The following is a 56,666-nucleotide window of genomic DNA, read 5'->3' as shown; positions in this document are numbered from 1 at the left end:
AGCCTGGCCGGTTTCGCGGGCGCCAGCGGAGGCGCCTCCGCGACGGAAGACACCGAGGAAGGCGGCGCCGGCGACGCGACCTTGCCCGACGGAGGGACGGCGCACGCGGTCAGCGCGGCCGCGAGCACCACCCCGATGAGCGTGCCGACGACCAGCGGAACCGGCCACCGGCGCCAGGAGGGCCGGATCATCGCTCCGCACGCCGCCGAAGGACCAGGGACGCGCCCGCGGCCGACACGGTCAGCAACGCGGCGCCGGTCAGCGCGACCGCGGTGACCTCCAGGAACCCACCGTTGCTCTCGACGGCATCTCCGCCGCCGGTCGCGACACCACCGACGGGTTTCACCTTCACCTGACCGGATTTCGCGGGTTCACCGAACCGGGATTCGCAGGCGTATCCGTCGTGATCACCGTCGAGCTTGTGCGGGTCTCGCGGGTTCTTCTTGAGCTCGGCCTGCGCGGCGGCCTGCGAGGGGAAATCGGCGCAATCCTTGTCCTTGAACTGCGGCGCCCGTGTTTCCGTGGTGATCGGAGGAGCGGTCGGCGCGCTCGTTGTGGTCGCCGGCGCTCCGCGCTTCGGCAGATCTTCACAGGCTATTCCGTCTTTGTCGCGATCGAGCCCGTGCGGATCGGAACGATCTTTCTCGAGTTCGGCCTGCGCTTCTTCCTGATATTTGAAGTCACCGCAGTCCAGGTCGGCGATCGCGGGCGCTTCGGCCAGCGCGAACGCGACGGAAGCAGGGCCGAACAAGGAGAAACCGGCAAGGATGACGGCCGTGCCGAGGGCGCGACGAACCGAGGACATAGGGAGTCCTTTCGCTGGGAATCCGCGCTCGGGGCGCGTTCGATGCACATAGAGTCGCGCCCCGGCCCCAGCCGTTACACGGTTCAGTCGAGCGGAACGTCGAAAGCGACCAAAGTCCCCAGACTCGGGGAAGAATTGATCGAGAAACGCCCGCCCGACGTCGTCGCGCGTTCGGCGAGATGACGGAGACCGCGTTTGGCGACCCCCTGCGGGACCCCGGATCCGTTGTCCCGCACACGGAGTTTGACGCCTTCCGCGTCGCGGCTGAGCGTCACGCGGGTCTCGCTCGCCCCGGAGTGTCTGACCACATTGGACAGTGCTTCGCGCAGGGCGGCACGGATATGGTCCGCCTGCTCGGCGGGGATGTCGGCGAGTTCGCCCGACAGTTCGAGGGTCGGCGGGTAGCCGAGGAGTTCGCCCGCGATACGCACCTCGCCCCGCGCGGACTCGGCGAGGTCGGTGGCGGTGACGGCCTGGTTCGCGGGTTCCGGGCTGCGCAGGGCGCGCACGGTGCCGCGGATCTCTTCGATGGTCTGGTCGAGCTGGTCGATCGCCTCGGACAGCCGCGCGCCGTCGGCCTGGGCGAAGCGCTTCCGCATGTTCTTGCGGACGCGGTCGAGCTGCATCCCGGCGCCGTAGAGGCGCTGCACGATGACGTCGTGCAGTTCGCGCGCGATGCGTTCACGCTCTTGGTAGAGGGTCACGCGGTGCCGCGCGTTGGCGCCCTCCGCCAGCGCGAGCACGACGCCCGCCTGCGCGGCGAACGCGGTGAGCACCTCGACCGTACTGGCGGAGAACGGTTCCCCGCCGTGGCGGCGGTACACGGTGAGCGCGCCGAGGACGCGCCCGCCGGCGCCGAACGCCGAAGCGGCGAACGGCCCGAAGCCCTGGAGCTCCGGCGGTACGAACGGCGCCGTGCGCGGATCGACGGTGAAGTCCTCACTGACCACCGGTCCACCGCCGCGGGCGACCTGGCCTGCCGCGGAATCGGCGGAGAAGGCCAGCCCGCGCAGGCCTTGGGTGGTGGCCCCGTGCGCGGCCTCGGCGACCACCTGGCCGTCGTCCGCGCGCACCATGACGAGACCGAGGTCGGCCTCGGCCAGTTCGACGGCGCGGGCGACCACGGTCTCCAGCACGTCACCCGGGTCGTCACCGGACAGGGCGGTGCCGGTGATCTCGGTGGCGGCGGACAGTGCGCGCGCGGCAAGCGTGGGATCCATGAGCGCTATCGACATTAGTCGGCTCCGGCCAAGGCGCGCGCTGTGACGCGGCCATCTTGGACCTCCAGGATCACGTCCGCTTCCTCGGCTTCGGCGGCGTGGTGCGTGACGTGGACGACGGTCTTCCCGGCGAGCGCCTCGCCGAGCCGTTCGCGGACGGTGCGCGCGGTCGGCTCGTCGAGGTGGGCGGTGGGCTCGTCGAGCAGGACGAGATCGGCCTGCTCGGCGCCCAGCACGGCCCGCGCCAGCGCGACCCGCTGCGCCTGCCCGCCCGAAAGACCGGCCCCGGCGCTGTCCAGCATCGTGGTGAGCTCGACGTCTTCGAGAACGGCTTGGTACAACGCTTTTCGCAGGTCGGCCTCGGACGCCGTCGGTTTGGCGAGGCGCAGGTTCTCGGCGACCGTGGTCGAGACGAGCATCGGTTCCTGCGGCGCCCAGGCGACGTTCGCGGGAGTCGCGACGTCGCCCTTGGTCGGCTGGAGGAAGCCGAGCAGGGCCGCGACGAGCGTCGACTTCCCGGCGCCGCTCGGGCCGACGACGGCGACGTGCGTGCCGGGCGCGATGTCGAGGTCGACGCCGGTGAGGACCGGGTGCTCGGTGCCGGGCCAGCCGAGGTCGGCGTTGCGGATCCGCACCCCGCCGGTGTCAGGAAAGGGTCGTTCCTGACGTTTTTCGTCCTGAACGACCCTTTCCTGACACTCGGCGAGACGCAGACGGGCCTGACGCAGGGTGTCCCAGTGCTGCGGGGCGGGCGGAAGAAGGGAGAGGACCTCCGCCAGCGCGAGCGGCACCAGGGCGACCACGGGCGCGAGCACCGGGTTCAGCGCGCCGGCGGCGACGGCGCTCACGGCGAACCCGGCGCTCACGACGGTGGCGGCCCCCGTCGCCAGGATGATCAGGGCGTCGGCCGCACCCGCGCCGAAGGCCTGTCGCCGGGCTTCGGCGGTCAGCGCGGCGTCGGTCGTGGCGATTCGTCGACGACGCTCTTTGTCGGCCCCGTACGCGATCAACTCGGCGGCGGCCTCGAACAGGCTCAGCACCTGCGCCGACACCGAACGCCGTCCGGCGGCCAGCGCGCTGGTCGCGCGACGCTCCGCCCGCAGCGCGAGCAGTGGCGCGAACGCGCTCACCAGCACGGCCGCCGCCAGCGCGAGCCCGGCTTCGGGCAGCACCGCGGTCTGGACCGCGACCGCGCCGACGGCCACCAACGCGACCACGATCAGCGGAGTGATCACGCGCGGAAGCAGGTCACGCACGGTGTCGGTGTCGCCGACCAGCCGACGCTGCTCTTCACCCGCTCGAAGTGCCCGGGCCGGGCCGAGCCGCACCAGCGACTCCCACAGCCGGACACGCAGGGCTCCGGCGATCCGGAACGCGGCGTCGTGTGTGACCAGCCGTTCGAGGTAACGCAGCCCCGCACGGCCGAGGCCGAACGTCCGCACGCCGACGATCATCACCGTCAGGGTCAGGATCGGCGGCTGCTGGGACGCCTTGGCGATCAGCCAGCCCGAGAGCGCGGTCAGCGCGACCCCGGCGAGCAACGCGGCGGCACCGAGCAACGCCCCGCCGAAGAACCTGGCATGCAGCAGTTCGCGCCAAGGCAGCGGCCGGACTTCCCGGCTTTCCTCGATGGCACTGGCTTCGACCCCAGTCGCAGTCGACATGTCGACACCGGAACCGCGTTCGTGGGCGGCGATGATCGCGGCGGCACCGTCGTCGACGGCCGCACGGACGGCGGCCATGACGCGCGCGGCGTTGACCTCGTCGAGGTGCGCGGTGGGTTCGTCGAGCAACAGCAGCCACGCGCCCGACCGGACCCGCACCAGCGCCCGCGCCACCGCGACACGCTGGCGTTGTCCCTGCGACAGCTTCGAAACCGGCCGGTCGGCGAGTCCGGTCAGCCCGAGTTCGCCGAGGATGTCTTCCGCACCGACCTCGTCGAGGACCGTGCCCCCGCCGAACACCGGCGACTGCGGCACCCAGGCGACGTTCTCGCGCCAGCGCTCCAGGTCGGCATCGGCGAGGTCGGTGCCGCCGACGGTGATCGTCCCGTCGTGCGCCTGCACGAAACCGAGCAGCGTGGCGAGCGTCGTCGACTTGCCGCCACCGCTGGGCGCGCGCAGCCAGGTGATCTCGCCGGGCCGGACGCTGAACGTCTCACCGTCGGGCGCGAATCCGCCGCGCCTGGCGACACGCAGTCCCCCGACGTGGATCTCGCCCTTGGCCGGAGTCGCGGAGCCGTTGGGCGGCAAGGGTTCCGCGAGCACGTCCGCGACCCGGCGCACGGCCTCGACACCGTCTTCGCTGGCGTGGAAGGCGGCGCCGACCGCACGCAGTGGCTGGTAGCACTCCGGTACGAGGATCAGCACGCCGAGCCCGATGGCGAGCGACAGGTCGCCGGAGACGAGCCGGACGCCGATGACGACCGCGACCAGCGCGACCGAAAGCGTCGCGATCAGTTCGAGCGCGAACGCCGACGCGAACGCGACCTTCAGCGTCTTGAGTGTGGTGCGGCGATGACGTTCGGAGATCTTCCGGACCGTCTCGGCCTGTGCCCCGGCGCGGCGGAACGCGCTGAGGATCGGCAGCGCGCGGACGAGTTCCAGCAGATGTCCGGACAGCCGTTGCTCGGCGTCGGCGGCTTCGGCGACCCGTTCGGCGGTGTGCTTGCCGATCAGGATGGCGAACAGCGGCACCAGCGGCACGGTGATCACGACGAGCAGGGCCGACGGCCAGTCGGCGAACAGGATCGCGACGCCGGCGGCGAGCGGCACGATCGCCGCGGTCACCAGAGCCGGAAGGTACTGGGTGAAATAGGCGTCGAGGGCGTCGAGTCCCTTGGTGGTCAACGAAGTCAGCTCGCCGTGGCCGCGGCGCGCGATCCATTCCGGGCCGAGTTTCAAGGCGTGGTCGAGGGCTTTGGCGCGCAGCTCCTCCTTCGCGCGGGCGGCCGCGCGAACGGAAACGATCCGCACCGCCCAGCCGGTCAGCGCGCGCCCTGCGACGAGCGCGAGCAGCACGGCCAGCTGGGCAGTGCGGTCCCCCGGTGTTCCGCGGACGACCGCGGAGAGGACGTCGGCCAGCAGGAACGCCTGTCCCACCAGCAAAAGCGCGTTGATGAAAGAGAGGATTCCACTGAGGATCAACGCTCGGCGCGCCGCACTCGAAAGTGGAGCCAGCGCGCCGAGCGGACCCTTCCCCGGTCGCGCTGGGTCCATTGTGGACTCCGTGGCGGAAAGGGTGTCGCGGCCGGGAAGTTCGGTCATGGTGCGTGCACCGGCGGGATGTGCCGGGTGCCGATGCGCTTGCGGAACACCCAGTACGTCCAGCCCTGGTAGATCAGGACGGCCGGGGCGCCGAACAGCGCGACCCAGGTCATCACGGTCAGCGTGTACGGGCTCGACGCCTCACCCGCGATCGTCAACGTGTTGGCAGCGTCCAAAGTGGACGGCAGGACGTTCGGGTACAGCGCGACGAAGATCGCGACGGCGGAAGCCGCGATCACCCCGCCGAGCGCGGCGAACGCCTGGCCTTCGCGGCCCATGCGGATCTTGAACCACGCGACGACCGCGGCGATGACCGCGACGCCGATGAGGAACAGCGTCCACAGGTCGCCCGAGCGCAGTTGCACGACGATGAGGAACGCGAGCAACGGCAGCAGGGCCACCGGGAGCAGGCGGCCTGCCAGATTCCGCGCGCGGTGCCGGAGGTCGCCTTCGGTCTTGAGGGCGAGGAACGCGGCGCCGTGGACCAGCGAGAACCCGACGACCGCGATCGCGCCGAGCAGCGTTTCGAGGCTGAGGGCGGCGAACGGTCCACCGACGCGATTGCCGTCGGCGTCGAGCGGGAGGCCGAGGACGGTGGTGGCGAGCAGGAGGCCGACGCCGAACGGCGGGATCCAGGAGCCGATGCCGATGACGCGGTCCCAGTTGCGGCGCCAGCGGTCGGAGTCGACCTTGCCGCGGTACTCGAACGCGACGCCGCGGCCGATGAGGGCGAGCAGGACCACCAGGAGCGGGAGGTACGCGGCCGAGAACAGCGACGCGTACCAGCCGGGGAACGCGGCGAACATCGCGCCGCCGGCGACGATCAGCCAGACCTCGTTGCCGTCCCAGACCGGGCCGATCGTGTTGACCATGACGCGGCGCTCGGTGTTGTCCTTCGCGAGGACCGGCATGAGCATGCCGACGCCGAAGTCGAAACCTTCGAGGAAGAGGTAGCCGAGCCAGAACAGGGCGATAACGCAGAACCAGATCGTTTCGAGGGTCATCGGATGCTCACTTTCCTGGGCCTGGGCTCCGGCTCCGGCTCCGATGCGGGCCTGGACATGGGCATGGGCATGGGCTGAAGGACGCTTTCACCGCATGCGATGCGGTGAAGGACGCTTTCAGCCCGCTGCCTGCTCGCGTGCCCTGTGGACGCCGCGCGGCATGTCGCGAAAGTGGCTTTCGCGACGCTCCCAATCCCCTGGTCGCCCTGAGTTATCCACAACCACGCAAGTTGTCCACAGATCGGCTGTGGGTAACCCGCCTGAGCGATACCCCCGATACGCTGGGTGCGGGGCCGTCCCCCGGGAAGGGCGGGGGGCTGGGTACGTGAGGTCAAGAGGCGATCAGTAGGCGAAGGCCAGCGCGTCGTCATCGCCGTCACCGCCTTCCGAGTCGCTGTTCTTGCTGGTCGAGGCCGGTTTCTTCGGTGGCATGACGGCGTCGACGCCGCCCCGGACGTACTTGCGCATCAGGTAGACCTCGACCACGCCGAGCACCGCGTAGACGGTCGTCAGAGCGATCAGCGAAGTCCATACCTCGCCTGTGGACAACTTCGAGACGGCCTGTGCCGTGAACATCCACACCCCGTCGACACCGGTCGGGTTCGGCACCACCACGAACGGCTGACGGCCCATCTCGGTGAAGATCCAGCCGGCGCTGTTGCCGATGAACGGCGTCGCGATCCCGCCGAGCACGAGCCACGGGAACCAGCGTTGCCCGGGGATCCGCCCGCGCCGGGTCAGCCAGAGCGCGAGCACCCCGATCCCGGCCGAGATCGCGCCGAAGCCGATCATCGCGCGGAAGCCCCAGTAGGTCACCGGCAAGCTCGGCACGTAGTCGATCGGCTTGCCCGCGAGCGAGCCGAGCTGCGGGTCGTCCGGGTAGTTCGTGCCGTACTTCGCCTGGTACTCGGTGATCAGGTTCTCCACGCCCTTGACCTCGGTCGAGAAGTCGTTGTGCGCCAGGAACGAGAGCAGCGCGGGCACGGTGAACGTCTTGACGTCCTCGCAATTCGCGTTCCGCACGTCGCCGATCGCGATGATCGAGAAACTCGCCGGTTTCTCCGTGTGGCACAACGCTTCCGCCGACGCCATCTTCATCGGCTGCTGCTCGAACATCAGCTTGCCCTGCAGGTCGCCGGTGATCGCCAGCACCGCGAACGCCACCACGCCGGTCCAGCCGCCGAGACGCAACGACGAACGCCACACCGCGCGGTGCTCGTCGTCCTCCGAACGCTTGCGCCACAGCTGCCAGCCGGCCACACCGACCAGGAACGCCGCCGCCACCGAGAACGCGCCCGCGAGCGTGTGCGGGATCGCGGCCAGCGCGGTGTTGTTCGTCAGCACCGCCCAGATCGAATTCATCGTCGGCTTCCCGTCGACGAACTCGACCCCGACGGGATGCTGCATCCACGAGTTCGCCGCCAGGATGAAGTACGCGGACGCCACGGTCGCCAGCGAATACGCCCACGCGCACGCCAGGTGGACCTTCTTCGGCAGCTTGTCCCAGCCGAAGATCCACAGCCCCAGGAAGGTCGACTCGACGAAGAACGCGACGAGCCCTTCCATCGCCAGCGGCGCGCCGAACACGTCGCCGACGAACCGTGAGTACGCGCTCCAGTTCATCCCGAACTGGAACTCCTGCACGATGCCGGTGACCACGCCCATCGCGAAGTTGACCAGCAGGAGTTTCCCCCAGAACTTGGTCATCTTCAGGTACCGCTGATCACCCGTGCGGACCCACGCCGTCTGCATCCCGGCGACCAGGACCGAAAGCCCGATGGTCAGCGGGACCATCAGGAAGTGATAGACGGTGGTTATGCCGAACTGCCACCGAGCGAGATCGAGAACCTCCACGCCTCAAGCCTGCTCAACGCCCGATGAGCCCGCCAGTTCAAGTGGTCCCGATCTCGCCGGGACGTAGGTCCCGCGCCCTGGTCAGCCGAGGCTCGCGAGCGTGAGACGCGCCTCATCGGCGACCTGCCGCCGCAAGCCCGTGTCCCCTAGTGTCAGCACGTGGGCCAGCGCCAACGCGTACGCCGTGTCGAAAGCGTCCTCGACATCGACGGCGATGTCGGGCTGGACGCCGACGCCTTCCCAGTTGGTTCCCGTGACCGGGTTCACGGCCCGTCCACCCGGGACGGTGACATCCAGATGGGTGTCCACTTTGTACTGCTTCCGCGGATTCGCCCCGCCGCCGGTGACCGCGCCCACCGTCTTCGCCCGCCCCAGTTGCTGCAGCGAGTAGCTCAGGTCCTCGGCACCGGAGAACGTCGTCGGCCCGGTCAGCACCCACACCGGCTTGTCCGGACCGAACTTGCGGCCCGGTACGTACGGCTGCGTCCAGAACTGGTTGGTCACGTCGCCGTCGCGCAGATAGATGCTGTTGAAGTGGACGGGCTCGCCGACCAGGTAGCTGATCAGCAGCGCGACCGCGGACGGATCGCCGCCCCGGTTCTCCCGGACGTCGATGAGCAGCGCGTCGGTGGTCGCGAGCAGCGTCATCGCCGCGGCGAGGGCCTCGCCCGCGATGTCCGGCCCGTAGAACAGCCTGGTCTCCAGGTAGCCGACGTTCCCGGCCAGCCGCCGCGCCGACGCGATGCCGTGGCAGTTCAGCTCCGCCTCCCGCCGGAATTCCTCGGGATCGTACGACTCACCGTCGACCTCGGGCAGCGGGTCGACGTGGTACCGCAGCCGCAGATGTTTGTCCCCGTTGACCGACTGCAGATCTTCGGTGACCGCGACGGCGAACGCCTGATCGTCGAGCCCCGCGTACACGCCGTCGCTCAGCCTGGCCCGTAGGAACACCGTCAGCTTCTCGGCGACGTCGGGGAACACGTAGTGGTCCCGCAGGCGCCTGCACACGTCTTCGATCCGCGCTCTCTCGTCCATGCCCGGCGACGCTACCAGCGAAGCCTGAAAAAAGAATTCGGTTTGCCGAAAACTCAATTCCGCCCGGCCGAGGAAAACAATTCGCCCGCACACGCCGGCCGATTCGGAAAAACCATCAGCTTGCCTTTCTCTGAATCGCCCCTTTATCGTTGCAGTGAAAGGGGTGAAGAACCATCATGTCTAGCTCGATGCTGGCGCTGATCAGCGCGTTCGGCCTGGTACTGGCCGTGGAGCTGCCGGACAAGACCCTCGTCGCCACTTTGGTTCTCACCACTCGTTTCCGCGCGTGGCCGGTATTCGTCGGGGTCACCGCCGCATTCGCCGTGCAATCCGCGATCGCCGCCATCTTCGGCAGTGTGCTCACTTTGCTGCCGGAGGCACTGGTGACCGCGATCGTCGCCGGAATGTTCGGCGTCGGCGCGTACATGCTTCTTCGCGAAGGGTTCAGTCCCGCCAAGGACGGCGGAGAGGACGCCTCGCGTTCCGGCCCCGGCCCCGCGACCTTCCTCCGCTCCGCGCTGACGTCGTTCGGCGTGCTGTTCGCCGCCGAGTGGGGCGACGCGTCCCAGCTCGCGACGGCCAGCCTCACGGCTCGCTTCGGCAACCCGTTCGCGGTCGGCCTCGGCTCCTTCGTCGCCCTGGTCGCCGTCGCCGGTCTGGCCGTCTTCATCGGCGCGAAGGTCCGCAGCCGGATCCGCCCGAAGCTCATCCAGCGCGTCGCGGGCTTCGTCTTCGCCGGGTTCTCCCTGTTCGCGCTGGCCCAGCTCGTCTTCTGAGGCGCACGGGGTTTTCACAGGTTCGCCGGGTAACCTTTCGGGAACGAAAAGGTGAACACCCGCCCCGACGTGCCTGGAGAAACCGGTCGTGACCTCGCCGAAGACACTCGCCGTCTCCCCTGTGCACGGCAGGCTCGCGGTCTTCGGCATGGCCGTCGCCGTCGCCATCTCGATCGATCTGCACCTGCGGCTGTCGAGCCAGGTGAGCCCGATCTGGCAGACGCTGTCCGAGTACGTCTACGGCTACCTTTCGCCCGGTTCGACGGCCGCGCCGTTGTTCGGCGCGATGTGCCTGGCACTGGGGTTCGGTTCGCTCGCTCTGCTCGGCGGGATCGCGAAGGCGCACCGCAAGGGCTACGAGTCCGTCCTCGTCCTGCTCGGTGTGTGGTGCGCCGGGCTGTTCGTCCTCGCGCTCGTCCCCGTCGACCCCGAGGGCCAGGCCCGGTCGCTGGCAGGCCAGATCCACAACTACGCCGCGCTGGCGGCCTTCCTCGCGCTGCCCGCCGCCGCCTGGGTGCTGACCCGCCCCGGCCGCGCGCGCTGCCCGTGGGAGCCGCGCCGCACGACGATCCGGCGGCTTTCGGTGGCCAGCTTCGCCGCGGTGGTGATCGTGCTCGGCGGCTTCGTGTGGACGATGCTCACCGGCCCGTCGCACCAGGAGGTCACGCTCGGCCTGTTCGAGCGGCTGCTGTTCGCGGTCGACCTCACGCTGCTGGCGACGATGGTGCGCCCGCTGCTCAGCCACCGCTGACGCGCTATTCGGGCTGCTTCAGCACCTCGGCCAGCCGGACGGCGGCCGCCACCACCGCGGGCCCGACCACGGAGGCGTCCAGCGGCTCGAGGGACACGACGCCGACGCTGGCCTTCAGTCCCGGCACTCCGCGCACGGGTGCGGCGACCCCGGAGGCCCCCGCCTCCAGCTCACCCGACGAGGTGACCCAGCCTTCGCCGCCACCAGGGCGCAGCGTCATCGCCTTGCCCGCCGCGCCGGCGGACAGCGGATGGCGGGTGCCGACGCGGTAGGCCACGTGGAAGCTCGTCCACGACGGTTCGACGACGGCGACGGCCTGCGCCTGGTCCCCCTGCGCGACCGACAGGTGCGCCGTGGCGCCGACCTTCTCCGCCAGCTCGCGCAGGACCGGCCGCGCGGCCTCGCGCAGTTGCGGGAGGACCTGCCCGGCGAGCCGGAGCAGGCCGACCCCCAGCCGCACCTTGTTGCCGTCGCGCCACACCAGGCCGCGTTCGGACAGCGGGACGAGCAGCCGGTAGACGGCGGCCCGGCTCGCGCCGATGGCGACGGCGAGTTCGGAGATCGTCGCCGCCTCGCCACCGGCGTCCGCGACCGCTTGCAGCAGCGCGAGCCCTCTGTCCAGGGTCAGCGACCCTTCACGAGTCACAAGAGCCCGAGTTCCCCGAGGTCGGCGACCGGCTCGTCGAACGAGGCCGCCGCGTAGGACGCGAAGAGCCCGCGAACGGCCTTCGCCGCCTCGTCCGACATCCCCTTGGCCTCGGCGGCCAGCGCGGCGCCGTCGGTCGATTCGAGGGCGGCGCGCACGTCGCCACCGGAGAGGCAGCGCGCGGAAGCCACGATCAGGTTCAGGAACCCGTGATGGGTGAAGCCGCTCGACTCCTCGGTGTGCCGGACGGCGCGGTGCAGGCTGTTCGTCGCCTTGAACGAGGCCCCGGTCGAGCCGCTGACCACGGCGAGGAAGTCGGCGACCTCGTCGACGCTGGGGAAGTTCTCGCCCGCCTTGCCACCGCAGCGGATCTTCGGCCAGCTGCCGTGCTCGATCACCTTCCGCACGCCGTCCAGCCAGCCGACGCCGCGCCGCGGCTCGACCACGCGGATGACGTCTTCGGGCACGAACTCGGAGACGCGCTCCAGCCAGACCTCGTCGACGTCCGACGGCGCCGGCATCTCCACCATGCGCAGGCTGAGGATCTCGCTGCGCGATTCGACGATCGAGATCGCCTTCGGGACCCCGCCGAGGCCGGTGTCGATGATCAGCGACAGCGGCAGCGGTTCCTTGGGTTTGATCTTGATGAGTTCGGTGATGAGCTCGGGCAGCCGCGACGCCTGGCACAGGAACACACCGAGGACGCCGGAGTGCTCACCGGCCCTCGACGCGAAGTGCGCACGCAGCGCTTCGGGCATGGACGCCTCACCGGGCGGGAACAACGCCGAGTCGTCGACGAGCCGCGCGAACAGGGGAGGGATTCCTCGGGGGCCGGGTGGCGTGAGTTCCACAGCGCTTGACACGACTGACACGCTAGTAGCGTACGACATCAGGACAAAATCGTTCGCACAACGGACACGTTCCGGGGAGATTCCGATGCCTTACTACCGGCAGGTAGGCGAGATCCCGCACAAGCGCCACACGGCGTTCCGCAAGCCCGACGGGGGCCTGTACGCCGAGGAACTGATGGGTGTCGAGGGCTTCTCGGCGGACTCGGCGCTGCTCTACCACCGCGGCCTGCCCACCGCGATCGTCGACGCCGTCGCGATCGAGGACGAGCGCGGGCCGATCACCCCGAACCACCCACTCAAGCCCCGCGCCTTCAAGACCCACGACCTCAAGTTCGGCGACGCCGACGCGGTCACCGACCGGCGGCGGCTGTTCGGCAACGCCGACGTCACCATCGGCTTCGTCCACGCGACCAAACCTTCACCGCTGTACCGCAACGCGGCCGGCGACGAGCTGTTCTACGTCCAAGGCGGCAGCGCGACCGTCGAGACGATCTACGGCTCGCTGGAGGTCGGCGACGGCGACTACCTCGTCATCCCGACGTCGTGCACCTATCGCGTGCTCCCGCACGGCGACGACGGGGTCAAGCTGCTGACCATCGAGGCACGCGGCCACATCGGCCCGCCGAAGCGGTACCTGTCGGCGAAGGGGCAGTTCCTGGAGCACTCGCCGTACTGCGAGCGCGACATCCGCGGGCCGTCCGAGCCGCTGGTCGTCGACGGCACCGACGTCGAGGTCCTCGTGCGGCACCGCGCGGGGCTGACGCGCTACACCTACGCGACCCACCCGTTCGACGTCGTCGGCTGGGACGGCTGCCTGTACCCGTGGGTGTTCAACATCGACGACTTCGAGCCCATCACCGGCCGCGTGCACCAGCCGCCGCCCGTGCACCAGACCTTCGAGGGCCCGAACTTCGTGGTCTGCTCGTTCTGCCCGCGCAAGGTCGACTACCACCCCGAGTCGATCCCGGTGCCGTACAACCACGCGAACGTCGACTCGGACGAGCTGATGTTCTACGTCCGCGGGAACTACGAGGCGCGCAAGGGTTCCGGGATCGAGGTCGGCTCGCTTTCGCTGCACCCGTCCGGTTTCACGCACGGGCCGCAGCCCGGGGCGGCCGAGGCGTCGATCGGGGCGCAGTTCTTCGACGAGACCGCGGTCATGGTGGACACCTTCGCGCCGTTGGACCTCGGCGAAGCGGCCGACGCGTCGGAGGATCACGGCTACGCGTGGACCTGGTCCGGCCGGGGCCCCGGCGCCTGATTTCCCCGTCGCGGCCGTGGCGGGATAAGTACCGCCACGGCCGCAACGGTTCGGCAACGCCAAGCCTGACAAGGCGAAACCTCCGGATAATCGGTGTCCCCACCGGCGGAGGTTCTCCATGGTCGTGAATCCTCAGCAGTCCCGCGGCGGCCGCAAGGTCCTGGCGTTCGTGGCCGCGGCGGTGGTCGCCATCGGCCTGATCATCGGGTTGCGCGCGCTCACGAGCGACTCCGGCGAGGAGGCCGTGGAAGCGAAGTGCACGACGGGCGACGCGGTCAAGCTCCAGGTGTCGTCTTCGCCGGAAAAGGCGGGCGTGGTCGCCGAAATCGCCAAGGGGTACAGCGGCCGCACAGTGGCCGGGCGCTGTGTCGACGTGCTCGTGCAGTCGAAATCGTCCGGCACCGCGATGCAGGCGCTGTCCCGCGGCTGGAACGAGGCGGTGGACGGCCCGCGGCCGGACGTCTGGACGCCCGCCGCGTCCGGCTGGGTGAACCTGTTGCGCCAGAACCTCACCGGCTCCGATCACCCCGCGCTGGTGCCGGAGGGCGAGCCCGAGTCCGTCGCGAACGCGCCGCTGGTCGTCGCGATGCCGAAGCCGATGGCCGAAGCGCTCGGCTGGCCGGGCAAGGGCATCGGCTGGAAGGATCTCGCCGCGCTCGCCACGGATCCACAGGGCTGGGCGAAATACGGCCATCCGGAATGGGGGAAGTTCCGGCTGGGCAAGACGAATCCGAACATCTCGACCTCCGGCCTGAACGCCACGATCGGCGCCTATTACGCGGCGACGGGCACGTCTTCGGACCTCACCGCGAACGCGCTCGCGAAGCCCGAGGCGCGGACGTTCGTGCAGAACGTCGAGCAGGCCATCGTCCACTACGGCGACAACACGCTGACGTTCCTGACGAATCTGCAGAAGGCCGACGACCGCGGCGCCGCGATGTCGTACATCTCGGCGGTGACGGTCGAGGAGAACTCGCTCGTCGGGTACAACCAGGGCAATCCCACGAACGATCCGGCGAAACGCGGCCAGCACGCGCCGCCGAAGGTGCCCCTCGCCGGGATCTATCCGAGCGACGGCACGCTCAACTCCGATCACCCGTTCACCGTGCTGAACTGGACCGACGACATCCGCAAGCAGGTCGCGGCGGACTTCCTCGCGCATCTGCGCGGCGCCGAAGCGCAGCAGAAGTTCAGCGACATCGGCTTCCGCACGTTCGACGGGAAGCCCGGATCTCAGACCACGAAGGAGAACGGCGCCGAGCCGGATTCGAAGCTCAACCTGATCCGCCCGCCGAGCCCGCCGGTGCTGACCGAGGTGCTGAAGTCGTGGAAGGACCTGCGGAAGAAGGCGAACGTGCTGCTGGTCGTCGACGTCTCCGGGTCGATGGGCGACGGCGTCAGCGGGACCGGCAAGAACAAGATGGATCTCGCGAAGCAGGCCGCCGTGGCGTCGTTGCCGCAGTTCAGCGACGCCGACAAGGTCGGGCTGTGGATGTTCTCGACGAAACTGGACGGCGACAAGGACTACGTCGAACTCCGGCCGGTGTCGCCGATCGGCGGTGAGCCGGGCAGGCAGGAGCTCGCGTCGCGGCTGAACGGGCTGACCCCGCAGAACGGGACGGGGCTCTACGACTCGTCGCTCGCGGCCTACCAATTCATGAAACAGCGGCTGGATCCGAACGCGATCAACGCGGTCGTCGTGCTCACCGACGGCCGGAACGAGGATCCGGGCGGGATCGATCTGCCGAACCTCGTCGGGCAGCTGCGGACCGAAGGCGGTGGCGAGGCGGTGCGGCTGTTCACCATCGCCTACGGGTCGGACGCGGATCTGAACGTGCTCAAGGAGATCGCCGAGACCACCCAGGGCGTCGGGTACGACTCGTCCAAACCGGACTCGATCGATCAGGTCTTCACCGCCGTGATCTCGAATTTCTGAGATCCTCGGATATGCGCTTCGTCCGTGAGCTCGCCGAACCGTGGGGACTTCTCCTCGCGGCGACGTCGGCGGGTGCGGCCTGGGCCGTGCAGCTGCCGGTGCTCGCCGCGCTCGGCGTCGGCGTGACCGTGCTCGCCGCCCGGGCCGGGGTCGCCGCCGCCACCCGGCCGAAACCGTTGCCGGAGCCCGAAGAACGACCGCTTCCCGACGTCGAGCCCGGCTCGCCCGAGGCGGGCTGGATGCGGCGCGCGGAAGCCGCGGCCGACGGCTTCCGCTCGATTTCCGCTTCGCTCGGCACCGGCCCGCTCGCGGACCGGGTGGCCGCCATGGAGCCGGTGGTACAGGAAACCGTCGACACCCTCCGGCGGCTGGCCGCGCGCACGTCCGCCACCGGCAAGGCTTTGGCGCGCGTGGACCTCGGCGCGGTGTCGGCCGAGAAAGCGCGGCTGCGCAAGGAATTGAAGACCGCCGACGACGACATCCGCGGCGACCTGAACCAGTCGCTCGAATCGGTGCAGGCTCAGGAAGACGTGCACACCAGGCTTTCGAGCGCGCAGCGGAAACTGCTGGCACAGCTGCGCTCCGGCGCGCTCGGCCTCGACGGCCTGGTCGCCAGGGCGGCCGAACTTTCGGCCGCCACCGGCGATTCCCTGCTCGACACCACCACGATCGGCGAGTTGAGCGAGCAGCTGGAAGGGATCCGGCGGGGTGTCGTGGAGACCGAGGAGGCGACGCGGCGCTCGCTCGGCTGACTTCACCGATCTTTGCGCATCTTCGCGCGGGGTCGTGAGTGGTAAAGAGCGTTAGAGCGGACCGGTATTTACCTACCCACGCCTAACTGGGCGAGAGTGGTGGTTCCGCGGCTGCCGGGCGAAGATTCCGGACGTTCAACGGCCGGAATCTTCCCCCGTCGACCGCCAATCACACCAGTGGGCAGGTAAATACGAGTCCGTTAGAACGACATTTACCACTCACGACCCCTGGACAGAATCTCCCCCTCGATAAGCCAGGTGGCATTGCGTTCTAACGCTCTTTACCGCTCACCGCCCGAATCTGACCGGCCCGAAAACCGCGTACCCCGGCACTCCGGCCTGCGCCGTCTTCCCGGCCGCCGGTTCGCCGAGCACCCACAGCCGTCCGGTCGCGGCGATGTTGGCGGCCAAGGACGGATCCGAACCGCCCGCGGTGACGGTGACCTCGCGACCGCCGGGCAGGACGGTCCGGCCCTTGCACGTGACCATGCCGAAGAGGTTGACCGACGCCGGCCCGGACACGACGGCGAGTTCGGTCCACCGCGGCTCGGGCAGCTTCCTGAGCAGCACCACGGCGACGATCGCGAGCCCGACGGCACCCACCGCGAAGCCGTAACTGAAGAATCCCGCGGTCTTCACCACGGCGCTGTCCCGCTGCGGAAGGTCCGCCTCCACCCAGAAGCCGAACGCGCTCGCGGCGAGCGAAATCACCGCGCCGAGGAAGTAGTACGCGGACAGCAGCCGCCGCTGGGTCGCGAGCATCCGGCCCGGCGACACCGGTTCGAAGGCGAACGGGACCGAGCCCTTCACCGGCTTGTCGCGGAAAGCGCCGCGACGCGGGACGACGACACCGGGCAGCACGACGAACCGTCCGAGCACCCAGAGCCTCCGCTGGGCCGCGAGTTGCGTGCGGAGCGGGGCGGAAAATCGCACGACGAGCCACCGCCCGTCCAGGGGAACGCTCACCCGCGAACCGGCGACGAGGGCGCCGTCCAGCCCGCTCACCAGGCGGAACGGTTTGCCGGCCAGCTTCCGCATCGACGAGGATCCGGCAAGGGCGGAGGAGCCGAAGATGAGCGAAGCCGGTGTCATGAGGACAAGGAGGGCCGAGGGCACGGCGACCCCGTAGCCCCCCGAAACCGCGAGCACGGCACCCAGCACCACAAGCAGTCCGGTCGCGACAGCGGTCGTCCCGGTGGTCACGGTGTTGCGGTCGAGAAGGGCCGTCAGGACCGGCATGTTCTTCGCCGGAACCCCCTCGGGTGGTTCGAGCACCCGGATTCTGTGGTCTTCCACCAGGTGAACGTATACGCGTGCGGTGAGACGTGATCCAGGCTACTTCCACTCGGCGGCCAGATCAGGTTAGGCTCACCTAAGTAGGAGGTGAGCCGTGACCACACCGACGTCCATCCGCCGCCCGCCGGCGCCGAACCCCGCGGAACGCGCGAAGACGATCGCCACCCGCAACGGGCCGGCGACGCTGATGCCGACCGCCGAGCAGCGTGACCTGCCCGGACAGTGCGGCCGTGTCATTCCGGAGTTGCACCACGTGCACCCGAGCGGCAGCGTCAGCATCCTGCTGCCGGACGAGCACCACCTGGTGAAACGCGCGCACGAGGCACAGCGCGGCGAGCTCGCGGTGATGGTCGAACTGACCGATCAGGCGCCGGTCGACCTGCGTGAGCCCATCCGCGGGCTGCTGTGGATCACGGGCTGGCTCCGGCCGCTTTCCGAGGTGTCGGCGCGCGCCCGCGCGGTTTCCATCGCCGAAACCCGCCCGGACGAGCGGCTGCTGGACGTCGGGCACGGTCTGACGCTGCTGCGGCTGACCCCGGCGTCTCTGGTGCTCGCGGACGCCGAGGGCACGCATTCGCTCCGGCCGCATATGTTCAGCGCCGCGCCGCCGGACCCGTTCCACGACTACGAGGCCGCGTGGCTGCGGCATCTGGAGACCGACCACGCCGACGTCGTCCAGCAGCTCGCCAAGCACGTGCCCGCCGAACTGCGCGACGGCTGGATCCGGCCGCTGGGGCTGGACCGCTACGGGCTGCGGCTGCGCGTCGAGGCCGACTCCGGCGACCACGACGTCCGGCTCGCGTTCTCGCGGCCGGTCGAAGGGCCGCAGCAGTTGAGCGGCGAGATCCGCCGCCTGGTCGGCTGCCCGTACTTCCCGCAGGGTTAGGCGAGTTCCGCCGGGAACCCGCCCTTGGCGATCGGGCCCCACGATTCGATGGTGACGCGGATGATGCTCTTGCCCTGCTTCACCATCGCTTCGCGGTATTCGTCCCAGTCGGGATGCTCACCGGAGATCGCGCGGAAGTAGTCGACCAGCGGCTCGACCGAGTCGGGGAGGTCGAGCACCTCGGCGGTGCCGTTCAGCTGCACCCACCGGTCGTTCCACTCGTCGGAAAGGACACAGGCGGACACCTTCGGCTCGCGCCGGATGTTGACGACCTTCGCGCGCTTCGGATAGGTGGAGATGACCAAGCGGCCTTCCGCGTCGACTCCGCAGGTCACCGGCGAAAGCTGGGGGCCACCGTCGGTCTTGGTGGTCATCAGGATGGCGCGGTGACGAGTGGACAAGAAGTCGACGAGCGCGGCCCGGTCGACGGTTTCGTTGGTCGCGATACTCCTTGGCATGACCCGACGGTAACGTGCGGCCGATGAGCTGGCTGCGTCCCGAACGCCCGGCGCTGCCGGAATTCGTGGAAGATCCGGCGCGCCGCCGCGCGATCGTCATCGAACTCATCGTCGTCTTCGGCATCACCCTCGGCCTGTCCGGGCTGCGCAGCCTGCTGTCCCTTGTGGACTCGCTGCTGCAGCCGGTGCCGCTGGCGCAGCAACAGGCCCAGCTGAACGTCCCCCAGGCGACCCTGAGCCTGGTCGACCTGCTCAAGCAGCTCCTGAGCGCCGGCCAGCTGGTCGGCTGGGGCGCGCTCGGGCTGTACCTGTTGTGGCGCGGCGGGATGAAGCTGGCGGAGATCGGGCTCGACAAACGGCGTCCCGGCCGCGACATCATTCACGGACTCCTGCTCGCCGCGGTGATCGGGATTCCGGGGCTGGGACTGTATTTCCTCTCGTACAGCCTCGGGTTCAGCCTGTCGGTGCAACCGTCCACTTTGGGCGAGACGTGGTGGCGTCCGATCACGCTGACGTTGTCGGCCTTCGGGAACGCGTTCGCCGAAGAGGTGCTCGTCGTCGCGTACCTGCTGACCCGGCTGCGGCAGCTCGGCTGGCGCGAGAACTCCGCGCTTGTCGCGTCTTCGGTGCTTCGCGGGTCTTATCACCTCTATCAGGGTTTCGGCGGTTTCGTCGGCAACGTCGTGATGGGCCTGGTGTTCGGCAGGCTGTGGCAGAAGACGAACCGGCTGTGGCCGCTGATCGCCGCGCACACCGCGCTGGATTTCGTTTCCTTCGTCGGATACGCGCTGCTCAAAGGGCGAGTTTCCTGGCTTCCCTAGCTAGGGTGAAACCGTGATTGACGAGACGACTCCACCCCGAGTTGACAGCGAAGTCGGCCCCCTGCGCGCGGTGCTGCTGCACAGGCCCGGCAACGAGCTCAAAAGGCTCACGCCTCGCAACAACGACCAGCTCCTGTTCGATTCCATCCCGTGGGTGGACCGCGCGCAGGAGGAGCACGACGCGTTCGCCGAGGTGCTGCGCGGCCGCGGTGTCGAGGTGCTGCTCCTGGCCGACGCGCTGCGCACGGCGCTCTCGGACACCCGCGCCCACGCGGCGGGCGTCCACGCGGCCGTCGACGAGCGGCGGCTCGGGCCCGACCTGGCCGTTTCCCTCCGCTCCCACCTGTCGAGCGCGGCCCCGGCGACGCTGGCCGAGGTCCTGATGGCCGGCATGACCTTCGAGGAACTGCCCGCCGCCGAGGGCGCCTCGCTGGTGCGGCTGATGAACCATCCGAACGACTTCGCCGTCGATCCGCTGCCGAACCTGCTGTTCACCCGTGACTCGTCCGCGTGGATCGGCGACCGGGTCGCGGTCTCTTCGCTCACCATGCCCGCGCGCGTCCGCGAGACCGCCGTACTGGACCTCATCTACGCCTATCACCCGTGGTTCCGGCACGCGTCCCGCGCGTACGGCGCGCATTCGGCGCCGATCGAGGGCGGCGACGTCATGCTGCTCTCGCCGGGCGTCCTCGCCATCGGTGTCGGCGAGCGGACGACCGCGGCGGGCGCGGAATCCCTCGCCCGGTCGGTGTTCGCCGACGGGATCGCGCACACCGTGCTCGCCGTCCCGATCCAGCAGACCCGCGCGACCATGCATCTGGACACCGTCTGCACGATGGTCGCGGCCGACGCCGTCGTCATGTATCCGCTTTCCCGCGATTCGCTGACCGCATTCACCATGCGGCCGACCGACGACGGTTCGGTGAAGGTGGAAGGCCCGGCCCCATTCCTCACCGCGGCCGCCGAGGCAATGGGAATCGAACGGCTTCGCGTCATCGACACCGGCCTCGATCCGGTCACCGCCGAACGCGAGCAATGGGACGACGGGAACAACACCCTCGCCCTCGCGCCCGGCGTCGTCGTCGGGTACGAACGTAATGTGGAAACCAACGCGCGCCTGGCGGAAGCCGGTATCGAGGTACTGGCCATCACCGGCTCCGAGCTGGGCTCCGGCCGCGGCGGCCCGCGCTGCATGTCGTGCCCGATCCGGCGCGAAAGCATCTGAAACAGAAATTAAGTAAGCCTTCCCTAATTGATTTCCATTGATTAGGGAAGGCTTACTTAATTGAGGCGGACCTATTATCGGTAATGGTAACCTAATAGGGGGCACATCACCAGGAAAAAGTGGAAATCGAATAGGGGAATGCCGTATCGTCGAACACATGGCCCTCATCAAGAAGCAACCGCGCTCCAAGTTCTACGAACTGCTGCAGGCGCAGATCCACAACGAGTTCAACGCCTCCCAGCAGTACATCGCGCTGGCGGTCTGGTTCGACGCCGAGGACCTGCCGCAGCTCGCCAAGCACTTCTACAAGCAGTCCGTCGAAGAGCGGAACCACGCGATGGCGCTGGTCCAGTACATGCTGGACACCGACCACCACGTGGAGATCCCCGGCACCGGCGACGTGCGCAACGACTTCTCCGACGTCCGTGAGCTCATCGAGCTCGCGTTGCAGCAGGAGAAGGACGTCGCGACCGACATCCAGCAGCTGGCCAAGGCCGCGCGCGCCGAAGAGGACTACATCGGCGAGCAGTTCACGCAGTGGTTCCTCAAGGAGCAGGTCGAGGAGATCTCCCAGATGTCCACCCTGCTCAACATCGTCAAGCGCGCCGACGGCAACCTGTTCGAGGTGGAGAACCACCTGCACCGCGAGTCCGTCGGTGACGGCGGCGCCGACTCGGGGATGCCCCCGGTCGCGGGCGGCGCACTCTGACCAACGCTCCCACCACGAAGAAAACCCGGGCTCTCCCCCTTGGAGAAGCCCGGGTTTTCTTTGTTTCGTCAGCTGAACTGACAGTCCTGGTTGATGCTGGTCAGCAGGATGCGGACGGCCGATCCGTCGTCGGCCACGGAGATCCGGTACGCGCTCACCGCGCTGACCGGCGCGACGTAGGAGCTGCCGTCCTTGGTGCTGCCGGGATAGGCGGCGAGGATGTCGGCCTCGGTCGAACCCACACCGATCCCCTCCGGGGTGTGCACCGTACCCGTCGGGTTGATGACGGTGATCCCGTCGCCCTCGGTCAGCGACACCGACGTCGACAGCGGAACGGCCGCCCCCTCGTCCGCGTAACCGTAGGTGCAGGCGCCCCGGACCTCTTTCGCCCGCAACGGACCGGCGGTGGCCTCCGCCTCGGACTCGCTCATCCCGAGCCGGAGCTTGCCGAAGCCGACGGAAGTCAGCAGCGCGCCAGTGGTCACCTTGCGCTGCGTGGGCGGCTTCGTGGCGGGAGTGCTCTTCGGCGGTTTCGCGGGCCCATCGGAGGCGGTCGACTGCGGTGGCGCGGGCGTCTGGTTCGGCTGCTCCACCGGCGCGGAGGCCGGCGGCGCCGGACTTCCCGGCCCCGGTTGCGCCAGGCTCGACGACGCCGCGCCCATGGTGAGCTGGTCGCCGCCGGGGAAGGCCGCTCCGTTGTCCTTGTCGTGGATCGTGAAGACGGTGAGCCCGCCGCCCAGCAGGACCACCGCGGCGGCCATCCCGCTCGTCGTCTGCATCAGCTGACGACGGCGACGGCGACGGCGGGCGCCCGCGACGATCGCCTCGGGATTCAGCGTGGACCCCGCGCCCAGCCGCTCGTCGGAGAACAGCTCACGCAGCTGCTGCCGCACGTCCTCGTCGGACATGTTCATCCCGCTTCCCTCCCTTCGTCCTTGGGCTCGGCCAACGCGAGCTTGTTCCGCAGCGACGCGATCGCCTTGCTCGCCTGGCTTTTGACGGTGCCCTGGCTGACCCCGAGCGAATCCGCGATCTCCGCTTCGGACAGCCCCTCGTAGTAACGCAGGACCATCACCGCTCGTTGCCTCGGCGGCAACGCGCGTAACGCCTGCCACAACGGCTCGTGCTCGAACGGATCGGCCGGACTGTACGGCTGGACGTCCGGCAGGTCGGCGACGAGGCTCTCGCGTTTGGTCCGGCGCCAGCGGCTGATGTGCGCGTTCGCCATCGAGCGGCGGATGTAGGCCATCGGGTCGCCGGTCTTGTGCTGGACGTACGACCAGCGGGAGCCGATCTTCTCCAGCACGGTCTGGACCAGGTCGGCGGCGTCGTGCGGGTTCCCGGTGAGGGCGTGCCCGTACCTCAGCAGGCCCGGAAGGCCGGCCCGCACGAAGTCGCCGAAGTCCGTGAGCTCACCGGGCACGTCATTGGTCCGGCTCTCGCCGGCATCCCAGACGTCCGTCCCCGGGATGACCGTCGCGGCAGCGGTCACCGTATCGCCTCCTCCCGGGGTCACCTGGCCAGGTCTGCCTGGCCCACCTCTCCCGAAACGCATGACCGCCCCCACAGGTTGTCTCCAGCCGCGAACCAGTTCGAGGGTCGTCTGCTCAACGCCTCGACACGGAGTCGGGAATTCTGAACGAACCGTCCCCCTGAACAGGGAATTCGTGAACGGCCACCACGGCGTTACGGGGTATCGGCCCGTACACGTGGGGGAACTGGATACCGGCCGGATGCGGCGGGTCCCCGTTCTCCCAGACGACGGGCGCGCCGACGAGCGCCGGGTCGATCTCCAGCAGCACCAGATCGGTGCGGCCGGGGAACACGGCGTTGGCCGGGATATGCGCCGTTCCCGGGTCCGAGCAGTGGATGAAGCCGTCGGAATCGAGCGACGCGGCGGTGTAGACGCCGCCTTCGGGCACCGCCGCCCACTCGTCCTCGCCGCAGATATGAAGGATCACGCGGCCATCCTCGCGCATTTCGTCCTCTGGATGCGGAGCCCGCATCCAGAGGACGAAACGCGCGGGAAAGGGATCAGCGGATGGTGAGCTGGCGGCCGATCAGGCCGTCGCGCGAGCGGCGCTCGGCGGCGTTGAGCGGCTCGGTGTCGAGGGACTTCAGCGCGGCCTCGAGCCGGGTGCCGAGCTGGTCCTTCGCGTCGGCCCACTCGCGGGCGTGGGCCTCGGGGTCGAGGTCCCACACCGGGACGAGCAGCCCGTGCGCGCGGAACGAACCGGCGTAGCGCGAGCCCTCGCCGAGCCCGAGCTCACCGGCCGCGGACAGCCGCGCAAGCGCTTGCAGCAGCAGGTTCTCCGGCTCGGGGCGGACCCAGCGCAGGTGCGCCTTCTCACCGGCGAGCACCCAGTACGCGCCCGCGCCGAGGCGTTCGGTCGGCATGATCGCCGCGTTCGCGCGCTCGAGGGACAGCGCGACGTCTCCGCTCGCGTCGGCGTCCTCGGGCAGCCACCAGGCGAAGTCGTTGTAGAGCGTGACGTCGAGTTCGACGTCCGTGTCGAGCAGGTCCTGCAGCCGGGCCTTCTCGTCGGCGGTGGGCGGCGTCGTGGTGTCCGGCACGGACAGCACGTCACCCTCCTTGGCCTCCAGCACCCACTTGAGCGCGCGGCCGAGGTCGCGGCTGATGTCCGAGGACCGGGTCTGCACCTGCATCCCGATGTAGCGCTCGCCGTCGGACCGGACGAACGCGGCCGCCGCCATCGGCAGCACCGTGCCGAGGGTGACCTTCTCGCCGGAGCCCAGCGTGAGCGCCGCCGTCGCCGACGGGACGAACTCGCGCAGCGCGATCAGCTCGGTCTCCGCCGCGAGCCCCTCGAAGGGCTGGCCGACGAAGACGTCGCGCACCTTCGGCTTGCGGTCCGAGGTCGTCTTGGGACCCTTCTTGCGCGAACCCTTGCCCACGTCAGCCTCCTCAAAGCTCGGTTCGGAACGCTATCGCGGGAAGGCCCGCGCCTCGTAAGGCCCCCGGGGTTGGTGACGAAGACGGCGCGCACGACACCCGGCCGCCCACCGGATCGACCGGATCGGCGGGTTTCAGCGGCCATCCGGGTACCACGGAAACGTGACTGAAAACGGTTGTCATCAGCCGGACGATCTAATCGCGGGTGATCAGCCTGCCGTTTTCCCCGTACCGCACCGAATACTCGATCACGGCGCCATCCGGTGCCGTAGTGCGGAGAAGGGATCACAGATGAGCACCTCGAAGCGCCGGGCAGCGCTGGCCGCGTTTCCCGTGGCACTCGGTCTGATGCTGGCCGGGCCCGCGGCGGGCACGGCTTCGGCCGCGCCGCAGTCCGACAGAGCCGACCAGGCGCGACATTGCCTGCTGCTGTGCGTCGGCCATCACCCCGGCCACCACCACCACGGGCTGCACCTGCACCTGCGGCTTTGGCTGCATCTGTAGCTCCCTGCCGCGCCGGGGCGGCCACCCCGGCGCGGCGCCGGGCCGGGTTACAGTCGGCGGGTGTTCGACCTCGCCGACCCGGCCTTCCTCGCGAATCCGTACCCGTCCTTCGCCGACCTCCGTGAACGCGGCGAAGTCCACCGGCACGACGGCCTCGGCATCGCCGTGGCGGTGTCGCACGCGGCGTCGGCCGCCGTCCTGCGGCATCGCGGGCTCGGCCGGATCTGGCAGGACGCGCTGCCGGTGGAGCGGTTCGCGTCGTTCAACCTCCTGCACCGCAACTCGCTGCTGGAGAACGAGCCGCCCGCCCACACGCGGCTGCGGCGGGTGATCGCGGGCGCGTTCGGGCGCGGGCACGTCCAGCGGCTGCGGCCGATGGTCGCCGAACTCGCGGACGGCATGGTCGACGGCCTCGCCGCCGAGATCGCCGAAACCGGCTCGGCCGATCTGCTGGCGCACCTCGCGCAGCCGCTGCCGGTCGCGGTCATCGCGGAACTGCTCGGCGTCCCGGTCGAAAAAGGACCGAGCATGGTCACGTGGTCGAACCACATCGTGAAGATGTACGAGTACGGCCTCGCCGAGGACAAGCGCGACGCCGCCGAAGCCGCGGCCGCGGAGTTCGTCGACTACCTGCGTGACGTCGCGAAGCAGCGCGCGAACTCCCCCGGCGAGGACATCGTCAGCGACCTTCTGCGCAGTGAACTGACCGAGGACGAACTGGTCGCGACCGCGGTCCTGCTCCTGATGGCCGGGCACGAGGCGACGGTGAACGTCATCGGCAACGGCGTCAACGCGCTGCTGACCCACCGCGACCAGTGGGAGCGGCTGGTGGCCTCCCCGGATCTCCTGGACCCGTGCGTCGAAGAGCTGATCCGCTTCGACGCGCCGCTACAGCTCTTCGAGCGGACGGCGACCACCGACGTCGAGATCGCCGGGTTCCGGGTGGCCGAGGGCGAGAAGATCGGCGCGCTCCTCGGCGCCGCCGCGCGGGACCCGAAGGTGTTCGACCGGCCGGACACCCTCGACATCGGCCGAACGCCGAACGCGCACCTCGGCTTCGGCATGGGCATCCACTACTGCGTCGGCGCCCCGCTCGCGCGGGTGGAGATCGCGGCCGCGCTGTCGTCCCTGGCGTCGAAGCTGCCGGGCTTGGAGCTCGCCGAGACCCCGGAGCGGCGGCCGGAGTTCGTGATCCGGGGCCTGCGCTCGCTCCGGGTGACCACGGCCTAGGGGTACTCGACGACGACCTCGTAGAGCGCGGCGTTGGGCGTGGCGATCTCCGCGGCCCGCTCGGTCGACGCCTTGAAGACCTGGTTCTTCCCGGCCGCCTCCCACGCTTCGCGGCTGTCGTAGTGCGTGACGTTGACGAGCTGGAAGCGCGAGTCCGGCAGCAGCGCCCGGTGGAGCTTGGCATCACGGAAACCGGGCGCGTCTCGCATCAGCTTCGCCCGCTCTCGCCACGTCTCGACGAACTCGTCGACGCGGTCGGCGGGGATCTCGAAAACGTTGATGAAGGTGACACCGTCGTCGCTCATGATCACAGTCTCGAACCTCTAGCGAGCTGGAGGTCAACGGTGACCTGGCTCACCCGGCCCCGGCGGGTGGTAGCAAAGGTCCCTTGCTCTCTTTCCGCAGGTCAGCGCGCGGCTTCGAGCACCATCATGGCCTTGACTGTCCACAAGGGACGCGTTTCAGCGATCGGATGTCCGCTTGATGCCCTTATGGTCAATTCTGCGCGAGGGTCGTGAGTGGCAAGGCGGGTTAGAACGACCTTTATCACTCACGACCCCGCACGAAGCCATACAAACTGCCCAAATCAGGCACCGTGTTCTCAAAACTATCCTTGTGGACAGTTGGGCAGGCCCGCAGGTCAGCGCGCGGAAGAGGCCGGACGTTCCCGCCGCTCCGGCTCCGGAACCCCATCCACCTTCAGCACGCGAAGCAGCCGAAGGCGCTTCTCCTCGACCGGAGCCAGCAGCCCGGACATGCGCTTCACGAGCAACGCGGTCACCACCGCCAGCCCGGCCGCGGCCAGGTCGGTCAGCGCGACCAGCACGACCCCGTCCGCCAGCGCCTGGACGCCGTCACGGAACCGCCAGACGATGACCAGCGTGAGCAGCAGCCAGTTGAGCGCCCAGACACCCCACCAGATCAGCACGAGCCGCGACGGCTTCGGGCGGGTTTCCCGCGTCCGGCGCAGGACGGCGTGTTCGAGTTCGGCGACGACCGGCAGCACCATGATCAGGTTCACCACCGGCACCAGCACGAACGCCAGGACGTGCCGTTGCCGCCTGGGCGGCGTCTCGCCGGAGAAATCCGCGGCGGCGTGCCTGGCCACGAGCAGCCACCACACGGTGAGCCCGGCCGGCAGCAGCGAAAGGATCGTCGTGAGCAGGCCGGCCGTGATCACGAAGGTGTCGGAAATCGAGACCACGGACGTCGACAACGCGGAATCGCGGCTCTGCACCAGCAAGACGTAGCGCCAGATCTCCGCCGCCGAGGCGATGACGGCGAGGGCGGCGAAGGTCCACAGCACCGGCAGGAGGCTGCGCGTGATCACCCGCAGCCGCTCCCCCGCGGTGACCTCGCCGGACGCCGTCCCGGGGACGGCGGTCGGACGGCGCCAGACCAGGTTCGGGAAGCCCCACCTCGGCGGGACCGGGTAGGACGGCGGGCCGGAGTAGCGCTCGGCCACGGGCTTGCGACGCTGCGGCAGCGCGCCGGGCGGCGGCGAAGCGACCCAGCGGACGCGGTGGCGCACCGGCTGCCGCATCGGCGCGGGGCGCACCGGCGGCATCGGTGCTCGCGGCGGGTAGTGGCCTGGCTGCACGGTTACAGCACTTCGGGCTCGACGCCGGGATGGTCGCCGACCATCGGGCGCCCCTCCTGCTTCCAGGAGCCCATCCCGCCGGCGACGTTCACCGCGTCCCAGCCGCTCGCGTTGAGCCACGCGGCGGCGCGCGCGGACCGGCCGCCGCTGCGGCAGATCACGTAGACCGGCTGGTCGTCGGGCAGGTCGTCGAGTTCGCCGACCCGTGCGGGCAGTTCACCCATCGGGATGTGCTTGGCGCCAGGGGCGTGCCCGGCGGCCCACTCGTCGTCCTCGCGGACGTCGAGCAGCGCGACGCCGTCCTTCGGCAGATCACGGACGGCGACGGTCGGGATGTCAGCAGGGCTCACCACCCTGCCATCCTCGCATCCCGTCCCGTTGCGCGCGCGTGAAGAGGCACTCAGTGCCGGACGGCCTTTTCCGCCCCGGCGCCGGTAAGCGAGCGGACCTCCATCTCGGCGTACTTCCTCTGGTTGTGGTCCTTGGACAGCACGGTGCCGAGCCAGCCGAGGAAGAACGCGACCGGGATCGAGACGATGCCGGGGTTGTCCAGCGGGAACCAGTGGAAATCGACGCCTTGGATCATCGAGGCGCTCTTCCCGGTCTTCGGATCGACGGGCTTCCCGGACACCGCCGGCGAGAACACGATCAGCAGCACGCAAACCGCGAGACCGCCGTAGATGCTCCACAACGCGCCTTGGGTGTTGAACCGCTTCCAGAACAGCGAGTACAGGATGGTCGGCAGGTTCGCCGACGCCGCGACCGCGAACGCGAGCGCCACCAGGAACGCCACGTTCTGGTTCTTGGCGAGGATCCCGCCGACGATCGCGACCGCCCCGATCACCAGCGCGGTGATCCGCGCGACGCGGACCTCGCTGTCCGGGTCGGTCTTGCCCTTCTTGATCACGTTGGCGTACACGTCGTGCGCGAACGACGCCGACGCGGTGATCGTCAGTCCCGCGACCACGGCGAGGATCGTCGCGAACGCCACCGCCGCGATGAATCCGAGCAGCACCGGGCCGCCGAGTTCGAGTGCCAGCAGCGGTGCCGCCGAGTTGGTCGTGCCCGGCGCCTTCGCGATCACGTCCGGGCCGACGAGCGCGCCCGCGCCGTAGCCGAGCACCAGCGTGAACAGGTAGAAGATGCCGATCAGCGCGATCGCCCACACCACCGAACGACGCGCGTCCTTCGCGGTCGGCACCGTGTAGAAGCGCATGAGCACGTGCGGCAGACCCGCGGTACCGAGCACCAGCGCGATGCCCAGTGACAGGAAGTCGAGCTTCGTCGTGCCGGTCTTGCCGTATTGCTTGCCCGGGCCGAGCAGCGCCTCCCCGGTCTGGCCGCCCTTGTCGACCGCGGCCTGGAACAGGCTGGACAGGTTGAAGCCGTACTTCCCGAGCACCCACAGCGTCATCGCGAACGTGCCCGCGATGAGCAGCACGGCCTTGATGATCTGGACCCAGGTGGTGCCCTTCATCCCGCCGATCAGCACGTACAGGATCATGATCACGCCGACGACGGCGATCACCAGGTCCTGGCCGAGGTTCCCCTCGATGCCGAGCAGCAGGTTCACCAGGCCGCCCGCCCCCGCCATCTGCGCGAGCAGGTAGAAGAACGAGACGGCGAGCGTGGAGATCGCGGCCGCCGCGCGGACCGGGCGCTGCTTCATGCGGAAGGCCAGCACGTCGCCCATGGTGAACTTGCCGGTGTTGCGCAGCAGTTCCGCGACCAGCAGCAACGCCACCAGCCACGCGACGAGGAATCCGATCGAATAGAGGAAACCGTCGTAGCCGTTGATCGCGATCGCACCGGCGATACCCAGGAACGACGCCGCGGAAAGATAGTCGCCCGAGATCGCGATCCCGTTCTGCGGGCCGGTGAACGCGCGCCCGGCGGCGTAGTAGTCGGACGCGGTCTTCGTATTCCGGCTCGCCCGGAAAACGATCACCATCGTGATCGCGACGAAGATCGCGAAAATGGTGATGTTGAGCGTCGGATTGCTCCCCTGTACGCCCGCTGCCAGCGTATTCACCGTTCGGTCCCTTCGACCTCGTGCCTGATCTTGTCCGCGAGCGGATCGAGCTTCCGGTTCGCGTACCGGACATAAAGGCCGGTGATCACGAAGGTGGACACGAACTGCAGCAGGCCGAAGACCAGGCCGACGGTGATGTTGCCGAAGAGCTTGGTGCTCATGAACCCGGTCGCGTAGTCGGCGAGGAGCACGTACAGCAGATACCAGAGGAGGAACAGGGCCGACACCGGGAAAACGAATACCCGGAGCCGTCGTCGCAGCTCGGCGAATTCCGGACTCGCCTGCACCTTTTCCCAGTCGGATTCCGGTTCGGAACCGAGGTCTTGATCGGCCTCGCTCATGTCGGACCTCCCACCTGCCGCGACCCATTCGATGACTTCGTTGTCACGAAAGATCATGCCCCTCATAGGGCCTCAGAGGAGCAATCCATTTGAGTGAACGGTACGACTCTGCGTAGAGGCTCGCGACTCGAAAGGGTGATTTTTACTTCCGGTGACGGCCTTTACCGGTGGTCCGGGTCTTCTCTTCGGCCTGCCCGAACCGGGCGACCGCACGATCACGCATGAACCCGAGCGGATCGGGCGCGTGCAGCCGCAGCATCACGCCGTGGACGTCGTCCGGCCGGCCGTATCCGGTCGCGCGGCTCACCACGTAGGTGGTCAGGAAGGCGGCCGGGACGGTGATCAGCGCGGGCTGGTTCGAGAACCACGGCGCCCAGCCGCCGGAGTACTTGCTGACGATGTTGACCACCAGCGCGGTCAGCACGAGCCCGCCGCCGACGAGCATCCCGGCCAGCGCGCCGGGCCAGCTGAGCTTGCGCCACCAGACCCCGAGCAGCAGCAGCGGGCTGAACGTCGAGGCGGCCAGCGCGAACGACATCCCGACCGAAAGCGACAGATCCTCCGACGGCAGCAGCACCGCCAGCGCGAACGGGATCAGCGCCACGATCGCCGTCGCCACCCGGAAATCGCGGACGCGGCCGGGCAGCACGTCGGTGGAGACGACCCCGGCGACACTCACCAGCAGCCCGGACGAGCTGGACAGGAACGCCGCGAAGGCACCGGCCGCGGTCACCGCGCCCAGGATCTGCCCCCAGAGTCCGGGAAGGACCGCGGACGGCAGCAGCAGGACGGCGGCGTCGGTCTTCCCGGTCACCAGCAGTTCCGGGACGTACATCCGCGACAGCGCGCCCAGCAGCGTCGGGAACAGGTAGAACAGGCCGAGCAGCAGCAGGACGTGCACCGTCGTGCGGCGCGCGGCCTTGCCGTCGGGGTTGGTGTAGAAGCGGACCAGGACGTGCGGCAGGCCCATGGTGCCGAGGAACGTAGCGAGGATCAGCGAATAGACCTGCAGCAGATCGGTGAGACCACCGGAACCCGGCCGCAGCCAGTCCCCGTTCGACGTGGGGGCGTCGCTGACCACCGGCACCGGGGTGCCCGCGGTGAACTTCAGCGTCGTGCCCTTGGCGACCTTGTGCCCGGCCTCCGGCGCCCACACCGCGAAACCGTTGGCGCGCGCGCCTTCCACCTCACCGTAGGCCTCGAGCACGGTCACCGAGGTGACCTTCAGCGTGACGTCGGCCTGCACCGAAACCGTGGTGTTCTCGGGGAAGGTCGGCGGCGCGGGCTGTCCCAGCGGCCGCACGCTGCCCTGCCCGCCGGAGCTGAGGAAGACGATGCACAGGATGAACGTCGGCAACGCGATGGCGAACAGTTTCAGCCAGTACTGGAAGGCCTGGACGACGGTGATCGCGCGCATCCCGCCCGCGATCACGTTGAACCCGACCACGAAGGTGACCAGGAGCGCTCCGGCCCACACCGGCACCGGCAAGATCGTCGAGAGGGTCAGGCCGGCGCCCTGCAACTGCGGGACCATGTAGAGGATCCCGATGAACACCACGAACGCCGTCGAGACCCGGCGCAGCATCGTCGAACCCAGCCGCATCTCGACGAAGTCCGGCAGCGTGTACGCGCCGGACCGCCGCAGCGGCGCGGCGACGAACAGCATCAGCGCGAGATAGCCCGCGGTGAAACCGATCGGGAACCACAGCGCGTCGGCGCCGTCCTTGAGCACGATGCCGGCGACGCCCATGAACGACGCGGCGGACAGGTACTCACCGGAGATCGCGGCGGCGTTGCGCCGGGAGCGCACGGTGCGCCGGGCGACGAGGAAATCGTGCGTGCTGACGGCCGACCTCGAGGAGCGGTGTCCCAGATAGAAGGTCAGGACCGCTACCAGCACGATGCCGGCGATGGCCCAAGAGTTCAGCTGCACGGTGCCATTTAATCGCGCGCTGACGGAAACGCGCTGCCAGGGCGCGGCGAAAGCAGGTCGGGCACGGAGTCATCAAGGCGCCCTGCCACCGCGTTTCCGCGGCCTTCGGCCACAAGAGGGCGCGCGATCATGGGTCCTCCTCTATGTGCAGCTCCGCAATCAGTTCTCGATCATGTCGACGAAGTCGCGTTCATGACGTTCGGCGAGCCGGTTGTACCAGAGGCCGATCCCGAACAGGAACGGGAAAGGCGCCACACCGAGGATCAACCACGGCAACGGAATGCCCACGACGACCACCCGCCCGAAGGACGGAATGAGATAGAAGAGCACCGGAAGCGAACACAGCGTGACCATCACCAGCAGCGCCAGCCAGGAGGCCGTCCGCAGCTGGATCTTCACCAGATCCTTGACCAGGAGCTTGCCCCAGCTGGTCTGTTCTTCGAGTTCGACCCTGGCCCGCAGGGTGCTGGTGGCCTGCCGCGGATCGGCGAGGATCACCCGCTGCCGCTTGGGTTTCGCGTGATGTTCGGGTTTGGCCTGTTCGTGCTTCGGACCGGTCGGCGCACCCGGCACGGGCTCGACGGCGGCCCCTTCGGGCGCCGCCGGTTTCCTGGTCCTGCCCTTGCCGAGCGTCGGATCCGGTTCGCGGACGCCGTTGACGCGGCGGTAGTAGTCGTCGGTCACGTCGACCGGTTGGCGCCGACCAGCCTGTCCTTGAGGGCGCGCGTGTGGCGGCGGCTGACCGGCAGCACCTTCTCCTCGTTACCGATCACGACCTGGTAGCCGCCCTGGCCCATGCGCAGTTCGGTGATGAGCGGCAGCGAGACCAGGAACGACCGGTGGATGCGGACGAAACCCGCCTTCTCCCAGCGTTCTTCGAGCTGGGCGAGCGGGATGCGGACCAGGTGGCTGCCGTCGGTGGTGAACAGCCGGGCGTAGTCGCCCTGCGCCTCGACCCAGCGGACCGAAGAGCGCGGGATGAGCTTCGTGGTGCCCGCCAGTTCGACGGGGATGACCTCGTCGTCGTTCTTGACCTGCCCGAGGCCGCCTTCGTGGCCGAACTTCGGCGCGGCGTTGGCGGCGAGTTTGTCCATCACGCGGGTGATCGCGCGGTCGAGACGATCCTGCTGGTACGGCTTGAGCACGTAGTCGAGCGCGCCGAGGTCGAAGGCGTTGACCGCCTCTTCCGCGTGCCCCGTCACGAAGACCAGCGCGGGCGACGGGCGCAGCGCGGCGAACACCCGCGACATCTCCATCCCGGACAGCCCGGGCATGTCGATGTCGGCGAACACCGCGTCCACGATCGGCAGACCGCGGGCCTTGCGATCGGCCAGCCTCGGATCGTCCGCGGACAGCAGGCGCAGCGCCTCCGAAGCGTCGATCGCCGGGTAGACCAGGGCGACGTGCGGGCTGTTCCGGAGACAGTGGACGAGTTCGTCTAGCCCTTTGGGCTCATCGTCCACCGCCAGGACGATGAGCTTCCGGGTGTCATCGTGAGCACTCACAGTGAGACGCATCCTGCCCATTGCCGGGTTCCTTGTCCAGCCCGCTTCACGAAAGTCGAACGAAAAGGACGGCACCGGCACCCCCGCGCCTGGGGTGGCCGGTGCCGTCATCTTTTCCGGTGACACGAACCGCCTCGCCGTGCCACACCTATCCCTTCACGGAGTGAAGGTGAACCAGTTGACGCTCACGAAATCGGCGGGCTGGCCGCTGGTGAAGGTCAGGTAGACGTCGTGTTTGCCGGTGACGCCGCCGATATTCGCCGGGATGGTCCGCCAGCTCTGCCAGCCGCCGGTGTTCGCGACGGCGAAGCTGCCGACGGGCGGGTTGGACCGGCTGTCGAGCCGGACTTCCACGAGACCGCTCACGCCGCTCGCCGCTCCGGACGCGACGCGCGCCTGGAACTGCCTGCCGGTCTGCGTCCCGAAGTCGATGCCCGGGTACAACGCCCAGTCACCATTGCCCGCCGGACCGATGCTCTGACCACCGCCGGAATCCGACGTCGCCTGTTTGGCGATGCCCGCCGCCTGGCCGTACGACTCCGCCTGGATCGTGCCGTACGCGCTGCCGCCGCCGGGGCTTCCCGTGCCGCCGCCGCGGGTCAGGACGGTGACGTAGTCGACGAGCATCGGACGCCCCGGCACGATCCCCGGCCCCGGCGTCGTGGTGCCGGAGTTGTTGTTCGGGAACGCGCCGCCGATCGCGACGTTCAGCAGCACGAAGTAGCCCGCGTGGTTCGTCATGTTGGCCCAGGTCGTGGCGTCGACCTGGTTCTGGCTGACCGAATGGAACTGTTGCCCGTCCACCAGCCAGCGGAACACGTTGGGGCTGACGCTCGTGTCCCATTCGAAGGTGTAGGTGTGGAACGCGCTCTGGCAGCTCGCGCCGGGGCACGTGCGGCTGCCGACCAGGCCGGTGGTCTCGTTGCACGGGCCGCCGGGGTTGACGCCGCAGTGCAGCACGCCCCAGACCGTGTTGATCCCGTTGACGTTCTCCATGATGTCGAACTCGCCGACGGCGGGCCAATTCCAGTAGTTGCCGCGATACGGCGAGCCCAGCGCCCAGAACGCGGGCCAGTAGCCGAGCGCCGCGGCGCCGGTGACGTCCGGCATCTGGATACGGCCCTCGATCCGCAGCGCGCCACCCGCGGGCGGTTTGAAGTTCGTGCGCTGCGTTTCGATCCGCGCCGAGGTCCAGTTGCCCGCACCGTCGCGCAACGGCGTGATCCGCAGATTCCCGAAACCGTCCTGGGCCAGGTTGGCGGGGTTCGCCGTGTAGTTCTGGATCTCGCCGGTGCCCCAGTTCGCCGGGCCGCCGGGGTACGCGTGGCCGGTGTCGATGATCCAATTCGCGCTCGACGGGAGCGAACCCGCGGCGCCGGTGAAGTCGTCGGTGAACACGGTGGTCCAGCCGGCCGGGGGCGGCGGGACGGCGGCGGTCGCGGGCAAAGCCAGCGGCACCGTGAGCAAAGCCGCGCCTGTCAGCGCGATCTTCCAGCGGGAACGATTAACGGACATCGGACCTCCTCGTCAACGCTGTCGAGGTTTGTTGCCGTTCACAACAAAGCGGTATGTCCGATATGAGACCTGGTCTGAACCACTTACGCCTACCACCGTTCGGGTGAATCCACTTCGCCTCCGAATGCAAGGAAAGGTCCTTTCCTCGCAAATTTCGCAAGGAAAGGACCTTTCATGGCACGCGGGTCAGAGGCCGAAGCGGCTCCAGGCGGCCTTGGACTGGACGGCGTCCAGCAACGCGCTCGCCGCGGCGGGCGCGCCGATGCCGAGCCGCGCCAGCAGCGGCTTCTTCGGCTCGGCGACCGAGATCTCGGCGTCCGGGTAACGCTCGCTGATCACCTGGCGAAGGCTGCCGACGCCGTCGATCAGGCCGAGTTCGACCGCGCGGGCACCCAGCCAGACGTCGCCGGTGAAGAGGTCGTCGGAGCCGGACAGCCGATCGCCCCGGCGCTCGGTGACCCAGTCGACGAACAGTTCGTGGAGCTGGCCGTGCATCTTCTTCAGCCACTCGACGTCTTCCGGCTTCTCCGGGCTGAACGGGTCGAGCCGGGACTTGTTCGCCCCCGCGGTGTGCAGCCGCCGCTCGATGCCGAACCGCTCCAGCAGTCCGGTGAACCCGAACCCGCCGCTGATCACGCCGATCGAGCCGACCATCGACGTCCGGTGCGCGTAGATCTCGTCGGCCGCGCAGGCCAGCCAGTAGCCGCCGGACGCGGCGACGTCCTCGGCGAAGGCCAGGACGGGCACCTTCTTCTCGTCGGCGAGCTGGCGGATCCGCTCGGCGACCAGGCCGGACTGCGTCGGCGCGCCGCCCGGCGAGTTGATCTGCAGCGCGACGGCCTTCAGCCGCTCGTGCGCGAACGCGCGGGTCAGCGCCGATTCGACGGCCGCGAGGTTGATCGACCCTCTGGCCAGGGGTGACGGGGTCGGCGTGATCACCCCGTGCAGCTTGACCACCGCGACGACGTCCTTGCGCTCACCCCGTTCGCCGATCATCGGGAGACGGGAGGTCAGCTTGTCCGCAACGCTCATACCGCCAGGTTACCGGCGTTCACGACGGCAGCACGCCGCTGCGCGAACCGCTCACCCCGCTGGCCTCGTTCGGGCCGCCCTGCGGCGGGACGGTGGCACTGTCGGCGGAGAAGTCCGGCAGGTTCGGCCGCACGCCGGGCATGAACTTCGGCACCCGCAGGGTCACCTTCATGCCGGCGCCGGGCGCCGTCTCGACCATGAGCGCGTAGTCGCGGCCGAACACCTGCTGCATCCGCTGGTTGATGTTGCCGAGGCCGACGTGCGCGCCCGTGCGGTGCTGGCTGCGGAGGTCGGCGAGCTTGGCGGGCTCCATGCCGATGCCGTCGTCTTCGACGCTGATCAGCGCTTCGGCGCCGTAGTCCTCGGCGATCACCGTGACGCAGCCACCGGACGGCTTCGACGCGAGGCCGTGTTTGACGGCGTTCTCCACCAGCGGCTGGATGATCAGGAACGGCACGACCACCGAGAGCACCTCGGGCGCGATCTTCATCCGCACTTCGAGCCGTCCGCCGAAGCGGGCGTTCTCGATGGTCAGGTACCGGTCGATGTTGCGCAGTTCCTCGGCGAGCGAGGTGAACATGCCCGACGTCCGGAACGAGTAGCGCGTGAAGTCCGCGAAGTCCTGAAGCAGCTCTCGCGCTTCCTCCGGGTCCGTCCGGATCAGCGACGAGATGGTGTTGAGCGCGTTGTAGACGAAGTGCGGCGAGATCTGCGCGCGCAACGCCTTGATCTCCGCCTGCTGGAGCTGGTTCTTCGATTCGTCCAGGCGCGCCAGCTCGAACTGGGTGCAGACGAATTGGGCGACCGCGTCGGCCATCTGCACCAGCCGCCCGCGCGTGCGCCCGACGACGATCAGCGCGGCCTCCGTCTCGCCCTCGACGATCAGCGGCACGATCACCGCCGTCCGCATCCGGCAGGTGCCGCGGTGGTTGCACGGCATCTTGTCGTGCGCGACGACCTCGCGGCGGTGCTTGCGGATCGCGTTGCCGATGGCGTCGACGAGGTCGACGTAGTGGTCGTTGGCCTCGCCGTCCCAGGACAGCAGCGTGCCTTCGCTGTCGGTGATGCCGACGGCGACACAGTCGAGCATCTCCAGCAGCTGGCTGGTGATCTTGTCGGCGACCTGCTCGTCGAGGCCCTCGCGGAGATCCGGTGTCGCCTTCGACATCCGGTGGACGGCCTGCAGCACCGCGTTCTCCACGATGCTCGCGGGACGCCTCAGCTTGATCAGCAGGACGACGACGAGGATCGCGAGCAACAGCGCCACACCCCAAGGGATGATCTGCGCGATTTCGAGCCCGGACACGGCGTCCATGCTCTGCGCTCGACCAACCGGGTGCAAGGCCTGCTCCCCACTTTCCGTTGAGTTGTGACAACTGAGGGTGGGGCCGACCCTACCCAAGACCCGGGCGTTGTCCCCATGGTCACTCCCCGTCGCACGGGAAAGACTGTGCGCAGGCAATCGCTTCCGGGGGAGGAACACAATGCGCGTACCGGGGAAACTCGCGGCAGGGGTGCTGGCGGGGGTCCTGCTGGGGAGCGGGACGGCGGCCGCGGCCGATGACCCGGTGCGCGCGGCTGTCGGCGCTCTGGTCGGCGAAGGGGGATTTCCGGGAGCGGTCGCCCAGGTCAGGAACGGTGAGGCGGTCTCGCGCTTCGGCGCCGGATACGCGAACCAGGTCACGCGCGAAGCCGCGGGGCCGCACCACCGGTTCCGCATCGCCAGCAACACCAAGGCGTTCGTCGCCACCGTGGTCCTGCAGCTGGCGGGCGAAGGGAAGCTGTCACTCGACGATCCGATCGAGCGACGGCTGCCCGGTGTCGTCCGAGGACCGGGCTACGAACCGGAAAAGATCACGCCGCGCATGCTGCTGAACCACACGTCCGGCGTGCACGACCCGCTGGATCCGCACTTCTTCGACCCGTACCTCGTCCAGGGGAACCGGGCGCACGTCATCACGCCGTCGGAGGTGATCCGGCGGTCTCTCGTCGATCGTCCCTCGTTCTCCCCGGGCAGTGGCGTTGGCTACTCGAACACCGGATATCTGTTGCTGGGCAAGGTGATCGAGAAGGTCACCCGCAACGACGTCCGCGAGGAGATCCGGCGGCGGATCCTCGATCCGCTCGAACTCGGCCGGACGTATTTCCCGCTGTGGTCGCCGTTCCTGCGAGGTCCGCATCTGCACGGGTACGACATGGGCGGGCAGGACATGACCGTGTTCAGCCCGTCGTACGACTGGACCGCGGGCGCGATGGTGTCGACCGTCGAAGACCTCGCGCGGTTCCATCGCGCGTTGCTGGCGGGACGGCTTCTGGCACCCGCGCAACAGGCCGAACTCAAGCGACTGGTGCCGTACAGCGAGTTCGGGGCGTACGGCGGCGGCATCGAGACGCTCAACCTGCCTTGCAGCGGTGGCATGAAAACGGTTTGGGGCAACACCGGCGCGGGGCCGGGGTTCCACAGCGTCTCGATGAGCACCGAGGACGGCTCGAAACAGCTGGTCCTCGCGCTGAACGTGTACGACCTCGCCGCGGACGTGCACGGCGGGCAGCGAGTGCCGAAACCGACGATGGACGCGGTGATGGCCGCCCTCTGCTGATCACTTCAGCAGGCGCGACATCCGCCGGTCCGCGAGGGGTTTCCCGCCGGTCTGGCAGGTCGGGCAGTACTGGAACGACTTGTCCGCGAACGAGATCTCGCGGATCGTGTCGCCGCAGACCGGACACGGCAGCCCCGTGCGCGCGTGCACCCGCAGCCCGGACCGCTTCTCGCCCTTGAGCCGGGCCGCGGACTGGCCGACCGAACGCGTCACGGCGCTGGTCAGCACCTCGCGGATCGCCTCCGAAAGCCCGTCGAGCGCCGCCTCGGACAGCTTTCCGGTTGTGGCGTAAGGGGAAAGCTTCGCCATGTGCATGATCTCGTCGGAGTAGGCGTTGCCGATCCCGGCGATCAGCGACTGATCGGTCAGCGCCGTCTTCAACCGTTCGGTGCGCCCGGTGAACAACTTCTCGAGCTGCGTGCGGTCGAGCGAAAGCGCGTCCGGCCCGAGCCGCGCGATGCTCGCGACCTCCTTCTCCGGATCGCGCACGATCCAGACCGCCAGGCCCTTCTTCGTCCCGGCCTCCGTGAGGTCGAAGCCCGGCCCGGCGGCCGCGTCGAGGTGGACGCGCAGCGAGATCGGCCCCTTGCCGGGTTTGAGCGGCGTCGGCGACAACGCGTCGGACCAGCGCAGCCAGCCCGCCCTCGCCAGGTGGACGACCAGATGGAGATCGCCGGCGACGAGATCCAGATGTTTGCCGAACCGGCCCGCCCCGGTGACCTCGCGGCCGTGCAGCTCGGTCCACGGCGGTGTCGCCGTCTTCAGCACGCTGAGGGACGACACGTCGACACGGAAGACCGTCTTGCCCACCGCGTGTTCACGCAGGTGGTGAGCGAGCGCTTCGACCTCGGGTAACTCGGGCATGGCCCCAGTCTCGCGCGTTCAGGGCGCGGCGACTACTCCACCGGGTGCAACGGGCCGTCGAAATCCGGCAGGGAGTGCTTCTGGATGGTCTTGGTGATCTTCGAGACCTCGCCGCGCACGGTGAACATGCCGCGGATGGTGCCCACCCAGCGCTCCGACGGCCGGTCGCCCGCGAGATCGCCCTCGGTCTCGGCGACCACGGTCCACGGACGGCGCAGGATCCACCGCAGCGGGAAGAACAGCGCGATCAGCAAGAGCGCCAGCGGAACCCACGACGGGATCATGACGTCGGCCGGGGTCCACATGATGAGCACGATCGCGAGCAGCGCCGTCACGGCGATCATCGCGATACCCGGGCCGTAGCTGCCCGCCACATCGTGCTCGAAATCGTCCGCTGTCGCGGGAGCACGCCATTCCATCTGGGCTCGGACCACCCAGTCACGGCCGTCCTCGCCGTGCACCAGCCGGTTCATTCAGTCGCCTCCCGCGCGGCCGCTCGCTCGTCGTGAGCGAGCTCCACCGTACCGTGACGGGAGCCGGATTCGCGAGAGTTCGAAGGCGATATGCCCGCTCGGGCGTTATGGGCACGTCGGGTAGTCGACACCCGGTTCCGGATAGTGGGAAGTCGGTTTCACCGGGCTCGGCTCGTCCGCCGAGGTGTCGCCGGTCGCGCTTTCGGGGGTCCCGGTCTCCGTCGAAGAAGACCCTTCCGGGTAAGTCGTCGAGTCCGGCGTGGTCGACTGCTCGGTCGAGTCCCGCGAAGTCGTCGTGGTCGGGCTCAGCGACTCCTCGGTGGGCGTGAACGATTCCTCGGGCGGCGGGATGTCGTCCCGCTTCGAGGTGGTCTGGTTGGAGCCCGTGCCCGGATCCGGGACCTCGTTGCGCGGCGAGGTCTCCTCCTGCGTCGGATTCTGCTCGTCCGGCGGAGGTACGACGTCTCCGCCGCCGAACTCCTTCCGCGGCGTGCCCACGCTCGGCAGGCTCGGCATGTCGGACGCCCCGAGCTCGGCGCCGGGGCCTCGTCCGGTGACGGCGGGCTGGGCACCCTTGCCTTGCAGCTGGTCCTGCGCGATCCGCTGCGGCGGGAGCTCCACCGGCTGCGCATGGGCGGGCGGCGCGACCTGCGCGGGCAGCAGCGCCAGCTCCGGCAGCCCACCCCCGGACAGGCCCACCGTATGGGTGACGTCGGTGCCGAACACGGCCGGCCCGGCGACGATCCCGACCGCACCGGCGGCGGCCGTCGACGCCACCGCCAGGCCGACCTTCACCTTCGACCCGAGCAGAAGTCCCTTGACCGACGCGGCGAGCCCGGACAGCGCCCCGCTCGCGTGCGCCCCGGCGGCGGCCGGCACCAGCAACGCCACCACACCGGCGTGCGCCCGCAGCGAGGAGCAGACGTCACGCAGCTCGTCGTGAGTCGCCCGGCAAGATTGGCAGGCGATCAGATGGGTCTTGATCCGGCGGGCCTCGGCCCCGGTCACGCTGCCCGCGGTGAACCCGCCCAGCTTCTCCACCACCGCACGGCACGAATCGGGTCCGCGGTTCACCGACAGATGCGCCTGCAGATACGCCGCCCGCAGCCCCTGCCGGGCCCGGCGGGCCAGCGCCGCCGTCGCGTTCGCGCTCAACCCGAAATGCGGCGCGACCATCGACGGCTGCTCGCCTTCGACCTCGGTCTGCCACAAGACCGAACGCCAGCGCTCCGGCAAACTCGTGAAAGCGGTCGTGATCAGCGAATGTTCGGCCGTGCGGGCATGCGTGTCCGCACCCGCCCCGGCCCGGAAGGTCAGCTCGTCGTCGCTCACCGGCACGTCACGACGCGCGCCGTGCCACTCCCACGAGACGCGGCGAGCCACCGTCAGCAGATAAGCGCGGACGTAGTCACGCGGCCCGGCGCCCCGGCGCAACGCCTGAAGCACCCGGAAGAAGGTCTCGGCGGTGATGTCCTCCGCCTCCGACCGATCGGCGGCCAGACTGCGGGCCAACCGCCGCACGGCGGCTGCGTGAAGTTCGAAAAGCTCCCCGAAGGCAGCGTCCTCCCCGTCACGGAGACGCTGGAGCAATGCCTGCTCGTCGGATTCCGAGGCCGCCTGAAGCGGCACCGTGCCCTGCTCGGTCATCCGGCCAGGCACCTCCTCCCCGAAGGACTCACCATTCGGTCGAATGGGGACACCATACGGAGGTATGCAGCCGTCGTCACCCCTTGTACGCCAGGTGTGACGCCGAAGCACCTGTAGGGGTGGGTGCAAACCGCTACAGACGGTCGGTGTATGGTTGTCCCACTGCTTCAAACGAGTGCCGGAGCAGAGCAAGACATGCGGATGTAGCGCAGCTGGTAGCGCATCACCTTGCCAAGGTGAGGGTCGCGGGTTCGAATCCCGTCATCCGCTCGCAAGTGGGCGCAGTGTGTCCAGGGAACGCCTGGACCATGGCTTGCTCACCATAATTCCCGGGGGCCCGAGCCCCCGGACCCCCACGTTCCTGGTAACTCGCGTTGGCGAGTCGGGTGTGGGGCGCGTTGGTCTTTTCGGTTACTAAGTGCTACAGGTTCGGTGAGCGGGGTCACACGACTGTAGTAATTCGGATTTGTGCATATGTGGGACGAGGGCGCACCGGGAAACCGGTGCGCCCTTCGTGCTTCAGGAGGGCACGCAAGTGGGCTGCGGGCGCTTCCACAAGGTCACCAGCCGACCGTTCGGTAGGGGCCGTGTCGTGACCGGCGTGAAGCCCGCGGCCTTCGCGGTGGAAGCCATGGACGGCGGATCCACCTTCGGTTCGTACTCGTCCACCGTTCCCGTCGCGGTGAACAGCAGGCACGTCTTGCTCGCGTCCCCGCCGAGACTGCCCGCATAAGAGGTCAGCCAGCGCAGATAGTCCGGCCCGGTGTTCCCGTTCGCGGTCGGATCGACCTGCGGCAACGCCACGCCGTAGCCGAACTTCCGCAGCATCTCCAGCTGCACGGTGTTGGTGTTGAAGAGCCGGTCACGGAACCCGAACGCGGTCGCCCCGCCCAGCGCGTGCTGCTCTTCCACCTGGCCGACAGCCCATTCCGACGCGGCCCGCCACTCCCGCGCCGTCTCCGCACTCAGCGGCTCGACGACCTGACCACCCGGGTCGACGTAGACCTGCGGAACGCCGCGCCCATCGGTGACCTTGGACGAGCCCAGCACCGGCAGATCCATTTCCCACGGCCGAGCGGTCGGCAGGCGCAGATCCACCATCGGCACCAGCCCCAGCAGCCCCACCACCGCGACCGCGAACGGCAAGGCCCGCCGAAGCGATCGGTGTGCCCGGTACAACCCCCAGAGCGCCAGGATCACCATGGACGGGATCAACGGGAGGAAGAAGGCGGTACCCGTGTTCTTGGACGTCAGCACCGCTAGCCCGCCTTCCGCGACAAGGAACGCCGACGGAAACAGCGCCGATGCCACCATCGAGCGGAGGACGTCCTTCGCCGGACCGGTCCGGATCTTGACGATCGCCCCGACGACCGCGGCGACAAGCCCGGCACACAGCAACAGCGCGAGCGGTAGCCCGTGGTCGGAGATCAGCAGCCGTAGCCGCGCTACCCAGGCCGCCGGGTTGAACACCCCCGCTTCCTGGCCGAACTCCACCGACTGCTTCCCGTAGCCGAAGCCGGTCAGGTACTCGAAGACCCGGGCACCGTTGGGCACCAGCCAGATCGCCGCGACGCCGGCGGCCACGAGCACCGCGAGAGTGAAGTGCTTCAGCCGCTTCATCCGGTCCTGCGGCACCGCCGCCTGGATCAACGCGGCCAGCACCAATGCCGGTACGAAGGCGATGGCCATCGTCCTCGACAGCGGCATCAGCCCGACGAAGACCCCGAAGAGCACGACGAACCGCAGTTTCGACAGCCCTTCGGAACGGATCAGGCAGTAGACGGCGGCCGTGGTCATGACCGCCGCGGGCAGCGCGAAATGATAGGCGCGGGCCTCGAAGAGCACGCCGGGCGCGGTGGCGATCAGTGCCGTGGCGATCCAGGCGAACGGGCGGCCCGCCACCCTGTTCGCCACGGCGTGCGTGAGCAGGATCAACGCCACCCCGGCCACCAGCGGGACGAGGAAGGCGGCCACCGTCCCGGTCCCGGTCGCGAAGAAGTGCAGCGAAGTCAGCGCGGGCAGCAGCGGCGCTTGGATACCCGAGGACTCGACGGCTTCGATCCAGCCGACGGCACCGTCCCGGAGCGCCGCGCCGTGATTGTTCAACGCCATGCCGAAGTAGCCGGCCTCGTCGATGTCGAACACCTGACCGTCGCGATACAGGACGATCCATCGGAAGTTGACGAGCAACCAGGCGATCGCCACGCCGAGCAGGACCCATGTGTTCACCTGGATGCGGCGAATCCCCCTGGTCAAGAGCATGCCCGAGAATCTAGCCGTGGCCTCGGCGCGGCTAGATCGCGGGCGTTTTGAAGGGGTCGTGCTCGGACAGGAGCTTGTCGACGCGGGCCTGGTCGACTCTGCTGACGACGGTGTTCTCGTCCTGCCGGTCACGGATGCACTTGGCGAGGGTGAACGCCGAAGTGGTCAGGAACAGCATGCCGAGGGCGAGGAAGCCGCGAACCCAGCCGTCGACCGGCAGGTACCAGATGCCTATGACGACCGCGAGCAACGCCAAGCCGAACGAGAGGGCGGCCTGGACGAAGAACGCGACGGTGGTGGGCGGCGCTGCGGAGGTTTTCGTCATGCGTACCACGGTCGCGCCGACGACTCCCGGTGTCTTGAGTACGGCTACTCAAAGAAGGGTTGCGATTCAGACCGCGTGACTTCGGTTTGGCGGAATCGTCACGACCGTCACTTGTCCGTCCATCAGGCATTCGATGAGAACCGAACCGCCAAGCGGGTAGATCCAGAAGTGCGGCCCAGCGTCGAGAATTTCCTGCGCATGTCGCACCGCGACATCCACCGGAATGGTCACGGTCGGCATCAGATAGTTGCCCCAGATGACAGCGATCCGCCCACTCGGCTGTGCATACGAAGAGAGCAGCTCCGCCGCCATCCTCGTCCAGTGCTCCCCATCGTCCCACCAAAGGCGATCTTCGAATGGAACGGACTCGAAATCGATCACGTCGCCGGTAGCAGCCGGAAAACTGCTCAGTGTCGCTGCCGCCAGCGCGCTGTTCTCGGCGAGATCCAGCTTCATCACCTGCTGGTCGTTCATGAAGTCCGGAAGGTATTCCGGATGACTCCCATAAGAACTGACGTCGGTCAACGGCTCAGATCTCGTAGCCGTCCATCACGGTCGGCGCGACCGGGGACAGGTGCTCGTCGCCGCGTTCGGTGACCAGGCCGCGGGCCATCCGGTACACCTTGAATTCGTTGTCGTGCTCGGGATCCTGGTCGTCCCAGACGTGCAGGAGACCGTAGGAGCCGGGTGCGAGGTCGCCGACGCGGGTGAACAGGTCCACCAGCTCGGGCGCGATCGCCGTGCCGTGTTTGTCCATGCCGCCCAGGTGCAGCACCGGCACCCCGGCCGTCCAGCGGAGGTCGAGCAGGTCGCCGTCGTCGAAGTCGCGGACGGCGCGGTGCACCCGCTCGACGATGCGCTCGAGCAGCGCGGCGTCGTCGTCACCGGAAGGGCTCGCTTGGATGGTCACCCACCCGTGGTATTCGAACACCCGCCTGAGTTTAGGCAGGTCCGCCCGCCGGACGGTGGTCAGCCCGCCATCGCGGCCGGCGAACCGTTGCGCCGCAGTGCGTTCTTGAAAACCTGTTCGCCGTGCTTTTCGAAGGCGGGCACGAGCTTCTCGCCGTAGACGCACAGGGTCCGCTCCCAGGGGTGCCCGAGCGTGCCGAAGCGGAAGTCGTTCGCCAGGAACATGTGGTAATCCGTGCGCGGGAACACCGGGACCGGCCACGGGTCGAGCGCGGCGTGCCGGTGGGGGTAGAAGCGGTACGACTGGTGCTGCCAGTGCAGGACCCAGACCCACTCGTCCTCGGCGACGCAGTCCTTCAGCGCCGAGAGGGCGACGCGGGCGACGTCGTTCTGCTCGACGGCGTACGGGCCGACCCGGAATTCGGCCGACGCGCGGTCGAGGCCGCCGGGCGCGAGATCCCACGCGACGGACGGGGCGGGTTCGCGGAAACCCGGCCAGGCGTGCGCGTAGGTGCTCGGCCAGAACGCGAGCTTGTCGTAGACCCAGTACCAGGCGGGCTCATCTGCGACCCTGGAGATGGCTTCCCAAGCGTTGTTCACGAGCGACCCTCGGTGGTTCGGCCGATTAAGACTGGGAAAGCTTCGTGTTCGGGGACCAAGTTGTCCAGCTCGTGGGCATTCTCCGTGAAACTGTCACCTGATCAGGTGTCTTGCGCCGCCGCCGGAACCGTGAGAATGACAGTGTGTGAACGGCGAGCCCACCGAACGCGGGCTCGCCGTCGATCGATCACGCGGCCGCCTCCCAAAGACTCATGAAGGCCGAGGCCTCACTCCGCACCCATGGCCGCACCTTGTCGCGATCACGCGGCGACAACGCGAACTCCTTCGAACGCCGGACGTCGACGACCAGCGGACGTCCACCAGGGCGCAGCTCGTCCATGGTCTGTTCGAGCAGCCACAGCACCATCTGCGCCGCGTCCCGGCTCAACGGCTCCTCCTTGAAGTAGAGCCAGGTCACGTAGACGGGGCCGTCGCCCTTGCGCAGGCCGAGATGCGGATTGATGCCCACTTCGAGCGAGCCGAGCCGCCATCGTGACCGGCCGACCTCGGCCAGCCGCAGGTCACGCCGCCCGACGTAGCGCAGCCAGCCGTTGGCGATCTCGGTGTAGTGCGGCCGCGTGCGCTCGTCCGCGTTCTCGACCAGTGCCCGCAGCACCTCGCGATCCCGCCCGGAGATCCGTCCGGCACGGATCGCGTTCGCGGCGCGGAGGTAGAAGTTGAACCCGCCCCGGGCCGGGTCCTCGTACTGACGGCGCCAGCGCCGGACGAACGAGGAACGCGAAGGACCCGAGCTCGTGCTGTACCCCACGAACGTGGGCAGGGTGATGTAGGCCATCCGTGTCTGCCTTTCGCCGCTGTTCCTGCTGTACAACGACCATTTTAGAACACATGTACGACAGAAAACGGGGCTTTACGGGTGACGCGGCGAAGGAGGCCAAGGTCCTTCGAGCAGCTCCGCCGACTCCTCGAGGATCGGCACCTCGCAGACGTCCCTCGGCGTGAGGTCGGTCGGGATCCAGTGTTCGAGCATCGCCGACCAGCGCGTGATCCCACGCAACGCCTGGGGCGACCCGAGCAGCTCGCCGACCTCGCTGACGAGGGCGCCACCGGCCGCGGGCGAGAGCCGCCCTTGGACCATCGCGGTGAGCCAGCCGTGGATCAGCAGCCAGCGGGCGGCCGTCGGATCGGCGGGCAGTTCGAGGCCCAGTTCGTCGACGACCTGGTCGAACGCCTTGTCGACGGCGGTTTCGGCGGCGGATTCGAGCCCGGCCAGCAAGGCGAGGGACGGGGTGTCGAGTCCGGCGACGATCGCGTCCAGACCGGCCTCGACCAGGTGGGAGGTGCGGACGTCACGTCCGGCGAGCCTGCCGATGGCCAGCTCGCGCAACGCGCCACGACACGCGTCGATCTCCGTCACCTGATGCTTCCCACGTCCGCCACGGTACCGCCGGGAGCAGTCAACGGCACCTGACCAGCCGAAAGAGGGTCACACCGCGGAGAGCCGCGGAGTGATTCGAATATCGAGATCAGCTTGAAGCGCATGCGCCAGTCGCTCCAGCACCGGAATGGTCGGAACCGTTCCGCCCGCCTCGAACCGCGCGACGGCGGACTGCGTCATCCCCGCCTTGGTGGCGAGTGCCGCCTGGGACCAGCCACGTCCCTCACGCATTTCACGCACCGTCTTACCCAGGACATAGGCCAACTTTGCGGCCTCGTACGCGTCAGCGGCGCCGGGCTCCGTCATCCGCCGCTCGCGAAGCCTCCGCCAGTCGTTCCGCTCAGCCATCGATCTCACTCCTTTCCTCACTCATCGGCCGTGTGCTCCCGGGCGACGCATCGCCACATCGCCCTCCGCGCCCGTCGTACCTCACGTTCTTCACGCATGCGCGTTTTCCGGAACTCGGTCAGCAACACGATCCGCCGGCCGGACGCGATCCAGTACGTGATCCGCACGGCTTCTCCGTCCAGATGAAACCGCAACTCCCGCAACTTGCCGTCGAGCTGTCGCGTGTACGGCTCGCCAAGCAACGGGCCCTGCTCCGCGAGCAGATCCACGTAGAAGGCCACTGTCGCGAAGTGTGCCGTGGACAAACTCTCCAGCCAGTCACGAACCTCCGGCTCCAATTCCACGGTACCCCAAGTCATAGCTTTGATGCTATAAAGCCAGGTAGGTCCACTTTTGGGCGATCCGTTTGCGATCCGGCAAGGCCGCGAGCGCACTCGGAGATCAGTGCTGGACCAGGTCGTGAGTGGACGCAAGAATGAGGAAAGACCACATCAACCACCCATAAGGGTGCATGCAAGACTGGCTGCCCACACCCGGCGGCAGGGGGCTAAATGAGCTGGCAAGACGAGCTTCGACAGCTGGACGTCGAGCTGGCCTCGGGTCGCATCGGGCACGCCGAACACCGCAGGAAGCGCGACGAGCTTTTGGCGGAGGCCTCCGGCGGGACGATGCCGTCGCCGGTGCCCTCGCCGCTGCGGCGTCCCGGCGGGACGTGGCACAGCACCAACCCCGCCGCGCGCCCGGTCGAGCCGCCCACGGTCACGGTCCAGCAGCCGTACCAGCAGACCCAGCCGGTGTACACGCCGCCGCCGGCCGTCGAGGAACCCGAGAAGAAGGCCGCCATCCCGCGGATCGCGGACCACAAGACCACCGCGCCTTCGCCCGCCGACATCAATCCGACGGTCTATCTGCGCGCCGAGCCGCCGCCGGTCAAGGGCAGGCCGTCGGCCCCGGTGCCGAGCCGGCCGCTTCCGCCGCTGGCTCCCGAGCCCAGCCCGCGCCACTACGCGCCCACAGAGGACTACGCGGTCGTCGGAAAACGCAAGCCGACCTGGCTGTTCATCGGTGCCGGCGTGCTGGTCGTGCTGGCGTTGATCATCGGCGGGACGCTGTGGCTGGGCTCGTCGCAGCCCTCGAACGTCGCCGAGCAGCCGAGCGTGGCCCAGCCGCCAGGCGACCTCACTCCCTCAGGCCGGCCCGACAGTGCCCAGACTCCGCTGGAAGACCGGCTGCCCGCACTGCCGGGGACACCGTCGAAGGACAACTCGACGATGTCGGTCGCGAAGGGCGTGGAGCTCAACTTCTACTCGAAGGCCGCGGGCGACTACCTCACGTCGAAGAATGTCGCGTCTGTCACCTACAAGGGGTCGAACGAGGGGACGAACAGTTACCTCGTCCTGGTGATCCCGGCCAACGACGCGAAGGACGCCGCCGCGATCGTGAAGTACTTCCGGGAGAACTCGATCAACGCCGGGCTGCGCGAGCAGCGCGTCGGCGATCGGCTCGCCCTGGTCGGCGCGAACAAGAACGGCCAGCTCAGCGGCATCGGGTACGTCTCCGGGACGATGGCCGTGACGACCTGGGTCTCGCAGCCGCTCGGCGGCGACCCGCAGGCGCTCGACACCCGCCTGGAGCAGACGCTGACCTCGTTGGACACCGTTCTGCCGGCGGGCTGAGAAGCGCAGGTCGCGGGGAGATCACGATTCGACCCGCGAGGGCGCATCGACTCCGGGCAGTGCAGAATGTGCGAGGTCACCGCAGTGGTGGTATCGCGACGGCCGGGAGCATTCCTCCCGCCGGAAATTCGGATAAGGGGGCCGGTGGTGTCCTGGCAGGAAGAGCTGCGCAATCTGGACGAAGAGCTCGCATCTGGACGGCTCTCCGCGGACGATTACCGGCTCCGCCGTGACCAGGTGCTGTCGTCGGCCGTCGCATACGGCGACCCCGCCCAGCAACAGGTCCAGCAGCCCGGCCAGCAGCCGCAGCAGCCGTTCCAGCAGCCGCCCGCTCCGCAACAGCAGCAGGCGCCGCAGCAGCAGCCCGGCCAGCCCAGCGCCGACTCGACGCAGATCATCGCGCCGGTGAACCAGCCGCAGGGCGGCGAGGGCGAGCGCACCCAGGTCGTGCCGAACTGGCAGCAACAGCAGGCGGATCCGAACCGCACCCAGGTCGTGCCGCCGGTGGCGTCGCCGCCGGGCGGTTTCCCGCAGCAGGGTCAGGCATCACCGGCCGGTGGCTTCCCTCAGCAGGGCCAGGCCTCGCCCGCGGGCGGCTTCCCGCAGCAGCACCAGGGCTACCAGCAGCAACAGCCGCCGCAGCAGCAGGGCTGGACCGACAACGACGCCAGCCCGCCGTGGGGTGGCTCGGACTTCCCGCCGATCTCGCCGGTCGGCAGCACGGAATGGGTCAAGCAGGGCCCCGAGCTGTTCGAGGACAAGCCCAAGGGCAAGGGCGGCAAGATCGCGATCATCGCGATCGTCGCCGTCCTGGTCCTCGCCGGTCTGGGTGTCGGCGGCTACTTCGCCTTCTCCGGCGGCGGTGACACCCCGCCGGACCCGACGGCCGCGCCGCAGTCGCCCCAGCCGCAGGCTCCCCCGCCGTCGTCGACCAAGCCGAAGACGCCCGAAGAGCTGCTGTTCGAGAAGATCCCGGAGCAGTCCGGTGAAGAGGACTCGAAGAGCGGCGCGATCCCCGCGGCCCAGCTCGCCGAGATCGCCGGGCTGGAGAAGGGCGAGGCGGATCTGGTCATCGCCGCCGGCGTGAAGCAGGTCGCGTACCGCGGCTCGCAGAAGCAGCCGGACGAGACCGGCCCGCAGCCGGCGAAGATCTCGATCACGGTCATCCCGCTGACCAGCCCCGGTGCCGCCGGTGACCTGGTCAAGCAGCTGCGCCAGTACCAGACGAGCAACGGGTTCGTGCAGATCACCGAGCCGCTGCCGGGCATGCCGCCGAAGCTGAACTTCCAGAAGAAGATCGACGGCGACAAGGGCACCTACCGCGGCACGTGGATCAGCGGCAACAACATCGTCCGCGTCGACATCCTGCAGAACCCGCTCGGCGGGGAAGAGGGCGAGAAGGCGTTGAGCGGCACGTACCAGCGTGCGGTGAAGAAGACGCTGGAAAACTACTCCGTCACCAGCTGAAAGATGACCTCGGAGACGGCACGGCTGCTCACCACCCTGCTCTCCCTGGCCGAGGACACCGGTTCCCTGTCCGACGAGCTGCACTTCGCCGGCTGGGACGCCGCCGAGCGTGTCCCGCTCGACCACGGCGCCGCGAACGTCCTCCGGGCGCTCGTGCTGCCGAAGGCCGCGAAGGTGCTGGAGGTCGGCGCCGGTTTCGGGGGTCTGACCAGGTATCTGGGTGAGGTCTCGGCGACGGTGCACGCCGTCGAGGCCGACCCGGTCCGCGCCGCCGCGGTGCGGTTCCGCACCCGTGACCTCGACACGGTCTCGGTGCACGACCGGCCGCCCTCCACCGGTTACGACCTCGCCGTGATCCAGCAGCCGTACGCGACGCGGGGCTTGCTGGAGTCGGTTCGCGAGCGGTTGGCTCCGATGGGCGCCGTCGTGGTGCTGACGTCTTCCCGCGGTGTCGCCGGGACGCTCACGGCGGCGGGCCTCGAAGTCCAGCGTGAGTTGCTCTGCTCCCCCGGGCACGAGGTCGCTCGCGCGGTCCGGAGCGAGCGGATCGACACCGAACTGCCCCGGCTGTCCGCGGCGATCACCGGCGGCCCCGCGAACGGCCTCGCCCTGCTCTGCGGCCCCGGCGCCGCCGCGCTCTGGCCCGCGTTCCGGCTCGCGACCTACTTCAACACCGCCGAGCGCGCCGCGTTCGCGTGCACTCGTGCCGACGTCGTGCGCACCGGCGAAGGTGCCGAAGTCCGCCGTGTGCCGCTGGTGCCGTCGCCGCCGGTGGCCGGGATCTCGGTCGGGCCGTGCACGGACAAGGTGTACGACGCCCCGACGATGGTCGAAGTCCTGCTCGACGAGCCGGAGCGGGTCGCGGAACTGCTCACCGGCTGGCGGGATCTCGTCCGCGCGGAGGCCGATCGCGGGGTCGAGGCGCTGTGGGATCTGCTGCCGCACAACGTCCTCGTCGACGGCCCGGTGCTGCGCCCGATCGACCTCGAATGGCGGCACGCGGGCGCCGGGGTGTCCGAAGTGATCGAGCGCGGGGTGCTGGTGCTGGCCGACAAGCTGACCGACGCGGGCTGGTCCGCGGCGGCGGGCGACGGCTCGATGCGCGACCTGGCGGGCTGGCTCGGTGTGCTGATCGGCCTCCATCCTTCCTTTGTGGACGGTGCGCTGGAGCGCGAAGTGGCCTTCTCCACGATCGGCTCGTGCGGCACCGCGCACGGCACGGACGAAGTACGCGCGGCGATCGCCGGGATTTGGCGAAAGCGCCTGGCGCGAACCGTCCACGAGTACCGTTCACCCAAGGTCGGCGCCGGTGTGGCGGCGAACGAAGACGAGGTAGCGAAGCGATGACGAGCCTGCATACCGCCGGCATTCTGACGCCGGACCGGCCGGTCGGGCACCTGTTCGAACTCCGGGGCTGGACGACCGGGATCAGCCGGATCGGCGAGATGTCCGTGACCATCGCGGACGTCGAGGCGAACCTGTTCCCCGAGCCGTGCCCAGGCGCACCCGAAGGCACCTTCGGCTGGCGAGCGGTCCCCGCCACCTTCGTGCCCGCGGGTGTCCAGGACGTCGTCGTCACCGGTCCGGATGAGCGCGTGCTGAACCAGGCGACCGTCCACGTCGGAACGCTGCCGGGTGAAGAACCGCTGTGGCTGGGTGAGCTCGAAGCGCCGAAGCAGGGCAAAGTCTCCGAAGGACATGTCGTCTACGTGACGGGCTGGGCTTTGCTGCAGGGGCGGGCACCCAGCCTGATCGAGGTCATGGTCGAGGGCGGCGGCACGGTCAGCGCGCGCACCCGGCTGCCGCGCAAGGACGTGCCCAAGGAGTTCCCCGGCTTCGACGACGCCGCTGTGAGCGGTTTCGAGGCCTGGGTGCCCATCGACCTCCCGTACGGCGAAGAGCGGACGCTGTCGCTTCGCGTCCGGTACCGCACCGAGGGCGTCGGCGAGGTCGTGTCGGCGAAGCGCACCTTCACGCTTCGCAACCCTGTCGCGGACCTGGACGACGCCGAACTCGCCGACGAGCTGGCGGGCGACACCGCCCGGGCGATGGCGCGGGTGAACATCCCGACCGACCCGAAGCACGTGCTGGTGTTCACGCACAGCCTCGGCGTCGGCGGCGGGCAGCTGTGGCTGCAGGAACTGCTGAGCCGGATGGTGACCGACCACGGCTGGCAGGTCAGCCTGGTCAGCGAAACCGACGGCCCGCTGCGTGCGGACTGCCACGAACTCGGCATCCCCGTGCACGTCACGACGCACTACCGGAACCAGACGGTGCCTGCGTACGAAGGACACGTCGCCGAGCTGGCGCGCTTCGCGAAGTGCTCCGGAGCGGGCGTCGCGCTCGTCAACACTCTCGGCGGCTTCGTCGGCGCCGACGCGGCGAAGCGCGCCGGGATGCCGACGGCGTGGGTCATCCACGAGAGCTTCTCGCTGCCCGCGTTCGCCTACCAGAACTGGGGCCCGGTGAAGCCGCCCGCCGCGGTCTGGCAGCGCTGGGAAAGCACCCTCGCCGAGGTCGACAAGCTGCTGTTCGTCGCGGACGCCACGCGCGAGATGTTCCTGCCGTACAGCAAGCCGGAGCGCTGCCGCACCGTCCGCTACGGCACGCCGATGCACAAGTTCGGCGGCAGGACGCGGTCGGAGACGCGGCAGCAGGCACGCAACATGCTCGGCTACTCGCCGGACGACATCGTGCTCGTGAACATCGGCATCGCGGAATCCCGCAAGGGGCAGGCGCCGCTGATCTCGGCGATGGAGCGGATCCACAAGATCCACCCCGAGGCGAAGCTGTCCATCGTCGGCCTGCACCCGTCGCCGTACGGGCTGGCGATGGAGGAGTCGGTCAAACGCGCGGGACTGGAGAAATCCGTCAGCCTGGTGCCGATCCAGCCGGATCCGCTGCGCTGGCTCCAGGCCGCCGACATCTTCGTGAACAGCTCCGACATCGAGTCGCTACCGCGCTCGATCCTCGAAGCCGTCTGCTGTGGCGTCCCGGTCGCGGCTACCGACGTGTTCGGCGCGCGGGAGATGATCGTCGACGGCGAGACGGGCTGGCTGTTCGAGACCAACGACGTCGACGCGCTGACCGCTGCGTTGCTGCGCGCGCTGGGCACGTCGGCCACGCGCCGCCGCGAGATGGCCAAGGCCGCGCACGAGAAGCTGCTGCCGTGGCTCGACCCGGCCGGCTACGCGCGCGAGTACTCCGAAATCCTGACCGAACTGAGTGGGGGCGTTCATGTCTGACACCGACATTCCCGGCCGTGTCCAGGCCGAGCTGACCCGGCTCCGGGCCGAGCGGCAGGTCTTCACCGCCGAGCAGGACCGGCTGAAGGCGAAGCTGGCCGAAACCGAGCACGAACTGCGCGAGGCCACCGCCGCCGCGCCGGACGAAGGCGAGTCCACCGCCGTGAACCAGAGGCTCGCCTCGCAGCAGGAAGAGCTCGACGTCGCCAAGGCGCGTCTTCAGGCGCTGGAGGCCGAGGTCCTGCTCGCCCACCAACAGCGTGACTCGCTGCGCGCGGAGCTGAAGACCTGCCGCGAGGAGCGGGACAAGCTGCGGCTCGCGCTGCTCGACGCCGAGCTCGTGGTGTCGGCCGGCGTCGTCGACTCGGACGTCCTGCCCGGCGGCGAACCGTCGGCCGACCGGCAGCGGCTGCTCAACGCCGAACGGCTCGCCGCCGAGATGGCCAGGGAACTCGACGCCACGCGCCGCACCGTCAGCTGGCGGGTCACCGCTCCGCTGCGTGTCGTGCGGAAGAAGATGGACCGGCCGTGACCGAACTCTGCTTCGTCTCCGCCGAGGGCGGTTCCGCCTTCATGGAGGAGCTCCTGGAGGTGGTCGCCGACGCCGTGCGCACGGCGGGCGGCAAGGCCAGGACCGCGATCGGCACCTACCCCGAGGCCGACGGCGACACGGTGTACGTCGTGGTCCCCCACGAGTACTTCGTGACCGTCCCGGACGCCGACTTCCCGACCGCGGCGCAATGCCGCCGCACCATCGGGTTCTGCGTGGAGCACCCCGGGACGGCGACCTTCGAGCGCAACGCCGAACTGCTGTCCATCCTGGGCGGCGCCGTCGACATCAACACCGATTCGACCGCCGAACTGCGGCGGCGCGGGATCACCGTCGAGCATTTCCAGCTCGGCTACAGCCCGCTGTGGGATCTGTGGGGCGGAGACCTCGACAGCCCGCGCGACCTCGACGTCACCTACCTCGGCACGGCCGAACAGCGCCGTTCGGTGCTGCTCGGCTCGTACGCGCGGGACCTCGCCGGCCTGCGGACGCGGCTGCTGACCCCGCCGCACGAGCCGATGACCGCCGCCCGCGTCGATTTCCTGCCGGGCAAGGCGAAGTTCGAGCACCTCGCGCGGTCGCGGTTCCTGCTGAACCTGCACCGTGAGCGGAAGCAGACCCTGGAGTGGGTACGCACGCTCGAAGCGATGACCAACGGCTGCGTGGTGGTCAGCGAGACCTCCGTCGACGTCGAACCGCTGGTCCCCGGCGAGCATCTGGTCCTCGCGCGGCCGGAGGCGCTGGGCTCGGTCGTCGCCGCGCTCGCCGACGAGCCGGAACGGGAACGGCATCTGCGTTCGGCCGCCTACGGCTTCGTGAAGTCGCTGGACATGACGGCGTCCGCGCGGCGGCTGATCGAGCTGGCGTCCTCGCTGGGTTCGGCGCCCGCCGCGGACATCGCCCCGGCGCGGGCGCTGGCGACGAGCCTGCGGAACCCGGAGGACGCGCTGGCGATCGACACCCCGTCGTTCGACGCGCGGTTCGCGGGCGACCGGTCCGCCGCCGGACCGGCCTCGGCACGCGGCACGGCGTTGTCGGCACGGATCGCGCAGCGCGCGGCCGGGGCCCGGCGAGTCGCCACGCGAAGCTGGGAGCCGGCGGCGGCTTCACTGGCGGGCACCGCCGACGTCGACGTGCTGATCGTGCGCCGCACCGGCGAGGTCGACCCGGACGATCTCGCGAACGACCTGCTCACGGGCAGCGTGACCCCGCGGAAGGTGCTGGTCGGCGAGGACGGCGTGCACCCGTGGCCGCGGCCGCGCCCGTACGACGTGCTGCTGCACGACACCCCGCTCGGCCGCGGGCTCACCCGGAACTCGCTGCTGGAGCGCTCGACGGCGTCGTGGCTGCTGGTGCTCGACGGCGGGATGCGGGCTTCGGAGTTCCTGCTGGAGCGGCTGCTGGCCGTTTCGGAGGATGCCGACGTCGTGCACTGCCCGGTCGCGGACCCGGTGGACGGCCTGGTCGGCGCCCTGCCGCCGGAGGAGCGGCGGCTGCGGACGCTGCCGTATCTGGGCAGCGGCTATCTGGTGCGGCGGTCGCTGGTCGACGAGTTCGGCGGGTGGAACACCGAGGTGCTGTTCGAGGGCCTGGAGGATCACCTGTTCTGGCGGCGGGTGGCCGCGGCGGCCCGGCCGACGACGCTGGTGCAGCAGGTGCTGCTGCGGCGGCTGCGGCCGGATCCGGATTCGCGGCCGATGGATCTCGATCCGCATCGGGTGTGGGCGGCCGTCGGAAGCGCTCTGTAGGTCACTCGCGTGCAATGAAAGGTCCTTTCCTTGCAAATTTTGCGAGGAAAGGACCTTTCATTGCACGGGTAGTGGGCGTGGCGTTGGTCCGAAAGTGTGAGTTGGGCCGTGTCGGTGAACGTCCTCCCCCGCTGATGCGCCTTATGGGCAGAGCATCTGACGAGTTCGGATGCCGGCCGATAAGGAGCAGCCATGGCCTGGGAAATCGCCCTGGTCGCCGCGCTGGCCGTCGTGTTCGTCGTACGGCTCGCGCTTCAGCTGAGGCGCAGTTGACCTGATCTTGCGCACCCCGCGGCGCAGGGAGGAAATGGACGGGGCTTTCCTCGCGGATCACACGGGAAGGCCCCGTTCACCCCATCGCGATCCTCGGTATCCGCAGCTGGGGGATCCGCCGC

57 protein-coding genes and 1 tRNA gene (2 of these 58 running past the window's edge) are annotated in these 56,666 nt (G+C 69.0%); 19 read left to right on the top strand and 39 right to left on the bottom strand.

Annotation, left to right across the window (positions count from 1 at the left end; translation table 11 throughout):
- The 7 genes from AORI_RS41785 to AORI_RS41755 form a co-directional block, all read right to left on the bottom strand.
- On the bottom strand, positions 1-191 hold the beginning of the coding sequence (locus tag AORI_RS41785) for a class F sortase (protein WP_016330616.1). The gene continues 430 nt to the left of window position 1, outside the view; the window shows 191 of its 621 coding nt (coding positions 1-191); it begins with the start codon at positions 189-191; its stop codon lies off the left edge, out of view.
- Positions 188-805, bottom strand: a complete 618-nt coding sequence (locus AORI_RS84730) for an excalibur calcium-binding domain-containing protein (protein WP_016330615.1) — start codon at positions 803-805, stop codon at positions 188-190. Before AORI_RS84730 ends, AORI_RS41785 begins: the two co-directional genes overlap by 4 nt.
- Before the next feature lie 83 nt (positions 806-888).
- Complete coding sequence (locus tag AORI_RS41775; RefSeq protein ID WP_043847838.1) at positions 889-2,025, bottom strand: GAF domain-containing sensor histidine kinase; 1,137 nt, start codon at positions 2,023-2,025, stop codon at positions 889-891.
- A 14-nt stretch (positions 2,026-2,039) separates the two neighbouring features.
- Positions 2,040-5,291, bottom strand: coding sequence for a thiol reductant ABC exporter subunit CydC (cydC, locus tag AORI_RS41770; protein ID WP_016330613.1), 3,252 nt, complete (start codon positions 5,289-5,291; stop codon positions 2,040-2,042).
- Positions 5,288-6,295: a cytochrome d ubiquinol oxidase subunit II gene (gene cydB, locus AORI_RS41765; protein WP_016330612.1), complete on the bottom strand. Its 1,008-nt coding sequence runs from the start codon at positions 6,293-6,295 to the stop codon at positions 5,288-5,290. The genes cydC and cydB overlap by 4 nt, the downstream gene beginning before the upstream one ends.
- A gap of 342 nt (positions 6,296-6,637) precedes the next feature.
- Entirely contained in the window at positions 6,638-8,149 is a 1,512-nt protein-coding gene (locus AORI_RS41760) for a cytochrome ubiquinol oxidase subunit I (protein ID WP_016330611.1), read from the bottom strand.
- 81 nt (positions 8,150-8,230) lie between these two features.
- Positions 8,231-9,184, bottom strand: a complete 954-nt coding sequence (locus AORI_RS41755) for a S41 family peptidase (RefSeq protein ID WP_016330610.1) — start codon at positions 9,182-9,184, stop codon at positions 8,231-8,233.
- Between the two features lie 188 nt (positions 9,185-9,372).
- Between AORI_RS41755 and AORI_RS41750 the strand changes: the two genes are divergently transcribed.
- The gene (locus AORI_RS41750) at positions 9,373-9,960 is read left to right on the top strand and encodes a TMEM165/GDT1 family protein (protein WP_016330609.1); all 588 of its coding nucleotides are present in this window, start codon (positions 9,373-9,375) and stop codon (positions 9,958-9,960) included.
- An 88-nt stretch (positions 9,961-10,048) separates the two neighbouring features.
- Entirely contained in the window at positions 10,049-10,711 is a 663-nt protein-coding gene (locus tag AORI_RS41745) for a DUF998 domain-containing protein (RefSeq protein ID WP_016330608.1), read from the top strand.
- Between the two features lie 4 nt (positions 10,712-10,715).
- On the opposite strand, the gene AORI_RS41740 is transcribed toward AORI_RS41745, so the two are convergent.
- Positions 10,716-11,357: an IclR family transcriptional regulator gene (locus AORI_RS41740; RefSeq protein WP_016330607.1), complete on the bottom strand. Its 642-nt coding sequence runs from the start codon at positions 11,355-11,357 to the stop codon at positions 10,716-10,718.
- On the bottom strand, positions 11,354-12,208 hold the full coding sequence (locus AORI_RS41735) for a hypothetical protein (protein WP_016330606.1): 855 nt from the start codon (positions 12,206-12,208) through the stop codon (positions 11,354-11,356). Before AORI_RS41735 ends, AORI_RS41740 begins: the two co-directional genes overlap by 4 nt.
- 85 nt (positions 12,209-12,293) lie before the next feature.
- Here AORI_RS41735 and AORI_RS41730 point away from each other — a divergent pair, with 85 nt between their 5' ends.
- The 3 genes from AORI_RS41730 (at position 12,294) to AORI_RS41720 (ending at position 16,157) form a co-directional block, all read left to right on the top strand.
- A complete protein-coding gene (locus tag AORI_RS41730; protein WP_016330605.1) occupies positions 12,294-13,469 on the top strand; it encodes a homogentisate 1,2-dioxygenase in 1,176 nt (391 codons plus the stop codon).
- Positions 13,470-13,587: 118 nt separating this feature from the next.
- A complete protein-coding gene (locus AORI_RS41725; protein WP_016330604.1) occupies positions 13,588-15,405 on the top strand; it encodes a substrate-binding and VWA domain-containing protein in 1,818 nt (605 codons plus the stop codon).
- A gap of 11 nt (positions 15,406-15,416) precedes the next feature.
- Positions 15,417-16,157, top strand: coding sequence for a hypothetical protein (locus AORI_RS41720; RefSeq protein ID WP_016330603.1), 741 nt, complete (start codon positions 15,417-15,419; stop codon positions 16,155-16,157).
- A gap of 288 nt (positions 16,158-16,445) precedes the next feature.
- Here AORI_RS41720 and AORI_RS41715 read toward each other — a convergent pair whose 3' ends face one another.
- A complete protein-coding gene (locus AORI_RS41715; RefSeq protein WP_016330602.1) occupies positions 16,446-17,453 on the bottom strand; it encodes a hypothetical protein in 1,008 nt (335 codons plus the stop codon).
- A 94-nt stretch (positions 17,454-17,547) separates the two neighbouring features.
- Between AORI_RS41715 and AORI_RS41710 the strand changes: the two genes are divergently transcribed.
- Positions 17,548-18,339 carry a DUF2470 domain-containing protein gene (locus AORI_RS41710; protein ID WP_016330601.1) on the top strand — a complete coding sequence of 264 codons (792 nt, stop codon included), beginning with the start codon at positions 17,548-17,550 and terminating at the stop codon, positions 18,337-18,339.
- On the opposite strand, the gene AORI_RS41705 is transcribed toward AORI_RS41710, so the two are convergent.
- Positions 18,336-18,797, bottom strand: a complete 462-nt coding sequence (locus tag AORI_RS41705) for a PPOX class F420-dependent oxidoreductase (RefSeq protein ID WP_016330600.1) — start codon at positions 18,795-18,797, stop codon at positions 18,336-18,338. The two genes, AORI_RS41710 and AORI_RS41705, sit on opposite strands and share 4 nt — an antisense overlap.
- A gap of 23 nt (positions 18,798-18,820) precedes the next feature.
- On the opposite strand from AORI_RS41705, the gene AORI_RS41700 reads away from it, so the two are divergent.
- The 3 genes from AORI_RS41700 to AORI_RS41690 all read left to right on the top strand — a co-directional run bounded on the left by AORI_RS41700 (position 18,821) and on the right by AORI_RS41690 (position 21,552).
- Positions 18,821-19,618, top strand: coding sequence for a CPBP family intramembrane glutamic endopeptidase (locus AORI_RS41700; protein ID WP_016330599.1), 798 nt, complete (start codon positions 18,821-18,823; stop codon positions 19,616-19,618).
- A 13-nt stretch (positions 19,619-19,631) separates the two neighbouring features.
- A complete protein-coding gene (locus AORI_RS41695; RefSeq protein WP_081809618.1) occupies positions 19,632-20,843 on the top strand; it encodes an arginine deiminase in 1,212 nt (403 codons plus the stop codon).
- A gap of 157 nt (positions 20,844-21,000) precedes the next feature.
- Entirely contained in the window at positions 21,001-21,552 is a 552-nt protein-coding gene (locus AORI_RS41690; protein ID WP_016330597.1) for a ferritin, read from the top strand.
- A 68-nt stretch (positions 21,553-21,620) separates the two neighbouring features.
- Here AORI_RS41690 and AORI_RS41685 read toward each other — a convergent pair whose 3' ends face one another.
- From AORI_RS41685 to AORI_RS41670, 4 genes are all read right to left on the bottom strand, one after another.
- A complete protein-coding gene (locus AORI_RS41685; RefSeq protein ID WP_016330596.1) occupies positions 21,621-22,466 on the bottom strand; it encodes a hypothetical protein in 846 nt (281 codons plus the stop codon).
- Positions 22,463-22,975, bottom strand: coding sequence for a SigE family RNA polymerase sigma factor (locus tag AORI_RS41680; protein ID WP_043848500.1), 513 nt, complete (start codon positions 22,973-22,975; stop codon positions 22,463-22,465). The genes AORI_RS41685 and AORI_RS41680 overlap by 4 nt, the downstream gene beginning before the upstream one ends.
- A 184-nt stretch (positions 22,976-23,159) precedes the next feature.
- Positions 23,160-23,513: a DUF952 domain-containing protein gene (locus AORI_RS41675; protein WP_043848499.1), complete on the bottom strand. Its 354-nt coding sequence runs from the start codon at positions 23,511-23,513 to the stop codon at positions 23,160-23,162.
- 73 nt (positions 23,514-23,586) lie between these two features.
- Positions 23,587-24,468 (bottom strand): DUF5926 family protein, encoded by an 882-nt coding sequence (locus AORI_RS41670; RefSeq protein WP_016330593.1) that lies wholly within the window; start codon positions 24,466-24,468, stop codon positions 23,587-23,589.
- A 289-nt stretch (positions 24,469-24,757) separates the two neighbouring features.
- On the opposite strand from AORI_RS41670, the gene AORI_RS41665 reads away from it, so the two are divergent.
- Together AORI_RS41665 and AORI_RS41660 are read left to right on the top strand one after the other, a co-directional pair.
- Positions 24,758-24,970 (top strand): hypothetical protein, encoded by a 213-nt coding sequence (locus AORI_RS41665; RefSeq protein WP_016330592.1) that lies wholly within the window; start codon positions 24,758-24,760, stop codon positions 24,968-24,970.
- 60 nt (positions 24,971-25,030) lie between these two features.
- On the top strand, positions 25,031-26,200 hold the full coding sequence (locus tag AORI_RS41660; protein ID WP_016330591.1) for a cytochrome P450: 1,170 nt from the start codon (positions 25,031-25,033) through the stop codon (positions 26,198-26,200).
- On the opposite strand, the gene AORI_RS41655 is transcribed toward AORI_RS41660, so the two are convergent.
- The 11 genes from AORI_RS41655 to AORI_RS41605 form a co-directional block, all read right to left on the bottom strand.
- Positions 26,197-26,505 carry an antibiotic biosynthesis monooxygenase family protein gene (locus AORI_RS41655; protein ID WP_043847837.1) on the bottom strand — a complete coding sequence of 103 codons (309 nt, stop codon included), beginning with the start codon at positions 26,503-26,505 and terminating at the stop codon, positions 26,197-26,199. The genes AORI_RS41660 and AORI_RS41655 overlap by 4 nt on opposite strands.
- A 335-nt stretch (positions 26,506-26,840) precedes the next feature.
- Positions 26,841-27,767, bottom strand: coding sequence for a DUF4328 domain-containing protein (locus tag AORI_RS41650; RefSeq protein WP_016330589.1), 927 nt, complete (start codon positions 27,765-27,767; stop codon positions 26,841-26,843).
- A gap of 35 nt (positions 27,768-27,802) precedes the next feature.
- Positions 27,803-28,153 carry a rhodanese-like domain-containing protein gene (locus tag AORI_RS41645; RefSeq protein ID WP_007030524.1) on the bottom strand — a complete coding sequence of 117 codons (351 nt, stop codon included), beginning with the start codon at positions 28,151-28,153 and terminating at the stop codon, positions 27,803-27,805.
- Positions 28,154-28,200: 47 nt separating this feature from the next.
- Positions 28,201-29,832 (bottom strand): solute symporter family protein, encoded by a 1,632-nt coding sequence (locus AORI_RS41640; protein WP_016330588.1) that lies wholly within the window; start codon positions 29,830-29,832, stop codon positions 28,201-28,203.
- The gene (locus AORI_RS41635) at positions 29,829-30,173 is read right to left on the bottom strand and encodes a DUF485 domain-containing protein (protein WP_043848497.1); all 345 of its coding nucleotides are present in this window, start codon (positions 30,171-30,173) and stop codon (positions 29,829-29,831) included. Before AORI_RS41635 ends, AORI_RS41640 begins: the two co-directional genes overlap by 4 nt.
- Before the next feature lie 142 nt (positions 30,174-30,315).
- The gene (locus AORI_RS41630) at positions 30,316-32,106 is read right to left on the bottom strand and encodes a sodium/solute symporter (RefSeq protein WP_016330586.1); all 1,791 of its coding nucleotides are present in this window, start codon (positions 32,104-32,106) and stop codon (positions 30,316-30,318) included.
- Between the two features lie 159 nt (positions 32,107-32,265).
- Positions 32,266-32,790, bottom strand: coding sequence for a hypothetical protein (locus AORI_RS41625; RefSeq protein WP_016330585.1), 525 nt, complete (start codon positions 32,788-32,790; stop codon positions 32,266-32,268).
- Positions 32,787-33,623: a LytR/AlgR family response regulator transcription factor gene (locus AORI_RS41620; RefSeq protein WP_043848496.1), complete on the bottom strand. Its 837-nt coding sequence runs from the start codon at positions 33,621-33,623 to the stop codon at positions 32,787-32,789. The genes AORI_RS41625 and AORI_RS41620 overlap by 4 nt, the downstream gene beginning before the upstream one ends.
- 144 nt (positions 33,624-33,767) lie before the next feature.
- On the bottom strand, positions 33,768-35,126 hold the full coding sequence (locus AORI_RS41615) for a glycoside hydrolase family 16 protein (protein ID WP_016330583.1): 1,359 nt from the start codon (positions 35,124-35,126) through the stop codon (positions 33,768-33,770).
- A gap of 186 nt (positions 35,127-35,312) precedes the next feature.
- Positions 35,313-36,158, bottom strand: coding sequence for a S49 family peptidase (locus tag AORI_RS41610; RefSeq protein WP_016330582.1), 846 nt, complete (start codon positions 36,156-36,158; stop codon positions 35,313-35,315).
- A 19-nt stretch (positions 36,159-36,177) separates the two neighbouring features.
- Positions 36,178-37,473, bottom strand: a complete 1,296-nt coding sequence (locus AORI_RS41605; protein WP_016330581.1) for a histidine kinase — start codon at positions 37,471-37,473, stop codon at positions 36,178-36,180.
- A gap of 169 nt (positions 37,474-37,642) precedes the next feature.
- On the opposite strand from AORI_RS41605, the gene AORI_RS41600 reads away from it, so the two are divergent.
- Positions 37,643-38,758, top strand: a complete 1,116-nt coding sequence (locus tag AORI_RS41600) for a serine hydrolase domain-containing protein (RefSeq protein WP_016330580.1) — start codon at positions 37,643-37,645, stop codon at positions 38,756-38,758.
- Here the strand turns inward: AORI_RS41600 and AORI_RS41595 are convergent, their stop codons facing one another.
- The 3 genes from AORI_RS41595 to AORI_RS41585 all read right to left on the bottom strand — a co-directional run bounded on the left by AORI_RS41595 (position 38,759) and on the right by AORI_RS41585 (position 41,742).
- On the bottom strand, positions 38,759-39,622 hold the full coding sequence (locus AORI_RS41595) for an Fpg/Nei family DNA glycosylase (RefSeq protein ID WP_016330579.1): 864 nt from the start codon (positions 39,620-39,622) through the stop codon (positions 38,759-38,761).
- Positions 39,623-39,654: 32 nt separating this feature from the next.
- Complete coding sequence (locus AORI_RS41590; RefSeq protein WP_005161585.1) at positions 39,655-40,095, bottom strand: hypothetical protein; 441 nt, start codon at positions 40,093-40,095, stop codon at positions 39,655-39,657.
- A 105-nt stretch (positions 40,096-40,200) separates the two neighbouring features.
- Positions 40,201-41,742: a sigma-70 family RNA polymerase sigma factor gene (locus AORI_RS41585; protein ID WP_016330578.1), complete on the bottom strand. Its 1,542-nt coding sequence runs from the start codon at positions 41,740-41,742 to the stop codon at positions 40,201-40,203.
- 197 nt (positions 41,743-41,939) lie between these two features.
- On the opposite strand from AORI_RS41585, the gene AORI_RS41580 reads away from it, so the two are divergent.
- Positions 41,940-42,012: transfer RNA gene (locus AORI_RS41580), tRNA-Gly, on the top strand.
- 249 nt (positions 42,013-42,261) lie between these two features.
- On the opposite strand, the gene AORI_RS41575 is transcribed toward AORI_RS41580, so the two are convergent.
- The 9 genes from AORI_RS41575 to AORI_RS41535 all read right to left on the bottom strand — a co-directional run bounded on the left by AORI_RS41575 (position 42,262) and on the right by AORI_RS41535 (position 47,944).
- On the bottom strand, positions 42,262-44,004 hold the full coding sequence (locus tag AORI_RS41575; RefSeq protein ID WP_228688279.1) for an ArnT family glycosyltransferase: 1,743 nt from the start codon (positions 44,002-44,004) through the stop codon (positions 42,262-42,264).
- A 31-nt stretch (positions 44,005-44,035) separates the two neighbouring features.
- Positions 44,036-44,329, bottom strand: a complete 294-nt coding sequence (locus AORI_RS41570; RefSeq protein ID WP_016330576.1) for a YiaA/YiaB family inner membrane protein — start codon at positions 44,327-44,329, stop codon at positions 44,036-44,038.
- 66 nt (positions 44,330-44,395) lie between these two features.
- A complete protein-coding gene (locus tag AORI_RS41565; RefSeq protein WP_200870949.1) occupies positions 44,396-44,803 on the bottom strand; it encodes a hypothetical protein in 408 nt (135 codons plus the stop codon).
- A 55-nt stretch (positions 44,804-44,858) separates the two neighbouring features.
- Positions 44,859-45,260, bottom strand: coding sequence for an immunity 7 family protein (locus tag AORI_RS41560; RefSeq protein ID WP_016330574.1), 402 nt, complete (start codon positions 45,258-45,260; stop codon positions 44,859-44,861).
- A gap of 38 nt (positions 45,261-45,298) precedes the next feature.
- On the bottom strand, positions 45,299-45,838 hold the full coding sequence (locus tag AORI_RS41555) for a DUF2716 domain-containing protein (RefSeq protein ID WP_016330573.1): 540 nt from the start codon (positions 45,836-45,838) through the stop codon (positions 45,299-45,301).
- Positions 45,839-46,025: 187 nt separating this feature from the next.
- Positions 46,026-46,634 (bottom strand): hypothetical protein, encoded by a 609-nt coding sequence (locus tag AORI_RS41550; RefSeq protein WP_007030508.1) that lies wholly within the window; start codon positions 46,632-46,634, stop codon positions 46,026-46,028.
- 75 nt (positions 46,635-46,709) lie between these two features.
- Complete coding sequence (locus AORI_RS41545) at positions 46,710-47,216, bottom strand: hypothetical protein (protein ID WP_016330572.1); 507 nt, start codon at positions 47,214-47,216, stop codon at positions 46,710-46,712.
- Positions 47,217-47,285: 69 nt separating this feature from the next.
- The gene (locus AORI_RS41540; RefSeq protein ID WP_016330571.1) at positions 47,286-47,585 is read right to left on the bottom strand and encodes a helix-turn-helix domain-containing protein; all 300 of its coding nucleotides are present in this window, start codon (positions 47,583-47,585) and stop codon (positions 47,286-47,288) included.
- A 17-nt stretch (positions 47,586-47,602) separates the two neighbouring features.
- The gene (locus tag AORI_RS41535) at positions 47,603-47,944 is read right to left on the bottom strand and encodes a type II toxin-antitoxin system RelE/ParE family toxin (RefSeq protein WP_016330570.1); all 342 of its coding nucleotides are present in this window, start codon (positions 47,942-47,944) and stop codon (positions 47,603-47,605) included.
- A 192-nt stretch (positions 47,945-48,136) separates the two neighbouring features.
- On the opposite strand from AORI_RS41535, the gene AORI_RS41530 reads away from it, so the two are divergent.
- From AORI_RS41530 to AORI_RS41505, 6 genes are all read left to right on the top strand, one after another.
- Entirely contained in the window at positions 48,137-49,261 is a 1,125-nt protein-coding gene (locus AORI_RS41530; RefSeq protein WP_016330569.1) for a hypothetical protein, read from the top strand.
- Between the two features lie 144 nt (positions 49,262-49,405).
- Positions 49,406-50,728 carry a flagellar basal body-associated FliL family protein gene (locus AORI_RS41525; RefSeq protein ID WP_016330568.1) on the top strand — a complete coding sequence of 441 codons (1,323 nt, stop codon included), beginning with the start codon at positions 49,406-49,408 and terminating at the stop codon, positions 50,726-50,728.
- Positions 50,729-50,731: 3 nt separating this feature from the next.
- The gene (locus tag AORI_RS41520; RefSeq protein WP_016330567.1) at positions 50,732-52,075 is read left to right on the top strand and encodes a hypothetical protein; all 1,344 of its coding nucleotides are present in this window, start codon (positions 50,732-50,734) and stop codon (positions 52,073-52,075) included.
- Positions 52,072-53,973 carry a glycosyltransferase family 4 protein gene (locus AORI_RS41515; protein WP_016330566.1) on the top strand — a complete coding sequence of 634 codons (1,902 nt, stop codon included), beginning with the start codon at positions 52,072-52,074 and terminating at the stop codon, positions 53,971-53,973. The genes AORI_RS41520 and AORI_RS41515 overlap by 4 nt, the downstream gene beginning before the upstream one ends.
- A complete protein-coding gene (locus AORI_RS41510) occupies positions 53,966-54,505 on the top strand; it encodes a hypothetical protein (RefSeq protein ID WP_228688278.1) in 540 nt (179 codons plus the stop codon). Before AORI_RS41515 ends, AORI_RS41510 begins: the two co-directional genes overlap by 8 nt.
- On the top strand, positions 54,502-56,271 hold the full coding sequence (locus tag AORI_RS41505) for a glycosyltransferase family protein (protein ID WP_016330564.1): 1,770 nt from the start codon (positions 54,502-54,504) through the stop codon (positions 56,269-56,271). The genes AORI_RS41510 and AORI_RS41505 overlap by 4 nt, the downstream gene beginning before the upstream one ends.
- 349 nt (positions 56,272-56,620) lie before the next feature.
- Here AORI_RS41505 and AORI_RS41500 read toward each other — a convergent pair whose 3' ends face one another.
- On the bottom strand, positions 56,621-56,666 hold the end of the coding sequence (locus tag AORI_RS41500) for a Crp/Fnr family transcriptional regulator (RefSeq protein WP_016330563.1). The gene runs 677 nt beyond the window's last position; only the last 46 of its 723 coding nucleotides appear in the window; the start codon falls outside the window, past its right edge; the stop codon is at positions 56,621-56,623.

The sequence above is a fragment of the Amycolatopsis keratiniphila genome (assembly GCF_000400635.2).
Taxonomy (GTDB): Bacteria; Actinomycetota; Actinomycetes; order Mycobacteriales; family Pseudonocardiaceae; genus Amycolatopsis; species Amycolatopsis keratiniphila.
Note: the sequence above shows the minus strand (reverse complement) of the source record. Positions and strands in the feature narration are given on the sequence as shown.

Bases quoted from the DNA above. Each gene is read 5' to 3' on its own strand.
- AORI_RS84730 (WP_016330615.1), bottom strand. From the start codon at position 805: ATGTCCTCGGTTCGTCGCGCCCTCGGCACGGCCGTCATCCTTGCCGGT.
- AORI_RS41775 (WP_043847838.1), bottom strand. From the start codon at position 2,025: ATGGATCCCACGCTTGCCGCGCGCGCACTGTCCGCCGCCACCGAGATC.
- cydC (WP_016330613.1), bottom strand. From the start codon at position 5,291: ATGACCGAACTTCCCGGCCGCGACACCCTTTCCGCCACGGAGTCCACA.
- cydB (WP_016330612.1), bottom strand. From the start codon at position 6,295: ATGACCCTCGAAACGATCTGGTTCTGCGTTATCGCCCTGTTCTGGCTC.
- AORI_RS41755 (WP_016330610.1), bottom strand. From the start codon at position 9,184: ATGGACGAGAGAGCGCGGATCGAAGACGTGTGCAGGCGCCTGCGGGAC.
- AORI_RS41750 (WP_016330609.1), top strand. From the start codon at position 9,373: ATGCTGGCGCTGATCAGCGCGTTCGGCCTGGTACTGGCCGTGGAGCTG.
- AORI_RS41730 (WP_016330605.1), top strand. From the start codon at position 12,294: ATGCCTTACTACCGGCAGGTAGGCGAGATCCCGCACAAGCGCCACACG.
- AORI_RS41725 (WP_016330604.1), top strand. From the start codon at position 13,588: ATGGTCGTGAATCCTCAGCAGTCCCGCGGCGGCCGCAAGGTCCTGGCG.
- AORI_RS41720 (WP_016330603.1), top strand. From the start codon at position 15,417: ATGCGCTTCGTCCGTGAGCTCGCCGAACCGTGGGGACTTCTCCTCGCG.
- AORI_RS41705 (WP_016330600.1), bottom strand. From the start codon at position 18,797: ATGCCAAGGAGTATCGCGACCAACGAAACCGTCGACCGGGCCGCGCTC.
- AORI_RS41700 (WP_016330599.1), top strand. From the start codon at position 18,821: ATGAGCTGGCTGCGTCCCGAACGCCCGGCGCTGCCGGAATTCGTGGAA.
- AORI_RS41690 (WP_016330597.1), top strand. From the start codon at position 21,001: ATGGCCCTCATCAAGAAGCAACCGCGCTCCAAGTTCTACGAACTGCTG.
- AORI_RS41685 (WP_016330596.1), bottom strand. From the start codon at position 22,466: ATGAACATGTCCGACGAGGACGTGCGGCAGCAGCTGCGTGAGCTGTTC.
- AORI_RS41665 (WP_016330592.1), top strand. From the start codon at position 24,758: ATGAGCACCTCGAAGCGCCGGGCAGCGCTGGCCGCGTTTCCCGTGGCA.
- AORI_RS41655 (WP_043847837.1), bottom strand. From the start codon at position 26,505: ATGAGCGACGACGGTGTCACCTTCATCAACGTTTTCGAGATCCCCGCC.
- AORI_RS41650 (WP_016330589.1), bottom strand. From the start codon at position 27,767: ATGCCGCCGGTGCGCCCCGCGCCGATGCGGCAGCCGGTGCGCCACCGC.
- AORI_RS41635 (WP_043848497.1), bottom strand. From the start codon at position 30,173: ATGAGCGAGGCCGATCAAGACCTCGGTTCCGAACCGGAATCCGACTGG.
- AORI_RS41620 (WP_043848496.1), bottom strand. From the start codon at position 33,623: ATGCGTCTCACTGTGAGTGCTCACGATGACACCCGGAAGCTCATCGTC.
- AORI_RS41615 (WP_016330583.1), bottom strand. From the start codon at position 35,126: ATGTCCGTTAATCGTTCCCGCTGGAAGATCGCGCTGACAGGCGCGGCT.
- AORI_RS41610 (WP_016330582.1), bottom strand. From the start codon at position 36,158: ATGAGCGTTGCGGACAAGCTGACCTCCCGTCTCCCGATGATCGGCGAA.
- AORI_RS41605 (WP_016330581.1), bottom strand. From the start codon at position 37,473: ATGGACGCCGTGTCCGGGCTCGAAATCGCGCAGATCATCCCTTGGGGT.
- AORI_RS41600 (WP_016330580.1), top strand. From the start codon at position 37,643: ATGCGCGTACCGGGGAAACTCGCGGCAGGGGTGCTGGCGGGGGTCCTG.
- AORI_RS41595 (WP_016330579.1), bottom strand. From the start codon at position 39,622: ATGCCCGAGTTACCCGAGGTCGAAGCGCTCGCTCACCACCTGCGTGAA.
- AORI_RS41590 (WP_005161585.1), bottom strand. From the start codon at position 40,095: ATGAACCGGCTGGTGCACGGCGAGGACGGCCGTGACTGGGTGGTCCGA.
- AORI_RS41585 (WP_016330578.1), bottom strand. From the start codon at position 41,742: ATGACCGAGCAGGGCACGGTGCCGCTTCAGGCGGCCTCGGAATCCGAC.
- AORI_RS41575 (WP_228688279.1), bottom strand. From the start codon at position 44,004: ATGCTCTTGACCAGGGGGATTCGCCGCATCCAGGTGAACACATGGGTC.
- AORI_RS41570 (WP_016330576.1), bottom strand. From the start codon at position 44,329: ATGACGAAAACCTCCGCAGCGCCGCCCACCACCGTCGCGTTCTTCGTC.
- AORI_RS41565 (WP_200870949.1), bottom strand. From the start codon at position 44,803: ATGAACGACCAGCAGGTGATGAAGCTGGATCTCGCCGAGAACAGCGCG.
- AORI_RS41550 (WP_007030508.1), bottom strand. From the start codon at position 46,634: ATGGCCTACATCACCCTGCCCACGTTCGTGGGGTACAGCACGAGCTCG.
- AORI_RS41540 (WP_016330571.1), bottom strand. From the start codon at position 47,585: ATGGCTGAGCGGAACGACTGGCGGAGGCTTCGCGAGCGGCGGATGACG.
- AORI_RS41535 (WP_016330570.1), bottom strand. From the start codon at position 47,944: ATGACTTGGGGTACCGTGGAATTGGAGCCGGAGGTTCGTGACTGGCTG.
- AORI_RS41530 (WP_016330569.1), top strand. From the start codon at position 48,137: ATGAGCTGGCAAGACGAGCTTCGACAGCTGGACGTCGAGCTGGCCTCG.
- AORI_RS41520 (WP_016330567.1), top strand. From the start codon at position 50,732: ATGACCTCGGAGACGGCACGGCTGCTCACCACCCTGCTCTCCCTGGCC.
- AORI_RS41515 (WP_016330566.1), top strand. From the start codon at position 52,072: ATGACGAGCCTGCATACCGCCGGCATTCTGACGCCGGACCGGCCGGTC.
- AORI_RS41510 (WP_228688278.1), top strand. From the start codon at position 53,966: ATGTCTGACACCGACATTCCCGGCCGTGTCCAGGCCGAGCTGACCCGG.